This window comes from Pseudarthrobacter sp. TE3704 (assembly GCF_056279405.1).
On record NZ_JBWCCJ010000013.1, the window covers coordinates 1 to 55410 of the forward strand.

Below are 55410 nucleotides of genomic sequence, written 5' to 3' on the forward strand. Positions count from 1 at the left end.
CGCTGCTCCTCTGATAACGAACTGTCCTCACGCATAAAACTGCTCCCCGAAAACCGGAACTGAATTTCTCAGTCCAACTTTCGGGGAGCAGTTCAGTTGGACGGGGGCTCCCTTGTGTTCAGGAAGGATTCCTAGAGCTTGCCGAACTCTTCCTTGACTGCGGTGTACTTGTTGTCGTCCTGGTACTCGTAGATGCCGATGTAGGCTTCCGTCGGGTCGCCGGCGTCCGAGAAGGTGACGGGACCGGACTGGCCGTCGTAGTCGGCGTTCTTGCCCTCACGGATCAGCGTGACGCAGGCTGCGAAGGAGGTGCACTTCTCGCCGCCCTCGGAGACTTCCTTGAGCTTGCCGGCGATATCCACGCCCTTGGTGCTTCCGGCGGATTCCGCTGCCAGTGCGATGAGGTTGACGGCGTCGTAGGACTCGCCTGCGTAGCTGTAGTCCTTCAGTGCCGGGTCAATGGCCAGCAGCTTCTTCCTGAACTCCTCCTGGGCAAACGTGCCCGGGATGGTGCCCCGCGCGCCCTTCAGGGTGCCAGGCTGGAAGTCCTTGCTGTAATCGGACGTGTTGCCGTCCACGAGGAACATCTGGGTGGGCAGGACACCCTTGCCCGTCATCAGCGGAACGATGCTCTTGGCCTGGTCGAACGTGATCAGGGCGATGGCATCAGGCTTCGCGGCGATGATCTTGTCCACCTGGCTGCTGAACTGGGTGTCGCCCTCATTGAAGAGCTCCTCCGCCACAACCTGGCCGCCGGCAGCCTCGAAGGCGGACTTGACGTTGGACGCCAGGCCCGTGCCGTAGGCATCGTTCAGGACGATCATGCCAACGGTCTGCGCACCACATGTAGCCATGTAGTTGCCCAGCACCTTGCCCTGGAGGACGTCGGAGGGAGCCGTACGCCAGTACAGGCCCTTGTCGTCCCAGGTGGTGAAGTCCGGCGAGGTGTTGGCCGGCGAGAAGTGAACGACGCCGGCGCCGGTGATCTGGTTGATGACCGTCCTGGAGACACCGGAGGAGGCGGCACCGATGATGGCGCTGACGCCCTGGCCCAGCAACGCGGACGTGGACTGGGTGGCGATGTCGGTCTTGGTGTCACCGGAGTCGCGGTGGATCACTTCGATCGGCTTGCCCAGCACGCCGCCGGCCTTGTTGACCTCGTCAACACCAAGGTTGACGCCGGCAATTTCGGGCGGGCCGAGGAAGGCCAGGGATCCCGTGGTGGGCAGCAGTGAACCCAGCCGAAGCGGGGTTTCGGTGGTGCCGGTGGAAGCGGGGACGGAGCCTGATTCCGCAGTCTGGCTGGCGGCTGCGCCTCCGCCGCCTTCAGGTGCCGGGCAGGCGATGCCGCCCGCTGATCCGGTGGCGGTTTCGGACGCCGTTGGTGTGGACGAACCGCCGCAAGCCGTCACCATGAAGGCGACGCCGATGCCAAGCGCTGTCAGCTTGGCAACACGGGTTCCCGCCTGGGGGAATAAAGTCATTTACAAGCTCCTCGATCTAAAGGTGCGAACGGCCTTTGACGCGAAAAATCAGGTGTTCCTGATTTAGCTTCAAGCTAATGCATATCCCCGGCGAAGATAAGTGACTGAGGTCACATCCTTATAACAGTCGTTGCATATGTGGAATTAAACGCGGGAAGCCGCCCGCAGCGCGGACGGCTTCCCGCCAGGCAGCACCTTGGCCGCCGGCATCTCCGAAGTACCCCAGGTGGGACTCGAACCCACAACACGCGGATTTTAAGTCCGCTGCCTCTGCCAATTGGGCTACTGGGGCAACGGGTCAATGGTATCCCGTCAGAGGAGCATGAACGGTTCGGCATACCGGAACGTTCCGTGGACGCCGGGCCAGAGGGCGAGCGGCAGAAGCTGGAAGTGGTCCCCCCACACGGCTTCCGGTGACTGCACACCGAAGGAAGCTGCGGGAACAAACCCGAACCGGGAGTAGTAGTCAGGACTGCCCAGCAGGGCGATCCCGCTCTCCCCCGCAGCATTCGCCCGGGCGATGGTCTCCTTCATCAGCGCTGAACCTATCCCCTGCCGCTGCAGCCTGGGAGTTACGCCGATGGGGCCGAGTCCCAGGAGTTCGTGCTCCCCCACCCAGCCGCGGGTGCTGATCACGTGGCCAACGATTTCCCCGTCCAGGACTGCCACCACGCTGAACCCGGGGAGGTACTCCTTGGCGTCGAAGAGTGCCCGGAGCACTTTCACTTCCACCGGCTCGCCCTCTGCCGGCAGCCCCGTGGCCGGCGATATGGCGAAGGCTTCAGCGGTCAGGGCCAGGATGGCGTCGCGGTCCTCCGGAGTTTCGTTCCGCAGCAGCAGTTCGGGCCGGGACACATCACTGTATTGCGCCGAGAGCTCGGCCAGGACTTCAAGGGCCCGGGGTGCATCAGCCACCGGCACCAGGAGGTGGTCATGGTGGAAGCCGGCCAGGACATTGCAACTGATCCTTGCATCGGTCAGGGCCTTGCTGACCGCGGCGGTCAACCCCACCGCTTCAAGGGCCGAGTGGACCTCCAGGGTGATCCAGGCGCCCACGAAGTCGTAGGCCAGTCCCTGCCTGTCCGCCTCGGCCCGGGGCAGCACCACAGTGAGGCCTTCCGCTTCGCGTACTGCCGCCTCAATGCCGCCCGCCAGCGGCCGTCCGTGCGGCCAGAGGACGTAGACGTACTCCCCGCCGCGCTGTACGGGCCGCATTCCGGCCAGCAGGGCCTGAAGGTTCCTATCGCCAGTCATGAGGCCAGTCTAAGAGGCCCGCCAGGCGGCGACGCGACATCTTCCCGTGCATAAGCAAAACGGCGGCCGCCCCCGCAAGGGGACAGCCGCCGTCGGGCGTTGAGAACTACTTGGCCGGGGCCGTGACCGTTTCCTTCGATTCAACGGCGGTGGAGCCGGAGCCGCCGGCCGCGGCGGCGGCGGCGGGGGCTGCAGGCGCAGCAGCGGCAGGCTTGGGGGCCGGCGCGGCGGCAGCGACGAAGGCGCCGCGCGGGTTGTCCAGGTCCATCAGCTGGGTGGTGTCGCGTCCGGCGAAGAAGCTGATGATCCAGTTGAAGATCACGCGGAACTTGCGCTCGAACGTCGGCATGGCCATGCCGTGGTAGCCGCGGTGGGCCAGCCAGGCGAGTCCGCCCTTGAGGCCGATGCTGCCCACCAGGTTGATGTTGGCGACGCCCTTCCATTCACCGAAGCCGGCCACAGCACCGAGGTTCTTGTGCTTGTAGTCCTTCAACTGCTTCTCCCACCGCGAAGCCCACAGGTTCTTCGCGAGGCGCTTGGCCTGGCGGAGTGCGTGCTGGGCGTTGGGGACGCAGGTGCCGTCGGGCAGGCCCTTGCCGGTGAGGTCCGGAACAGCGGCGATGTCGCCGGCTGCCCAGGCGTTGTCCACGATGCCTTCATCGCCGGCAACGCGCAGGTCCGGGAGGACGCGGACGCGGCCCCGGGGCTCCAGCGGGAAGTCGGTGGAGCGGACCATGGGGTTGGCCTGCACGCCGGCCGTCCACACGAGGGTGTCGGCTTCGAACTCCTGGGCGGGGGTCTTGTCCGGCAGGTTGATGAGCTTGAGGGTGCCTTCGGCGCTGTCCAGCGAGGTGTTCAGCAGGACCTCGATGCCGCGGCTGCGCAAGTGCTCCACAACCCATTCGGCCTGCTTGGCGGTGACCTCGGGCATGATGCGGCCCATGGCTTCGACCAGGACGAAGCGGACTTCCTCCTGCTTGATCCGGGGGTTGTTGCGGACCGCGGCGCGGGCCAGGTCCTCCATCTCGGTGATGCATTCGATGCCGGCGAAGCCGCCGCCCACCACCACGAAGGTGAGTGCCTTGGCACGGGCAGCGGGGTCGGTCATGGTGGAGGCAACCTCAATGCGCTCCAGGACCTTGTTGCGCAGGGCAACGGCTTCCTCGATGGTCTTCAGACCGATGCCCTTGTCCGCGAGGCCCTTGATGGGAAAGGTGCGGGTGATGGCGCCGGCGGCCAGGACGACGTCGAAGTAGGGAACCTCGAAGTTCTCGCCGCCGTCAGCAGGAGCCACAACCGCGGTGCGGTTGGCGTGGTCGATCGAGGTGACGCGACCCTGGATCAGTTCGGTCTGCTTGAGGTGCTGGCGGTGGGACACAACCGCGTGGCGGGCCTCGATGTTGCCGCCGGCTACCTCGGGGAGGAAGGGCTGGTACGTCATGTAGGGCAGTGGATCCACGAGGGTGACGATGCCACCGGCATTCGCGATCTTCTTCTGCAGTTTGAGTGCTACGTACAGGCCGACGTACCCGCCGCCGACGACGAGTACCCTGGGACGGTCCTGGAGCTCTGGGGTGGTTGCCATAGTTTAAGGATAGCGCACTTTGTGAAAATCTTCACTAACTGCAGTGACGGCCCCTAATGTTGCGTTTTTCCGCCCGATTCCACCTTTTCGATGACGCCTGTTTCCTGCTCCTCGGCCGCGAGGGCCGGGTCCCTGGCCGCCCGCCGCAATTGGACCGCCGCTGCCGCAATGATCGCCACGAACAGGAGGGCAAATCCGATCACGACCGCGGCGCCGATGGCACTGTCCCGCTGTGAGGGCGCCTCCGCGGCAGGCACGGTAGCTTCCGGAAGCGTCGGCACCGCGCTCGGCACGTCCGTTGTGGGCAGCGGGGCGGGGGTGGCCAGGTTGCCCCGCCGGTGGACGCGGATCCATTCGGCGATGGAGCCCAGCGGGTTGCTCTTGGCTTCGGGGACCTCGTCCTTGAGCGCGGCCTCGGCATTCAGCACGCCGAATCCGTACAGGGGATCCCTGCCCGGCGCTCCGGCGTCCCTGGCCGTGGAAACGATGCGGTTGATGACCTGTTCGGCGGACATGGCAGGCCACTTGGAACGGATCAGGGCTGCGACTCCGGCCACGATGGGCGCGGATCCTGAGGTCCCCGCCCACTCGGCATAGCTGCCGCCGGGCAGGCCGCCCAGGAGGTTCTCGGCCGGCGCGGCGACGCCGATGCTGATGCCCTGCGACGACGCATCAACACTTGCGGCCCCCTTGCGGTCCAGGCCTGCGACGGTGAGGACCCCCGGGATGGTGGCCGGCGCACCCACCTGGGTGTTTCCGCCAATCCGGTTGCCGGCAGCGGCAACGATCACCACGTCCTTTTGTTCTGCATAAAGGAAGGCTGCATCCCAGCTTTGCGGCCACTGGGGTGTGGTGCTGCCGAGCGAGATGTTAATGACCTTTGCACCGTTGTCCACCGCCCAGCGGACGGCTTCCGGAATCTGGTCCTGGTCGCTTTTCCCGGAAGGATTCGGGGAACCCAGCCACGTGGATACCGAGAGGATCTGCGCCTCCGGGGCAACCCCCATGATTCCGTCCGGAGCCGCGGCGGCGGGCCCGGGGGTGGCCGTGGGCGTGGCGCCTGCAGGCTGGTGGCCCCGGCCGGCGAGCATGGTGGCCACCAGGGTGCCGTGTTCGGGCTTTATGCCGACGCTTTTCCGGCCGTCCGGCTGGCCCGAGCCGGAAGCGTCGTAACCGCCTGCCACCGCTCCCTTGAGGTCCGGGTGCTGGGCGTCCACGCCGCTGTCGATGATGGCTACTTTAACGCCGGCGCCCTTGGACACCTCCCACGCCTTGTTGATGCCGGATTCCGCCAGCCAGTACTGCTTGTCCCGCCATTCGTCGGCGTGCGCTGCGGGCGGAGTGAAGAGTCCGGTACAAAGGCAGCAGGCAGCGAGGACCAGGGCAAGCGCCGCCGATCCTGTCCTCTGCAGCATGGGTTTCGTGGAAGGCTGCATCTGCCCTCAGCCGATGCTCAGGGCGATGCCGTCGAGGATGTCGTGCTCGCTGGCCGTTGCCGTGGTGATCCGCCCGCCGCTCAGTCCGCCCATCCGTTCCAGAATCCTGCGCCAGACCAAACCGCCCGCCCCAATGACGTCCACCCGTCCCGGGTGCATGTACGGCAGCGCGGCCCGCTCCAAGCGGACCATTTCCAGAAGGTCGGTGGAGGCGGCCCGCACGGTGTCGATGGGCAGTTCGGTGCCGTGGATCACGTCCGGCGAGTATTCCGGCAGCTTCAGGGCGTGGGCCGTGATGGTGGTGATGGAGCCGGCAACGCCGACGACGGCGGTGGCGCGTTCCAGCGGAACGTTCTGTCCGGCGCGGGCGATGGCAGCGTCCACGTCGGCTTCCGCCGCTGCTATCTGTTCGGCGGTGGGTGGATCGTTGCGCAGGTGCCGTTCCGTCAGGCGTACACATCCGATGTCCACGGATTTGGCTGCGGTGACTCCTTCCGCCGTGCCCAGGACGAACTCGGTGCTTCCGCCGCCGAGGTCCACCACCAGGACTTCGTGGCCGTCCAGGATGGGCAGGACACTGCTGGCTCCGGCAAAGGACAGCGCGGCTTCCTCGTCCCCGGAAATCACTTCCGGTTCCACCCCCAGCAGCTTGCGGATGCCGTCCACGAAGACGTCCCGGTTCCGGGCGTCCCTGCTGGCGGAGGTGGCCACGAAGCGGACAGCTTCGGCGCGGTGTTCGCGGATCAGCTGGGCGTAGTCGGCTGTCGCCGCGAACGTTCGCTCGAGTGCTTCGGGGGCGAGCTCGCCGGTGGCGTCAACGCCCTGGCCAAGGCGCACCACCCGCATTTCGCGTACTACATCCGTGAGGGTGGTGGCGCCGTCGCTGCGGTCGATATCCGCGATGAGGAGGCGGATGGAGTTGGTGCCGCAGTCGATGGCGGCCACCCGGGTGGTTCCGGCGCGGGTCATTGTTGTGCCTCGGCAGGGTTGGCGGACTTGCGGACAGGTGCGGGGCGGCCCACGATGTCCGGCAGGCCCTGCGGTCCGTGGCGGCTGAGGTCCCGTGAGGGTGCCTCGCCGGTAGTGTCCCAGGCGCCGTCGCAATAGCATGTGTCCGCGGTCCACCATTCCCGGATCTGGAGCAGCGCCTCGTCGCCCAGAGGATTGACCCCCGGGCCGGCCGCCAATGAATGGCCAACCAGGACGTGGAGGCACTTGACGCGCGTAGGCATGCCGCCGGCGGAAATACCGTCGATTTCGGGGACAGCGCCAATGCCCGACCGCTGGCCGATGGCGTCGCGCGCGGCCAGGTAGGCGTCGTGGGCGGAGCGGTAGGCGGCAGCGAGTTCAGCGTCAGCAGTCAACTGCCCGTTCATGTCGTTCATGACACCGGCCGCCTCGAGCCTGGACACCGCGGAGGTGATGACCGGATGGGTGAGGTAGAACGTGGTGGGGAACGGGGTGCCGTTACTCAGGCGCGGAGCGGTGGCCGCAACGAGCGGGTTGCCGCAGACGCAGCGCGCAGGAATCTCCACCACGTCACGCACCGGCCGTCCCAGCTGCCGGCTCAGTACTTCAAGGTCATGCGGTGATGGTTGGCGGGATTCCTCCCGGGCGGCTGCGGTGTTGTGTTCCACTGTCGCGGGCCGTCCTTCCTTTTGCGGTTCAGTCTGTGGCCGCGCGCGTAATGGACTCCCACAGGGAATCCACCCACGGCAGATCGGCGGGGTCTTGTGCTGCTGCGCCGGGCTGGCCACTGGTTTCCCCGGCGGGCAAATCGCTGCCAAAAACCCAGTAGCCGGTTTCGCCCGGCATAACCATGTTAATGCGGTCGCGGGCCTGCTGTTTCACGTAGTTAGGGTCCTGCCAGCGGGAAACCTGCTGGCGAAGCACGTCACCTTCAGCCTCACGGGCAGCGATATCGGCGTTCAAAGCGTCGATCTCAGCCTTCTTGTCGAAGAAGATCTTGACGGTGGGCGCCAGCATGACGGTGATGGCAATCATCACCACGGCCAGTGCCAGCATCCGGCCCGAAAACGCCTTCGCCGGAACGGGGTGCTGGTCCTCCTCGGCGGCAGGTTCCCGGGCGCCGGCGGCCGCGCTGCTCCCCCTGCCCCCGGCCGTAGCTCCGGCCTTGGGACGGGATCCGGCTGTGAGTGAACCGGCCTTCCCCGTCGAAGCGCTGCCGGTCGCGGCACCGCCCGCCTTGCCGGCATGGACCTCCTGCCCCGCCTTGTCCTTGCCGGAGCCGAAGTCCGCCTGGATGATCTCGGCGCCGTCGGAGGTTTCCCTGGCTTGGCGGGTGGGGGCGACCTTGGGGACTTTGGGACGGCGGGTAGCCATGACACTCCTGAAACAGCAACGGTGGCTATGGTCTTTCAACCATAGCCACCGTTTGTTGGCTTACGCGGCTACTAGCCCTTGAAACGCGGGAACGCGCTGCGGCCGGCGTAGCGTGCGGCATCGTCGAGTTCCTCTTCGATGCGCAGAAGCTGGTTGTACTTTGCAACGCGCTCGGAGCGTGCCGGTGCGCCGGTCTTGATCTGGCCGGCGTTGGTGGCCACCGAGATGTCGGCGATGGTGGTGTCCTCGGTCTCGCCGGAGCGGTGCGAGGTGATGGTGGTGTAACCGGCGCGCTGGGCCAGGCTGACGGCGTCCAGGGTCTCCGTGAGGGAGCCGATCTGGTTGACCTTGACCAGCAGGGAGTTGGCGGTCTTGGTGTCGATGCCGCGCTGCAGGATGGAGGGGTTGGTGACGAACAGATCGTCACCAACCAGCTGGACCTTGTCACCGATGGAGTCGGTGAGGGTCTTCCAGCCGTCCCAGTCGTTTTCGTCCAGCGGGTCCTCGATGGAGACCAGCGGGTAGTCGGCAACGAGTTCGGTGTAGTAGGCGCTCATCTCGGCGGAGGTCAGCGACTTGCCCTCGAACTGGTAGGCACCGTCTGTGAAGAACTCGGAGGAGGCAACGTCCAGGGCCAGCGCGATGTCCTTGCCCGGGGTGTAGCCGGCGTTCTTGATGGCTTCCTGGATCAGGTCCAGTGCTGCACGGTTGGACGGCAGGTTCGGCGCGAAGCCGCCTTCGTCGCCCAGGCCGGTGGCCAGGCCCTTTTCCTTCAGGACGGACTTGAGGGCGTGGTAAACCTCAACGCCCCAGCGCAGGCCCTCGGAGAAGGTCTCGGCACCCAGCGGGACAACCATGAATTCCTGGATGTCGACGTCCGAGTCGGCGTGCGAGCCGCCGTTGAGGATGTTCATCAGCGGGACCGGCAGGACGTGGGCGTTGGGACCGCCCAGGTACTTGTAGAGGGGCAGGTCGGCGGAAGCTGCGGCCGCGTTGGCCACGGCCAGGGAAACGCCCAGGATGGCATTGGCGCCCAGCTTGCCCTTGTTGGGGGTGCCGTCCAGGTCCAGCATTGCCTGGTCGATGCTGCGCTGGTCGGTGGCGTCGAAGCCGGTCAGGGCCGGAGCGATCTGGTCGATGATCGCGTCAACGGCCTTCTGGACGCCCTTGCCGAGGTAACGGCCCTTGTCGCCGTCACGCAGTTCAACGGCCTCGTGCTCGCCGGTGGAAGCGCCGGAGGGAACTGCTGCGCGGCCGATCTGGCCGTCGGAGAGCAGGACTTCAACTTCTACGGTCGGGTTGCCACGGGAATCGAGGATCTCGCGGGCGTGGATGGCATCGATAAGCGCCATGAATTTGCTCCTTATGGGCGATTAACGGGGGGATCTTGCAGAAAGACTCGACGTACTCGTCAGAGACCAGCGTAGTCGAGAGTGGTGCGGGTTACGGAAACCTATCCAGCCACTGCGTCATGATGATGCGGTGTTGGGCTTACGGTGCCCTCTGCTGGTAGCGGCGCACGGCGCCACGCAGGGCACGCTCTGCGTCGAATCCGGCAGCGTGGGCTGAACGCACGACGGCGAGGAGCTGCTCCCCGAGCTCGTCCTCCGTTTCCGGAATGGGAGCCGGAGGAGGCAGCAGCGCGCCCGCGCGGGCCGCGCGGTCCACGGACTTTTGCGCCCGCGCCAGTGCCGGGAGCGCCTGGGGAATCCCCTCGAAGGGATTGGTGCGTGCCGGATGCTCCGCCCGCTTCACTGCGTCCCACTTACGGACAATCTCGTCAACGGTCGCGGGAAAGCTGTCCTGCAGCGAGCCGTCCGGCCGGAAAACATGCGGGTTCCGGCGGACCATTTTGGCAGCCAGGCCGCGCGCAACGTCGTCGAACGTAAACGCCCCGCGCTCCTCGGCGAGCCGGGCGTGGAGCACCACCTGGAGCAGGACATCGCCCAGCTCGCCCTGGAGTTCGGCGTCAGGATTCCCGGTCTCGATGGTTTCGGCAACTTCATAGGCCTCCTCGAGGAGGTACTCCACCAGCGAGGCGTGGGTCAGCGCCCCCATCCAGGGACAGTGCTCGCGCAGGGCCGCGATCTTCCCCAGCAGCTCCGCGAGCTCGCCCGGGGAACTGCTGGGGAGCTCCCCCATGGGGGAGCTGCCGGCGTCATTGTCAGCCAAGGTTGGCGTAGGCGTCGTTGATGTACTCCACCAGCGCCTCCTTTTCCTCCAGGGGCAGGAAGGAAGCCTCGGCGGCGTTCAGGGTGAGCTCGAGCAGGTCGTCGAGGTCGTAGTCGAACGTTTCCACCAGGAGGTCGAACTCGTCCGTGAGGGTGACGCCGCTCATGAGCCGGTTGTCGGTGTTGATGGTGACGTTGAAGCCCAGCTGGTAGAGCATGTCCAGGGGGTGGCTGTCGATGCCGTCACCGAAGGCTGCGATGGCACCGGTCTGCAGGTTCGAGGAGGGGCAGATCTCCAGTGCGATGCCGCGGTCGCGGATCCAGCTGGAGAGATCCCCCAGAGTGACCAGGCCCACGGTGTCCTCGGCGTCGTCGTCGAATTCCACCATGATGTCCTCGGCGATCCGGACGCCGTGCCCCAGCCGCAGCGCACGGCCGTCCACCAGTGCGGACTGGATGCTTTCCAGCCCGGCGGCCTCACCGGCATGCACCGTGGCGGGGAAGTTCTGCTGTGCCAGGTACGTAAAGGCGTCCTTGAAGCGGGACGGCAGGAAGCCGTCCTCTGCTCCGGCGATGTCGAAGCCCACGGCACCCTTGTTGCGGTGGCGGACGGCGAGCTCGGCGATCTCCTGGCCGCGGTCTGCGTGGCGCATGGCCGTGATGAGCTGGCCCACCTGGATTTCGCGGCCGCTCTCCCCTACTGCTTCGACGCCGGCTTCGAGGCCTTCCTGGACTGCTTCCACGGCTTCGTCCAGCGTGAGCCCCTTCTGCAGGTGCTGTTCGGGAGCCCACCTCACTTCGCCGTACACCACGCCGTCATCGGCGAGGTCCTCGACGAATTCCCTGGCCACCCGGACCAGGCCTTCGCGCGTCTGCATGACGGCCACGGTGTGGTCGAACGTCTCCAGGTAGCGGACCAGGGATCCTGAGTCGGCAGACTCGCGGAACCACTGGCCCAAGGCAACGGGATCGGTCGAGGGGAGCGTGTGGCCAACGGCCTCAGCCAGTTCGATGATGGTGGCTGGACGGAGGCCCCCGTCCAGGTGGTCGTGAAGTGAAACCTTGGGCAGGCTCTTCAGGTCAAAATCGAGGGCAGGGGCAGCGTCAACAATAGGCTCAGTCACGTTCCCACCTTAGGGTGGGCCGGGGCTCAAAGCCAGCCGCTGTCAGGCTGCCGGTCCGCCGTCTGCGGACGGGGCGAGAATGGTTGACCCGCCCTTGCCGTCACGCGCGCCGGACGGGCCGCCGTCGAGCCATTCGTCCACTTCTTCGGCGTCGTTGCGCGCAAGATGCTTGTGCCACCAGCGGAGCAGGTGATCGATGAGGATGCCCAGGACGATGGCGAACACCACGGCGATGCCGGCACTAAGCAACGGGTTGTGGTGCAGCCAGGGGAAGGAGCTGGCCAGCAGGCCAATGCCGATGGAGTAGCCCACCCACGTGACACAGGCAAAGGCGTCCAGCAGGAAAAAGCGGCGGTGGCCAAAGCCCGTGCTTCCGGCAACATAGTTGACAGCCACCCGGCCCCAGGGGATGTAGCGGGCGGTGAAGATCAGCACGGCCCCGCGCTTGTCCAGTTCATAGCGGGCCCAGCCGAAGGCCTTCTTGACCTTGGGACGCCGCATCCATTTCCATCGGTCAAGCCCGATCCGGCGTCCCAGCATAAAGGCCATGTTGTCGCCGGCGATGGCGCCGATCAATGCGGTTGTTCCGAGGATCCACAGGTTGGGTTCCCCGCTGTGCCTGGAGAAGGCCGCGAGGGCCACGATGAGGGTTTCGCTGGGGACCACCATCGCGAAGCCGTCCACGAAGAAAAACACCAGCAGGATGGGGTAAATCCACCACTGGCCCGCTGCATGGAGCACGGCCTCATTAATAAACTCCACGCGGTCTTGCTCCTAGACAAAGATGACGCAGCCAAAGCGACGCTGCCATAGCGGAAATCGTTCCTAAGTGTCCCACGGCCGGGGCGTCGTTCGCTACGCCCCGGCCCCGGAACAACCACCTCACGTTATCGCGGCAGGCGCCGCGGAACTGTCGTCCCTGCGGGTGATCTTCAGGGCTTCAGCGCGTCCACCAAGGGGCTGACCTGCCGCGTCAGGCCTCGGGTTCCCGCATCCGTTCCACGATGGGGGTTTTCCGCCGGATCCGGTTGATCACCAGGTCCACCACGATGCCCAGCGCCACGGCGCAGACGATGGCGATGGCCGCTCCCAGAAGGTGGTTTTCCTCGAACCACTGCCCGAAAAACAGCCCGATCCCTACGGAGTACGCCCCCCAGAGAACGGCCGAGAGGGCAGTCAAGCCCAGGAAGCGCGCGTGCTGGTAGCGCGTGGCCCCCGCCGTCAGGTTGACGGCCACGCGGCCGATCGGGACGAACCGGGCCACCAGGATCAGCGAGGCTGGACGTTTCCGCAATTCCGCGCCGGCCCACCGGAAGGCGCTCTGCATCCGGGGACCCCGCATCCAGGACCACCTGGTGGTTCCCACCCGGCGACCGATCAGATAGGCGATGTTGTCTCCGGAGAAGGCGCCCAGGGCGGCCACCAGCATCAAGACCCAGGGGTTGGGGACGTCGGCCGTGGCAGCCACGGCCGCCAGTCCCACCACCACTGACTCGCTCGGAATCGGCGGGAAAAAGCCGTCAATGACGCAGCATGCCAGAACCAGGAAAAGCACCCAGGGTTGTCCGGCTGCGGCAAGGATGAAGTCATTGATGGCCTGCATGGGTTCTTATGCTATTCGGTCGATGATCAGTCGTTGGGCCGGCCGGGATCCTTCGGGAGCGATGACCACTGCGTGCTCGAGCGCTTCCCGGGCGCGCGCGAACCGTTCCGGGGTATCGGTGAGCAGCGTCATCAGGGGCTCGCCGGCGCGGACCAAGGCACCGGGTTTGGCATGCATCCGGACGCCGGCCCCGGCCTGCACTGCGTCTTCCTTGCGGGCCCGGCCCGCTCCCAGCCGCCATGCGGCCACGCCAACGGCGAGCGCGTCGAGCTCCACGAGCACGCCGTCCGCCGGGGCGTAGACCACGTCGGATTCCCGGGCGACGGGCAGCTGTGCACGCGGGTCGCCGCCCTGGGCCTCAATCATCCGGTTCCACACGTCCATAGCGCGGCCGTCCTTCAACGCGGCCGCTGGGTCGGCGTCGTGGACCCCGGCGCAGGCGAGCATCTCCTCCGCCAGCCGGACGGTCAGCTCCACAACATCGGAGGGTCCGCCGCCGGCCAGCACCTCAACGGACTCCTCAACTTCGATGGCGTTGCCCGCGGTGAGGCCCAGCGGGGTGTCCATGTTGGTGAGCAGGGCAACGGTGTTCACGCCCGCGTCCTTGCCCAGGGCCACCATGGTTTCAGCGAGTTCCCTTGCCGAGGCTTCGTCCTTCATGAACGCGCCGCTGCCCACCTTGACGTCCAGGACCAGGGAGCCAGTGCCCTCGGCGATTTTTTTGCTCATGATGGACGAGGCAATCAGCGGAATGGCTTCGACGGTTCCAGTAACGTCCCGCAGGGCATACAGCTTCTTGTCCGCCGGCGCAAGGCCGGCGCCGGCTGCGCAGATCACTGCGCCCACGTCCTGGAGCTGGGCCAGCATCTCCTCGTTACTCAGGGCAGCGCGCCAGCCGGGGATGGATTCGAGCTTGTCAAGGGTGCCGCCCGTGTGGCCCAGCCCCCGGCCGGAGAGCTGCGGGACGGCGACGCCGAACACCGCCACCAGCGGGGCCAGCGGCAACGTAATCTTGTCCCCCACGCCGCCGGTGGAGTGCTTGTCAGAGGTGTACTTCAGGCCGCCGTCCGGCCGGCGCAGGCTGGAAAAGTCCATCGTCTCGCCGGAGGCGATCATCGCCGCTGTCCAGCGTGCGATTTCGGTGCGGTTCATGCCGTTGAGCAGGATGGCCATGTTGAGTGCAGCCATCTGCTCATCTGCAATGGCTCCCCGGGTGTACGCGTCGATGGTCCAGTCGATCTGTTCCGGGGTCAGCGTTCCCTTGTCGCGCTTGACGCGGATGATGTCCACTGCGTCGAACGCTTCGGCTTTCTTGTCTGTCACCGGGTTTCCTCCAGGTGTTCGGGACCGAAGGCGTCAGGCAGCACCTGGTCCATGGTTTTAATGCCTTGGGTGGTCATAAGTTCCATGCCCGGGGCGCGGAATTCGTACAGGAGCTGGCGGCAGCGGCCGCAGGGCATCAGGATGTTTCCCCTGCCGTCCACGCAATAGAAGGCCCGCAGCAGCCCGCCGCCGGTCATCTGCAGGTTGCCCACCAGGGCGCATTCCGCACAAAGGGTCAAGCCGTAACTTGCGTTCTCTACGTTGCAGCCACTGACAATCCGGCCGTCGCCCGTGAGGGCTGCAGCCCCCACGGGAAACTTCGAGTACGGAACGTAGGCGTTCTGCATTGCGGCGACGGCGGCTTCCTCCAGGGCTTGCCAGTCCACCGTGGTTGCGGGTTCCACGGTCGTCAACCCTTGACGTACGGTATGCCGCTGGCGGCTGGTCCCCGGGACCTGCCGACCAGTCCCGCCACGGCGAGGACGGTCACCAGGTAGGGCAGCATGGCCATGAACTGGCTGGGGACGGGCGTCCCGATGATGGTGACGATGCTCTGCAGGTTGTCCGCGAAGCCGAACAGCAGGGCGGCGAAGAAGGCACCGATCGGGTTCCAACGGCCGAAGATCAGGGCGGCGAGTGCGATGAAGCCGCGGCCACCGGAGATCTCCTTGGTGAAGCTGTCGATCGCCACCAGGGTGAAGAAGGAGCCACCGATTCCGGCTACTGCACCGCCGAGGGTGACGTTCCAGAAGCGGGTGGCGTTCACGTTGATGCCCATGGTGTCCGCAGCCTGCGGGTGCTCCCCTACTGCCCGTACCCGCAGGCCCCACCTGGTCTTGAACAGCCCCACCCAGACCACCAGGACTGCGATGTACATGAGGTAGCCCACCAGGGACTGGCGGAACAGGATCGGCCCGATCACCGGAATGCTGGACAGGACAGGAATCTCGATGATGTCCAGCCCTGGCGGTGAGTTGAACTGGGCTTTGTTGGCCTGCATGACGGTGCTGAACAGGAAGCCGGTGACGCCGGAGACGAGCACGTTCAGGACCACGCCGACGATGATCTGGTTGACCAGGTACTTGATGCTGAACAACGCCAGCACCATGGACACAACAGCCCCGGCCACGGCAGCGGCCAGGAGCCCGATGAAGGGGTTCTGGGTCATGCTGGCCACGATTGCGGCCGTGAAGGCGCCGCCGAGCAGTTGCCCTTCAATGGCGATGTTGACCACGCCCACACGTTCGCACAGGACGCCGGACAGCGAGCCGAACACGAGGGGGACAGCCAGGGTGACGGAGCCGGCGATGAGGCCGGCCAAGGAGATAGTGGGCGTCCGGGCGCCGCCTACCACCCAGATCAGGAACGCGGCCACGAACAGGACGATGAACGTGATGGTCAGCCAGCCGGGTGCGGGCCGGCCCTTCGTTTTGAGGTAGACGGCGTACCCTGCCAGCCCCAGCAGCAGGATGGACAACACGAGGCCTCCGGCGAAGGCGTTCACCGCCAGGGCGGGCAGCTGGAAAAAGTCCTCGCTGGTGGAGATACCGAAGCTGGCGGTCTGGTTGGGGGCCAGCAGCCCAAAAAAGACCAGGGCAATCAGACCGAAGGCGGTAAGCAGCGCCGGCGTCTTCCAGCCCACCGGCTTTGCGGACATGGTGGCTGCGCCGTTGTCCGTTCCGGCCGGCTGTGGGGTCCCCGGCCGGGGGGACGAAACTGTTGTGCTCATGCTGCACCTCCGGTAGTGGCTGCCTGCCGGGACTTGACGGCGCGGGCGGGCTTCCTGCGCCGCGGATTCAGGCCGAACACGGCACGGACCAGTGGCGGCGCGGCGATGAAGAGGACGATAAGGGACTGGACCACCAGGACGATGTCGATGGGGGTGCCGGTCTGGATCTGCATCTGCACGGCTCCGGCTCGGAAGGCGCCGAACAGCAGGCCGGCGGCGAACGTGCCCCACGGCGTCGAACGTCCCAGCAGCGCAACGGTGATGGCGTCAAAGCCGTAGGTGGCTGCGACGCCGTCCGTGAGGACCTTCTCGGTGCCGGCCACCTGGGCCACACCGGACATTCCGGCCAGTCCGCCGGCGATGGCCATCACCAGGATGGTGGAGCGGGAGACGTTGATTCCGGCGGTCTGGGCGGCCTTGGGGTTGGCGCCGACGGCCCGGAATTCGAAGCCGACGGTGGAGCGGTTCAGGAGCCACCACACCAGGACGGTGGCTCCGATGGCGAGGATGAAGCCCAGGTGGAGCCGGTACTGGCTCCCGAAAATCTGCGGGTAGACGGCGGTGGGATCGAGGATCGGCGAAATGGGGTTCGACTCCCCCGGCCGCTGGAACGCCGGCGTATTCAGGAGGTACCGCAGGAAGTACAGCGCGATGTAGTTGAACATGATGGTGAGGATCACCTCATGGGCGCCGGTGCGGGCTTTGAGCACGCCAACCAGTCCGCCCCACAGGGCGCCGCCGATGATGCCGGCCGCCAGGACCAGCAGCAGGTGCAGGCCCAGGGGCAGGTTCAGGGCGAAGCCCACCCAGGCGGCCAGGATGCCGGCCACGATGATCTGGCCCTGCGCGCCGATGTTGAAGAGGCCCGCGCGGAATGCCAGCGCCACGCCCAAACCGGCCGTGATGAGCGGGGTGGCGATGGTGAGGGTCTCCATGAACGGCGCGAACTGCGCCGCCACGCTGTTGCCCCGGGGGTTGAATACCGAGCCTTGGAACAGGGCGATGTAGGAGCGGGTGGCCGCATTCCAGACCGCTGAAAGGAGGTCCGTGGGCCGGGCGAAGAAGTATGTTGCGGTGGTGGCCACCTGCCTGTCCGTGCTGGCAATCAGCAGGCCGCCGATAATGAGGGCCAGCAGCACCGCGAGGACCGAGACCATGCCGCTCCCGGTAAAGATCCTGCGGAGCAGCGTGTCCGGGCCACCGGGAAGCTGCCCGCTTTGGGCGGTGGCCGGGACGGCGGACGGTTCCATGGCGCCGCCCGCTGTATCCACGGAGACGACGGCTGCAGTTTCCTCCTCAGCAGGGCTGGGATGGTGTGGATCCTTGTGGCCGGGCCTGCCGTGCTCCCCGGCTGCGTGCTTGGGGTGGTTTTCAGACATGGTCGTCTCCCTCGGCGTCTGGGGTGGAGGCTGGGGTCGTGGCCGTGACAGGGCCGGCCTGGGACGTGTGTGCGTGTTCCTCCGGCGGTATGCCGGCCATCATCAGGCCCAGGGTGTCGCGGCTGGTGCCGGCGGGCACAACGCCCACCAGCCTGCCCTTGTAGAGCACAGCGATGCGGTCGGCGAGTTCCATCACCTCGTCCAGTTCCGTGGAGATGATCATGACCGGCGTGCCCTGGTCCCGCTCCGAGACAATGCGGCGGTGCAGGAACTCGATGGACCCCACGTCCACGCCCCGGGTTGGCTGGGAGGCGATGAACAGCCGCAGCGGGCGGGAGAGTTCACGCGCCATCACGACTTTTTGCTGGTTGCCGCCTGACAACGTTCCGGCGGCCGCGGCGGCAGAGGGGGTACGGACGTCGAATTCACCAATGCGCGCCTTGGCGTTCTCGAGGACTTTTGCCGGGCTCATGCTGATTCCCTTGGCAAACGGCGGCTTGTCGTAAAGGTCCAGGACCAGGTTCTCCGCCACGGAGAACGTGCCCACCAGGCCGTCCACCTTGCGGTCCTCGGGAACAAATCCGACGCCGGCCTGCAGGACCTCCTTGACGGAGCGGCCCAGGAGTTCCTTGCCGTCCAGTTTGACGGAGCCGGACACACGCTCCTGGAGTCCCAGGATGGCTTCGGTTAGTTCGGTCTGGCCGTTGCCCTGGACTCCGGCGATCGCCAGGATCTCCCCGCGCGCGATGTCGAAGCTGAGTCCGTCCACCACGTGGTGGCCGTTGGGTGCGATGACGGTGAGGTCGCGGACCTCGAAGGTCTTTTCCTTCGGCTGGGCCGGCGCCTTGTCCAGGCTCAGGCTGACGGCGCGGCCCACCATCATAGAGGCGAGTTCCGCGGTGGGGGTGGCGGGATGCGCCGTGCCCACCACCTTTCCGCGCCGGATGACCGTGATGGTGTCCGAGACTTCCTTCACTTCCCGCAGTTTGTGGGAGATGAACACGATGGAAGTGCCGCCGGATTTGAGCTGGCGCATGATGTCCAGCAGCTCGTCAGTTTCCTGGGGCGTCAGCACCGCAGTGGGCTCATCCAGGATCAGGACCTTGGCGTTCCGGACCAGCGCCTTGATGATCTCGACGCGCTGCTGGACGCCCACGGGCAGGTCCTCCACCAGGGCGTCCGGGTCGACGTCGAAGCCGTACTGGTCCGAGATCTCCTTGATCCGGCGGCGGGTCTCGTCCAGGTTCAGGAAGCCGGCAGCCTTGGTGGGTTCGGCACCGAGTGCCACATTCTCGACAACCGTGAACACCGGGACGAGCATGAAGTGCTGGTGCACCATGCCGATGCCGGCCGCCATGGCGTCGCCGGGGCCGCGGAAGGAAACGGGTTTGTCATCGACGAGGATTTCGCCCTCGGACGGCTCGTACAGGCCGTACAGCACATTCATCAGGGTGGATTTTCCGGCCCCGTTCTCGCCCAGCAGGCAGTGGATTTGTCCGGGTTCAACCACCACGTCGATGTGGTCGTTGGCAAGCAAAGTCCCGAAGCGTTTGGTGATCCCTCTGAGTTCAAGTTTCAAAACTCTGACCAATCTCGAAGCGTCCAGTGATCGACCGGACGGGATATATGGCTGCAGCACCAGCCTAGTGGTTGCAGTCCTGGGATGAGCGGGCGGTGGCCCAAAAGAGGCAGGCAGCAGCAAAAAGCGCCGCCGCCGGGCCGGTCATCGACCAGCCGGGCGGCGGCGCTCAGTGCACGAGTCAGGACTTGGGGCTTTCCTTGGACTCAACCTTGAGCTTGCCGTCCACAATGTCCTTCTTGATCTGCTCCAGCTCGGACTTGAGCTCGGCGGGGACCTGCGAATCGAGATCGTGGAAGGGGGCCAACTGCACACCGTCGTTGGCGAGGGTGCCGACGTACGGGGTGTTGCTGAACTTGCCGTCCTTGTCCTCCTTGACCACGGTCTCCACGGCCTCGTCCATCGTCTTTATGACGGAGGACAGCATAATGTCCTTGTAGTCAGGGGCGGTCAGGTAGCCGTCGGAGTCGACCCAGATCAGCTTGACGTCCTTGCCGGCGGTCTTGGCATCCTTCAGCGCCGCCCCCGCGCCCTTGCCTACCGGGCCTGCCACGGGCATCACGATGTCGGCGCCCTGGTCCAGGAAGTTCTGGGTGACCTGCTTGCCCACGTCCTGCTTTTCGAAGTCGCCGGTGAACGTCCCGTCCTGGGCGTCCTTGTTCCAGCCAAGGAGCTGCACGTCCTTGCCCTTCTGCTCGTTGTAGTACTTCACGCCGTCGGCGAAGCCATCCATAAAGATGGTGACCGCGGGGATGTTCTTGCCACCGAAGGTGGCCACTTTCCCGGTTTTGGTGGTCCCTGCAGCCAGGTAACCGGCGAGGAACGCCGCCTGCGCGGTGTCGTAGATGATCGGCTTGACATTCGCGACCGGCGTTTCGTCTGCGAAGTCGATGATGGCGAAATGCTTGTCGGGGTTGGCCATTGCCTGTGCCTCGGTGGCGTCGCCCAGCAGGAAGCCGACAGTGAGGGTCAGGTCGCACCCCGCGGTGACCATGGCGCGCAGGTTCGGCTCGAAGTCGTTGTTGGTCTTCGACTCGGCCTGGTTGACCTTGATCCCCAGGTCCTTCTCGGCCTTCTTCATGCCCTCGTAGGAGGACTGGTTGAATGACTGGTCGTCGAATCCGCCGGAGTCGGAGACGATGCAGCCGGTGTAGTCGGTGGCACCGGCCGTGGAGTTGGTTCCCGCTTCGGGCGGGGCGCCGCAACCGGCCAGCACGAGTGCTGTGGCACCCACGGTAGCCATGCCTGCAACTGAACCGCGCTTGAGGTGTGAACGCAGTGATGTCATCAAGATTCCTCCAGGGTGAAGAGAGTGGCGCTACGGCTCGAATTCAATGAGTGTCCGTTTCTGCACTGAAATTCTGTTTTCACTGAGGGCTCGCAGCACTGCGCCGGAGCGCACTGATGGCTCCTACTTTAGTGGCCTGCGCCACGTCCTAATAGCACGACAGAACGGGTTCCCGGAGATTGTTTACAAGTTGTTACCAACCAGTAGGGGTGCCGCTCTGCTGCGGCACCCCTCCTGGTTGCAAGGCGGGCGGGAGCTAGAGCCGGACCAGCATTTTGCCCGTGTTCGCGCCATCGAGCAGGTCCATGAAGGCCTGCGGGGCGTTTTCCAGCCCGTCCACGATGGTTTCGTCGTAGCGCACGGTGCCATCGGCCAGCCAGCCCGCCATCTTTTCGGCGAACTCGCGGGCATGCTGCCGCTGGCCACCCACCAGGAAACCCTGCAGGGTGAGCTGCTTGCCGATGGCCTGCATAAGGTTCCGCGGCGCGGGGGTGGGTTCCGTGGAGTTGTACTGTGCGATGGCTCCGCACATCGCCACCCGCCCGCCAACATTGAGGACGGCCAGTGCAGCCTCCAGGTGCTCGCCGCCCACATTGTCGAAGTAGACGTCCATGCCGGCACTGCCGGCGGCTTTTTCCAGCTGCTCACGGACTGGACCGTCGTGGTAATCGAAGGCGGCGTCGAAGCCGAGTTCCAGCAGGCGGGCCACCTTGGCGGGTGAGCCTGCCGAGCCGATCACCCGCGAGGCGCCCATCGCTTTCGCGATCTGGCCCACCAGCGAGCCAACCGCGCCTGCCGCGCCGGAAACGAAGACGGCGTCGCCCGGGGCAAAATTGGCCACCTTGAGCAGCCCGGCATAGGCTGTCAGGCCGGTCATGCCCAGGGCGCCAAGGAATGCCGAGGCCGGCGCCAGGTCGGTGCGGGCCGGGGTGGCAGCGGCAGCGTCCAGCACCGCATATTCGCGCCAGCCGAGGGAATGCACGACGACGTCCCCCTCCTTATGCGCGCCGGAACGGGACGCGATCACCTCACCCACCGCGCCGCCGTCGAGCGCTTCGCCCAAGGCAAAGGGCGCAGAGTATGACTTGACGTCGTTCATGCGTCCGCGCATATAGGGGTCAACCGAGATAAAAAGGTTCTTCACCATGATCTGGCCATCTGCGAGGTCAGGCAGCGGCGACTCGGCGAGCCGGAAATTCTCCGGCCCGGGGCGGCCAACCGGACGGGACACCAGCTGGATTTCACGGGTTGTGGCGGGAAGCGTGGCAACGCTCATGCTGCGTACTCCAGGACCTTGATGTCCACGCTGATGTTTCCACGGGTGGCGTTCGAATAGGGGCAGATCTGGTGCGCTTTGGCCACGAGAGCCTCGGCGGTGGCCAGGCCAAGGGCCGGCAGCGCGATCTCCAGTTCAGCGGCAAGGCCGAAGCCCGTCCCGCCGTCCAGCTTGCCGAGGTGGACCTTGGCAGCTACGGCCGAATCGGTGAGGTCGGCCTGTTCCCTGCCGGCCACGAGGCGCAGTGCCGAGTGGAAGCAGGCAGCATATCCAGCAGCAAAGAGCTGCTCCGGGTTGGTGCCCTGGCCGCTGCCGCCGAGTTCAACAGGGCTGGCAAGGTTGACTTCCAGCTTCCCGTCGCTGGAGCGGGCGTTTCCGTCACGACCTTCTCCGGAGGCAAGGGCTTCGGCAGTGTAAAGAGGCTTCACAGTGGTATCCGTTCTGTTGGGGATCAGTAAGACGTTGGTGGCGTCACACCGCGTTGTGCAGGGCGGCAGTCAATTTGCCAAGGGTTTCGCGAAGCTGCTCGAGTTCCCGGTGGGAGAGTCCTGCGGCCTGCGCGAGACGCTGGGGAATGGCGGCAGCCTTGGCGCTGAGGCTTCTTCCCGCCGGCGTCAGGTGGACGGCGACGCGGCGCTCATCCTCGCCAGACCGGCGCCGTTCCACCAGGCCCAGGGCTTCAAGCCGCTTCAGCAAGGGCGACAGGGTGCCGGAGTCCAGGCCCAATTCCTCGCCCAGTTCCTTCACGCCGCGCGGCTCGCTCTCCCACAGCACCAGCATCACCAGGTACTGCGGGTACGTCAGGCCCATGTCTTCCAGGACGGGGCGGTAGACCGCAGTGGCGGCGCGGGAGGCCGAATACAGCGCGAAGCATACTTGCCGGTCCAGGCGGGGAATTTCAGTCACAACACAAACAGTAGCGGACAACTAAGTTGTGCACAACTTACCTCACCTGCGCCGGAGATCCGGTGCAGCATGCTGCTTAGAGGTCGCGGATGGTGCGGAGGGCCGCCGCAGTCAGCACCCGGATGCCGAGGCCCAGGGCACGCTCGTCCAGGATGTAGTCGCCGCGGTGGAGGTCATATTCCTCGCCGCCCGGAGTTTTGGTGCCCAGGCGCATCATGGCACCGGGAAGCTCGGCCAGGAACCAGGCGAAGTCTTCACCGCCCATGGACTGCGGCGTGAGCACCACGGCGCTTTCGCCGATCTCGGCACGTGCGGACGCCTCGATAATGGCCGTTTCATGTTCAGAGTTGACCACCGGAGGCACTCCCCTGGTGTGCTCAAGCTTGACGTCCACGCCGTACGGTGCCGCCACCTGGTGGACCACTTCATCAAGGAGTTCACCGGCGGCGTGCCAGGCCTCGCGGTCCAGGCAGCGCATGGTCCCGGCCATGTAGCCGGTGCCCGGGATGGCGTTGGGCGCCGAACCGGCGGAAATCTGGCCCCACACCACGGACACGCCGCTGCGGACATCCACGCGGCGGGACAGGACCGCGGGCACGTTCACCGCGATCTGTGCCAGGGCAAACACCAGATCCTCGGTCAGGTGTGGCCGCGAGGTATGGCCGCCCCGGCCCGAAAGCTCAATACGGATGGTGTCCGAGGCCGAGGTGATGGCTCCAATGCGCGTGCCGATCTTGCCCACCTCGATGCGGGGATCGCAGTGCAGCGCCAGGATCCGGGGCACGCCTTCCAGGACGCCCTGCTCGATGCAGGAGTGGGCGCCGCCGGGCATGGTTTCCTCGGCCGGCTGGAAGATCAGGCGGACGGTGGCGCCCAGGGGCGACTCCTGGTGCATCCTGTTCAGCACCAGGGCGATGCCGAGCATGGTGGTGGTGTGCACATCGTGGCCGCAGGCGTGGGTTACGCCGTGGTTTTTCGAGGCGAACGGCAGGCCGGTTTCCTCGATGATGGGCAGGGCGTCGATGTCCCCGCGCAGCGCAGTGGCGATGGGGCCTTCCCCGACGTCCACCGTGAGTCCGGTTCCCTCGAGGCGGCGCGGAGTGAGGCCTGCCTCCTCGAGCCGCTCGGCCAGCTTGTCAGTGGTGCGGAATTCCTTGAAGGACAGCTCCGGATGCGCATGCAGGTCCCGGCGGAATTCGATCAGTTCCGGCAGGAGCGGCTCGAGCCACGGAGCCACCAAAGCGGTGGGCTCGGCTTCAGTAGTGTAATTGCGCACTGTTTCACTCTAGCGAGGGTGGCAGGAATACCAGCCATCACGGTCGCCGCGTTACATCCCGGGTGCCCGGACGGGCCCCGGGATGCCGACGGCGGGGCATCCGATTAAAGGACGTCCGTGTCGCCGCTGGCCTTGAGGGCATCAACGGCTGCTTTGACCCGCTGCGAGTTGGCCATGGTGGTGACCAGCAGGGCGTCCGGAGTGTCCACGATGACAACGTCCTGGATCCCGATCAGGGCGATGACCCGCTTGGTGTCAGTGACCACCACGCCGCTGGAGTTCTCGGTGAAGACGCGGGCGCCTTCACCCAGGACCGTGACGTCATCCACTTCCTTGGCTGAGTTCAGCCGGCCCACGGAGGCGAAGTCGCCAACGTCATCCCAGCGGAAGGAGCCGGGCACGACGGCGACGTCCCCGGCTTCGGCGGCGGGTTCGGCCACGGCGTAGTCGATGGCGATCTTGGGCAGCGTGGGCCACACGCGGCTTGTCACTTCGTCACGGGCCGGAGTGTCCCAGGCGCGGGCGATTTCCTGCAGGCCCTGGAACAGCTCGGGCTGGTTGGCTTCCAGGTGCTTGAGCAGCAGCGCGACGGGCGCCACGAACATGCCGGCGTTCCAAACGTAGTTGCCGCTGTCCACATACTGCTGGGCCACTACCTCGTCCGGCTTTTCAACAAACTCCACCACGTCCTGGGCGCTGGGCGCGCCCTCGATGTGCAGTCCCTGGCCTGAACGGATGTAGCCGAAACCCGTGGACGGGTGCGTGGGCTTGATGCCGATGGTCACGATCTTGCCGGCGGCTGCGGTGTGGATGGCTTCGCGGACGGCCTCCTGGAAGAGGTGGTCCGGGCTGATGACCTGGTCCGCGGCGAAGGAACCCATGATGGTGTCCGGATCACGCTCGTGCAGGATGGCGGCGGCGAGACCGATGGCTGCCGCTGAGTCCTTGGGTTCGGACTCGAGGACGAGGTCCGAATCCTTAACCTCGGGAAGCTGGCGGCATACGGCATCACGGTGGGCCTTGCCGGTCACCACCAGCATCCGGCTCCCCGCAAGCGGGTGCAGCCGGTCGTAGGTGGCGCGCAGCAATGTGCTGCCCGAACCCGTGAGGTCGTGAAGGAACTTGGGAGCTGCGGCTCGCGACAGGGGCCAGAGGCGGGTCCCCACTCCGCCGGCCGGGATCACCGCGATGAAGCGGTCAAGGGGTGATGCCGGGCTTGTCACTTTGTCTGTACTCATCACCGCCTACTTTAGCCGACCGGCTGCAACGGACCCCTCCGGACTCCGCCGCCGCGACACAGTTCAGTCCAAGTGCGGCAAGCCCGTGTGGCGTTCGTCTCAAAAAATTCGAAAAACCGCGCCACTGCTGGGCACCAAGGAGCTCCTAAATTGAATAAGCTGTGAGCGGAGCCTAGATTTAGGCCTGAGCTACGAGTGCTCTCGCAGCAGGCGTTCCCCCCGCGTGGATCTCATGCCAGCGCCGCTGTGTTGCAGGGAGGTTTATCAGTGCCGACAAAACCAGCTGGCACCTTGTACCGCGGCCGTGAAGGCATGTGGTCTTGGGTAGGACACCGTATTACCGGTGTAGTGATCTTTTTCTTCTTGTTGGTCCATGTCTTGGACACCTCCTTGGTGCGTGTGTCACCCGAGGCTTACACCGCCGTTATCGGCGCGTACAAGAATCCCCTGATGGCACTGGGTGAGACGGGCCTCGTTGCCGCCATCGTCTTCCACGCCTTCAACGGCCTGCGGATCATCGCGGTCGACTTCTGGAAGAACGGCGCCAAGTACCAGCGTCAGATGCTGTGGGCAGTCCTGGGTCTCTGGGTCGTCACCATGGTCGCATTCTCCATCCGCCACCTGTCCCTCGCCCTCGGAGGTCACTAAGCAATGAGTGCAACAATCGAGAGCCCCCGCAGCGGGCGGATCGCCCCCCAGTACCGCCGCAACGGCGGCACCCGGGGCAACTTCGAGATGATCGCCTGGCTGTTCATGCGCCTCTCCGGCGTGGTGCTGGTGGTCCTCATCTTCGGGCACCTTTTCGTGAACCTCCTGGTAGGCGAAGGCATCCACGCCATCGACTTCGGCTTCGTTGCCGGCAAGTGGGCGGATCCGTTCTGGCAGTTCTGGGACCTGACCATGCTGTGGCTTGCCATGCTGCACGGCACCAACGGCGTCCGCACCATCATCAATGACTACGCCGAAAAGACCTCCACCCGCCGCTGGCTGAAGACGGTCCTCTACTCGGCCACCGTCGTCATCATCGTCCTGGGCACCCTGGTGATCTTCACCTTCAACCCGTGCCCCGTCGTCGACGGCGTTCCCCTGCCTGGCGGCTTCTGCCCTGCCTAGCACCAGCACCACCCCGGGCCCGCGGGCATTACCGCGGGCCCTGTTTTGCGGGGAAGGCGAAGCCGCCCCGTTGTTTTATAGCGAATTTTGAGAGAAAGAGCATCTGGTATGCAGGTCCATAAGTACGACGTCGTCATCGTCGGTGCCGGTGGCGCTGGCATGCGCGCCGCGATCGAATCCGGTCAGCGCGCGCGCACAGCAGTACTGACCAAGCTCTACCCCACCCGCTCGCACACCGGTGCGGCGCAGGGTGGCATGTGTGCGGCCCTTGCCAACGTCGAGGAAGACAACTGGGAGTGGCACACGTTCGACACCGTCAAGGGCGGCGACTACCTGGTTGACCAGGACGCCGCGGAGGTCATGGCCAAGGAAGCCATCGACGCTGTGCTTGACCTGGAAAAGATGGGTCTGCCGTTCAACCGCACGCCCGAGGGCCGGATTGACCAGCGCCGCTTCGGTGGCCACACCCGCGACCACGGCAAGGCACCGGTCCGCCGCGCATGCTACGCCGCCGACCGTACCGGCCACATGATCCTCCAGACCCTGTACCAGAACTGCGTTAAGCACAACGTCGAGTTCTACAACGAGTACTACGTCCTGGACCTGCTGACGGTCGAAGAGGACGCAGTCCGCGCGGACGGCACGCCCTACAAGCAGAAGCGCGTTGCCGGCGTCGTATCCTACGACCTCGCCTCCGGTGAACTGCACGTATTTCAGGCCAAGTCCGTGGTCTTCGCTTCCGGCGGCGCCGGCAAGGTCTTCAAGACCACCTCCAACGCCCACACCCTCACCGGCGACGGCATGGGCATCGCCTTCCGCCGCGGCATCCCGCTGGAGGACATGGAGTTCTTCCAGTTCCACCCGACCGGCCTCGCCGGCCTGGGCATCCTCCTGTCCGAGGCCGCCCGCGGTGAAGGCGCCATCCTCCGTAACTCGGAGGGTGAACGCTTTATGGAGCGTTACGCCCCCACCATCAAGGACCTGGCGCCGCGTGACATCGTGGCCCGTTCCATGGCCAACGAGGTACGTGAAGGCCGCGGCTGCGGCCCGAACAAGGACTACGTGCTCCTGGACCTGACCCACCTGGAGCCGGCCCACATCGATGCCAAGCTGCCGGACATCACCGAGTTCGCCCGCACCTACCTGGGCGTGGAACCGTACACCGAGCCGGTTCCCGTGTTCCCCACCGCCCACTACGCCATGGGCGGCATTCCCACGAACATCACCACCGAGGTCCTGCAGGACAACGACACCGTGGTCCCGGGCCTCTACGCCGCCGGTGAAGTGGCCTGCGTTTCCGTGCACGGCTCCAACCGGCTGGGCACCAACTCCCTGCTGGACATCAACGTCTTCGGCAAGCGCGCCGGCATCGCCGCGGCCGAGTACGCCAAGACGGCCGACTTCGTGGAACTGCCGGAGAACCCGCTGGCCTACACCACAGAACTGCTGGACATCGCCCGCAACGGCACCGGCGACGAAAAGGTGGCCCAGATCCGCAAGGAACTGCAGGACACCATGGACGCCAACATGCAGGTGTTCCGCACAGCGGAAACGCTGAACCAGGTGCTGCGCGATATCGCCTCCTTCGAGGAGCGCTACAAGCGCATCAACGTCCAGGACAAGGGCAAGCGCTTCAACCTGGACCTGCTCGAGGCCGTTGAGCTTGGCTTCCTGCTGGAACTGGCCAAGGTGATGACCGTGGCCGCACTGCACCGCGAGGAATCCCGCGGCGGACACTTCCGCGAGGACTTCCCGGAGCGTGACGACGAGAAATTTATGAAGCACTCCATGGCGTACAAGGACGACCACGCCCCGGCTGACGGATCGGCAGAAGCAATTGCCGGCATCCGCCTGGCCACCAAGCCGGTCGTCTTTACCCGCTACGAGCCGATGGTGAGGAAGTACTAAGATGACCGCTGAAATCGCTGAGCCAGCCTCAAAGATTGAACTGCCTGCCGGCGTCGGCGGTGGCGGCGAAATCCCCACGTTCGATGTGCACATGCGCGTCCGCCGGTACAACCCGGAGGTCTCCGAGGAGGCCACATGGGATGACTTCCACCTCACCATGTACGGCACGGACCGCGTCCTGGATGCCCTGCACAAGGTCAAGTGGGAGATGGACGGCAGCTTGTCCTTCCGCCGCTCCTGCGCCCACGGCGTGTGCGGCTCCGACGCCATGCGCATCAACGGACGCAACCGCCTCGCCTGCAAGACCCTGCTGAAGGACCTGGACACGTCCAAGCCCATCCTGGTTGAACCCATCAAGGGCCTGCCGGTGGAGAAGGACCTCATCGTGGACATGGAGCCGTTCTTCCAGTCCTACCGCGAGGTCATGCCGTTCCTCATCAACAAGGGCCACGAGCCCACCCGGGAACGCCTGCAGTCCGCCGAGGACCGCGAGCGTTTCGACGACACCACCAAGTGCATCCTGTGCGCCGCGTGCACGTCGTCCTGCCCCGTCTTCTGGACTGACGGCCAGTACTTCGGCCCGGCAGCCATCGTGAACGCGCACCGCTTCATCTTCGATTCCCGTGATGACGCCGGTGACATGCGCCTGGAGATCCTCAACGACAAGGAAGGCGTGTGGCGCTGCCGCACCACCTTCAACTGCTCCGAGGCGTGCCCGCGCGGCATCCAGGTGACCCAGGCCATCGCCGAGGTCAAGCAGGCCATCCTGTCCCGCAAGATCTGACCAAGGATCAAACAGACGACGGCGCCGTCCCCCACTTCAGGGGGATCGGCGCCGTCGTTGTTTCTCCCCACCCGCCCCTGACCTCGCAAGCTCGGCCAGGGAACCCGGCGGGCGTGGGCCCACAGCCATTCGTACCAAACGAAAGGGGACGCCGTGTCCCGCTCCGAAAAAGTCTCCTTTGCCGGGTCCACCGGCGAAATGCTCTCCGGCATCATCGATGTGCCGGATGGACCGGTGAAGGGCTGGGGCGTCTTTTCGCATGGCTTCACCCTGGGGAAGGACGCCCCTTCCGCGTCCCGGATGTGCAAGGCGCTGGCGGACAGCGGCGTGGGAATGCTGCGGTTCGACAACCTGGGGCTGGGTGGATCCGCCGGTGAATGGTCAGCGGGCTCGTTCAGCCACAAGGTGGCGGACACGGTGAAAGCGGCAGAGTTCATGCGCAGCGAGGGAAAGCAGATTTCCCTGCTGGTGGGGCACTCCTTCGGCGGGGCGGCCGTCCTGGCGGCGGCGCGGGAAATCCCGGAGCTCGACGCCGTAGCCACCGTTGGCGCCCCTTTCTCGCCCAAGCACGTGGCACACGTTTTTGACGCGGCACTGGACAAGATCCTCAGCGAAGGCAGCGCCGAGGTGGATCTTGGCGGGAAACGCGTGGAGATCCGGCGGCATTTCGTGGAGGACCTGGAAAACGCCGACCTCACGGACTGCATCAAGCAGCTGCACAAGCCGCTGATGGTGCTCCACTCCCCCACGGACAACACTGTGGGCATCGAGAACGCCAGCACTATTTTCCAGACGGCACGGCACCCGCGGAACTTCGTGTCCCTCGAAGGGAGCGACCACCTGCTGACAGGCAAGGGCCAGGCGGCCCGGGCCGCCCGGATTATCGCTGCCTGGGCCGACCAATACCTCGACGCCGGGCAGTAGCGGCCCCGTCCTGCTGGGCCGGGACCTTACCGGGCTGGACCGGTACCTTTCCCGGCTGGACTGGTACCTTTCCCGGCTGGACCTGACGCGCACCCCAGGTGCCCTTCTCATGGCCCGTGGGGGCGCTCCGCAGGTCCGCCTCCCTCACTGCCGCCCAGCCGGCCGACACCAGGTAGACCTGGCTGACCAGGTTGAACCAGATCAGCAGGCCGATGATGATGGCGAACGGCGCCAGGATGGGATTCCTGCCGGCTCCTGCCAGCAGTTCTGTGCTGAAGATCTGGAGCACGCCCGTGCCAAGGGCCGCCAGGATGGTTCCTTCCAGCAGCGCCCGGCGTGACAGCTTCAGGCTCGCGGCGAACCTGTACATGATGAAGGCGGTGGCCCAGCCCAGGACCAGGGGAACGGTGATCTTGACGGACGTGGCCAGCGGACCCGCCAGCGCGTCGTCGAGTCGGAGGAAATCCGAAACCCACCCTGCGGCGGTTCCGAACACCAGGGAAGCGCCGGCGCTGATGACCAGCGCCACGCCCAGGAGCAGCAGGGTTCCGGCATCCCGCAGCTTCAGGAGGATGGGATTGACCAGCAGTGGCGGCAGCCCCAGGACGCCGCGAAGCCCTTCCCGGATTCCGGAAATCCATCGCAGCGAGGTGACCACAGTGACCAGGGAGCCGATCACCGCTGTCCAGCCCAGTCCGTCAGGATTCAGCAGGTCCTGCGGATCCACGAGCCCGGCCCCGCCGTTCAGTTTCAGGAGCCCGGGCGCACTCGACGCCACACTGCTGATGATGGTGTCCAGGAGGGCCGGCTGCCCCCGGAGCACAAGGCCTGCGATGGAGAAGCCCGTGGTGAGGAGGCCTGTGATGGAGAAAAACATGTTGAAGCCAATGCCGGCGCTCATCAGCGGGCCACGCTGGAGGCTGTAGTGCCGGAAGGCGCGCATGGGCCGAAAAACGTTGAGCCGGGCAAGGATCCATTGGAGCATCGCCATCAGCGCCGGAAACGGCCTCCCGCCTGCCCTGCGCGCCTTGCCCCACTCCATCCGCTTCCGGATGACGGCGAGCCGCAGCTGGGCGCGTTCAGTGGGAAGTGGCTGCTGCTCAGCCTGCTTCGGCTGCTGTGTCCGCGGCGGCGTCCGCGAATCGGGTGCCGGCGGCGTTGTCAGTTTCGGTCCCAAAGTCCAGCTCTTCCCGTAGCTGCCAGATGCCGTCGGCATCGTGCTCGTAAAGTCCCATGCTAACCACGGGGAAGGTGGCCTTGTAGTTCTTCAGGACCGTTTCGGCCTCGTCAAGGCTTTCGGGGGCAACGTCGTGGGCAATGGTGACGTGGGGATGGTAGGCAAAAGGCAGTTCGCGCTCCAGCGGGCCCTGCTGAAGTTTTTCGTGAAGATCGACGCACTGCTCAAAGCCGTCCTCAACGTTGATGAAAACCACCGGAGAAACGGGGCGGAAGGTACCGGTCCCGGCAATGGTGACCATGAACGGGCTCTGCCGGCGGGCCACCTCGCGGACATGCTCCCGCGTGGCTTCCCAGTCGTGCGTGGGGGTGGTGGTCACCAGCGTGATGTGTGCCGGCACCACGTCCGCCAGCGGGTCGCCGAAGGACGCCCGCCAGCGCTGGAGCTCCTCCGCTATGTCAGGGGGGAACCCCAGGATGACGCCTACGCTGGATGACATGGCGCTAGCGGACTCCTGCGAGGCTGAGTGACGGGAGGAAGCCCATGCGCTCATACACCTGGCCAAGGGTAACGGCCGCAATCTCACGGGCGCGCTCGGCGCCGTGGGCCAGCAGCCGGTCCAGTTCCGCGGGGTCCTCCATCAGCTCGTTGGTCCGGTTCCGCAGCGGGGTGACGAAGTCCACCACCACCTCGGCGAGGTCCACCTTGAGGTGCCCGTACATCTTGCCCTGGTACTCGGCCTCGAGGTCAGCGACGGACTTTCCGGTCAGGGATGAGTAGATGGTGAGCAGGTTTGAGACGCCCGGCTTTTCTTCGGGGTGGAACCTGATCTCCGTGCCGGCGTCAGTTACAGCGGACTTGATGCGCTTGGCGGCGATCTTTGGATCCTCCAGCAGCTGGATGGCGCCGTTGGGCGATTCGCCGGTCTTGGACATCTTGGCACTCGGATTCTGGAGGTCGTAGATCTTGGCGCGTTCCTTGACGATGGTCGCCTCCGGAACGGTGAACGTGGCACCGAACCTGGTGTTGAAGCGCTGGGCCAGGTTGCGGGTGAGCTCCAGGTGCTGACGCTGGTCCTCCCCTACAGGCACCAGGTCGGTCTGGTACAGCAGGATGTCCGCGGCCATGAGCGTGGGGTAGGCGAACAGCCCCAGCGTGGCGGCATCCGCGCCGGACTTCTGGGTTTTGTCCTTGAACTGGGTCATCCGCGAAGCCTCGCCGAAGCCGGTGATGCAGTTCAGGGCCCAGGCAAGCTGCGCGTGCTCGGGTACATGGGACTGGACAAAGAAGATGCTCTTGTCCGGGTCGATGCCGGCGGCGATGTACTGGGCCGCGACGATACGGGTGCGCTTAGCCAGTTCTGCGGGGTCGAAGTCCACGGTGATGGCGTGCAGGTCCGGGATGAAGAACACGGCGTCGTACTCAGCCTGCATGTCCACCCAGTTGCGGACGGCACCGATGTAGTTGCCCAGGTGCAGCGAATCGGCGGTGGGCTTGGCTCCGGAAAGGATGCGCTTCTTTGCGGCCGGGGATGTCTGGCTAGTCATGGGGAGGAAACTTTCGGGGGCTTAGAGCTGGTAGTCCACTACCAGCGGGGCATGGTCGGAGAAGCGGGTATCCCAGGAGGCTGCGCGGTCCACGACGGCGGAGATGGCGGAAGCTGCCAAAGCCGGGGTGGCCAGCTGGTAGTCAATGCGCCAGCCGGTGTCATTGTCGAAGGCCTTGCCGCGCTGGGACCACCATGTGTAGGGCCCGTCAATCTCGCCCGCCAGGCTGCGGTGGACGTCCTGCCAGCCGATCTCCTCGCCGAAGAATCGGTCAAAGTAGGCGCGCTCTTCGGGCAGGAACCCTGCCTTCTTGACGTTGCCCTTCCAGTTCCGGATGTCCAGTGGAGTGTGGGCGACGTTGAGGTCACCGACCACCAGTGCGTGATCGCTGTGTTTGGTCAGCTCAGGCAGCCGCGTGCTCATGACGTCCAGGAAACGGAACTTGTCGTCCTGCTTGGGCGTGCCCACCTCACCGGAGTGGACGTAGGCGCTTGCGACGGTCAGCTGGACAGGATGTCCGGCAGCGTCAGCGAACCGGAAATCGGCTTCCACCCAGCGGCCTGCCGTGGCGAAGTAGTCGTCACCGATGCCGTTGCGGGTGGCCAGGGGCTCTTCCCGGGATGCGATGGCCACACCGGCGCGGCCCTTGGCTTCGGCCTCGGCATGCAGGATGTGCCAGCCGTCGCCCAGCAGCTGCCGGACAATGGCGTCAGGGGCGCGGACTTCCTGGAGGCAGAGGATATCCACGTCGCGCGGCTCCAGCCACGCCGCCATGCCGTTCTTGTAGGCAGCCCGAAGGCCATTAACGTTGACGGTTGCGATGCGAAGGTGGTCCTTCTTCAATGCCGAGCTCACCCGCTCCACTCTAGTCGATGATGGTTCCGGTGACCGGCTCCCCGCTGCCGCCTGAGGACTTGATCATGTCCCTCGCATTGGTGGCGGTAATCTCGATGGTTTCAAGGGCACGGTTGATGGTGTCCTGGTTCGCGGCGGCTCCCTTGGCGCGCTCCTCCTCCACCACGCGGATCTGCACCTGGACAATCTTGAAGGAGTGGTCCAGCTTGAGGTCGCGGACTTCGTCCGCCTGGCTCCGCTCGGAAACCACCCGCGTGCCGCCGTGGTCAGCGGAGGACGACGGTCCGCGGCCGGCAGCCGTGGTGAAGGCGTTCTGGGCTTCGCTCAACTTGGCGCCGGCCTTCTTGGCTGCCTTTTGGATGCTGAAGACCACAAAGCAGGCGAGGGCGAGCCAGAAGAGGGCGATGACGGCCACAACCCAGCCCACCACGTCGTTCTGGTTGGCGGCGAAGATGACGGCGACAACAAACGCCGTCACCAGGACCATCAGGCCAGGACCGCTGATGCGGAACATGGAGAAACCGCCCCTGGCGGGTTTGGAGGATGACTTGGAGCTGCCCAGAGATTGCATGAAGCCATTGTCTCAAACCCCGGTGTATGCTCCCGCCGCTTCCACCGGCGGCGAACACCCAACCAGGTAGCGCCAAGTGGCATTTTGGCGCCTGAAAACGACAGTTACTGCTACCTGGTTGGGTCCGCACTACTTCAGGAACAGCTGCCGCAACCGCATGGTGGTCAGCAGCATGCCTGCGGCGGTCATCACCAGGTAGTAGCCGATGTGTAGGGGCGTTGCCGCAGTGAAGGTTCCCACGCTGATCTGGCGCAGCAGTTCCACCCCGTGCCACAGCGGCATGGCCTGGATGAGCCACTGGATGTACTGCGGATAGACGCTCAGCGGGTAGAACGTGGCACTGAACAGGAACATCGGAAGCATCATGAAGGTGATCCAGTCCATCTGCTGGAACGTCTTCATGAAGCTGGTGATCGCCATTCCAATACTCGCGAAGCCGAAGGCGATCAGCACCGAGCCGGGGATCATCAGCAGCGCCCACGGGGTGGTGATGAGTCCCATCATCCCCATGACGGCCGTAAAGCCCGCGGCGTAAAGCATCCCGCGCAGGAGTGCCAGGAAAATCTCGCCCAGCGCGATGTCCAGCGGTCCCAGGGACGTGTACAGCATGCCCTGGTACAGCTTGCCGAAATGCATCTTGAAAAAGACGTTCCAGGTTGAGTCGTACACCGCCCCGTTCATCGCCGAGACGGCCAGGAGGGCAGGCGCGATGTAGGCGGCGTAGCTGATGGGCGTGCCGCCGGGCCCTTCCACGGCACCCACAATGGCCCCCATGCCCACACCCATGGACACCAGGAACAGGACAGGCTCGAAGAAGCCGGACAGCATCACCAGCCAGTGGCCGCCCAACGTAGCCTTCAGGCCGCGTGAGATCACTGCCCTCGCGTTGCGCGAGTACAGCGGTCCGAAGGTCCTGTTCCGTGCATCCTCGGTGGCGCCCTGCCGAGTGGTCCAGCTCATTGCCCCATCCTTTTGGTGAAGCGGCGCCGGGTCAGGTTCCAGCCCAGGACGGCGAGCCCGGCCAGGACGGCGACGTGGACGAGGGTGAGGATCAGCGGCTCCTGGTATCCGTAGCTGACCACCCTGCCCAGTTCGGTGCCGTGCCAGATGGGCGAGATCCAGCCGATCCACCGGACGCCCGGCGGAAGCGTGTCCAGCGGGAAGAAGGTCCCGGAGAACAGGAACAGCGGCATGACGACGAGCCGCATTACCAGGGCGAACTGCCCCTTGTCCTCGGTGATCGAGGCGGAGTAGGCCATGAGCGGCAGGCCAAACGACAGCCCCGCCAGAGTGGCCACCAGGATGCCGGCCCACGCCCAGCTTCCTGAGGACGCACCAAAAACGGCCACGGCTGCGAAGTAAATGGCTGACTGCACCAGCAGCCGCAGCGTCACGGCCATGATGTGCCCGGCCGCGATCTGCTCCGGTGTCAGCGGCGTGGCATGCGGACCGTAGTAGGTCCGTCGCCATTTGAAGCCGGCCATCACCGGAAACGTGAATTCGTTGGCGGCGGTCATCACGGCGGCGGACACCAGCAGCGCCGGCGCAATGAAGGCCAGGTAACTGACGCCGCCGAAAGCCCCTGCCCCCTGGCTGTCCACCAGGGAAGCCAGGCCGATCCCCATGGCGAAGAGGTATGCCACGGGCTGGCCCACGCTGTACATCAGAATGGACCAGCTGTAGTTCTTCATCACCCGGAGCACCTGCTCCGCGTGGTAGAAAGCTCCCCGGCGCCGGGCCTTTGCGGCTGCCACCTGCGGGCTGTGGGCATGCAGCGCCCCGGCGGGCCGCGGCGCCCGCTGCTCAGTCAACGAGGCTCCGGCCTGTCAGCCGCAGGAAGACGTCCTCCAGCGAGGACCTCCGGACCAGCGATGTCAGTGGCCGCAGGCCGCGGGACGCCACCTGCTCAAGTGCGCCCTCGCCGTCGTGCGCGTAGATCAGCACCCGGTCCGGCAGGACCTCCAGCCGCTCGCCTATGCCCCCCAGTTCGGTTGCGATGGTGGTGTTCCGTTCGGAACCGAACCGGAGTTCCACCACCTCGCGGGTGGAGTGCTCGCGGATCAGCTGCGCCGGGGAACCCTCAGCCATGATCCGGCCCTTGTCCACCACGATCAGCCGGTCGCACAGCTGCTCGGCCTCGTCCATGTAGTGCGTGGTGAGGATCAGCGTGACGCCCTGTTCCTTGAGCCGGAACAGCCGGTCCCACAGGATATGCCGTGCCTGCGGGTCAAGTCCCGTGGTGGGCTCGTCCAGCAGCAGGATGCGCGGTTCGTTGATCAGCGACCTGGCGATGGTCAGCCGCCGCTTCATGCCGCCGGAGAGGGCGTCGACCTTGGACTTTGCCTTGTCCGTCAGCTGCGCGAATTCCAGCAGCTCATCGGCTTTGGGCTTCAGGTAGCTCATCGGCAGGCCGAAGTAGCGCCCGTACACCAGGAGGTTGTCCCGGACGCGCAGCTCCTCGTCCAGGTTGTCCTGCTGCGGCACCACGCCCAGGTGGGCACGCACCTCAGGACCGTGCTGGTCCGGGTCGAGCCCCATGATGCTCAGGCTGCCGGACGTGCGCCGGGTGACACCGCCGATCATCTTCATCGTGGTGGACTTCCCCGCGCCGTTGGGCCCCAGCAGGCCGAAGGACTCCCCCGCCGGAACCGTGAACGAGATGCCGTCCACGGCTGCCACCCCGCCATACGTCTTTGTCAGGTTCCCTGCCGTGATGACGGTGCCGGACGGCTGCGGGCTGCCTGGCCGGGTGCCGGCGGGCAGGATGGCTTCGTTGTGCACCCTCCGCAGACTAATGAGGTGCCGGGCTTGTGGAAGGGCTCCTTCCGTCCCGCGCTTAAAGTCCGACGGCGGCCCGCCCCTTGCGTGCGCAAGGTGCGTGCCGCCGTCGGGCGTGAGAGAGACTAGCCGGTGATGCCAGCCTGGCGTTCGGCCGCTTCGACCACGTTGGTCATCAGCAGCGCCACGGTCATGGGGCCGACGCCGCCGGGGTTCGGCGAAACCCAGCCGGCTACCTCGGCAGCGGCCGGTTCGATGTCGCCATGGACCCTGCTCTTGCCCGTCTCCGGGTCGGTTTCCCGGGTGACTCCGACGTCCAGCAGGGCCGCGCCGGGCTTCACGTCCGAAGCCTTCACGATGTGCTTGGCACCGGCCGCGCCCACAATAACGTCCGCCTGCCGGAGCAGCTCGGAGAGGTTTTTCGTGCCGGTGTGCGTCAGGGTCACGGTGGCGTTCACGGCCCGCCGCGTGAGCAGCAGCCCGATGGAGCGGCCGATGGTAACCCCACGGCCTACCACCACAACATGCTTGCCTGAAAGGCTGTAGCCGTTGCGCTCCAGGAGCTCGATGACGCCGCGGGGCGTGCACGGCAGCGGCGAGGTGATCTCCCCATTGACGTTGAGCACCAGGCGGCCGAGGTTGGTCGGGTGCAGGCCGTCGGCATCCTTGGCGGGGTCAATCCGCTCGAGGATGGCGTCGGTGTCCAGGTGCTTGGGCAGCGGCAGCTGCACGATGTACCCGTGGCAGGCGGGGTCCGCATTGAGTTCGTCAATGAGGTCCTCGACCTGCGCCTGGGTGGCATCTGCAGGCAGCTCGCGCTGGATCGAGTTCATCCCGATCTCCACGGACTGCTTGTGCTTCATGGACACATACAGCTGGGAGGCGGGGTCCGCCCCCACCAGCACGGTGGCGATCCCGGGCGTGACGCCGCGGGCCTTCAGGGCTGCGACACGGTCTTTCAGCTCGGACTTGATGGCGGCAGCGGCTGCCCTGCCGTCAAGGATCTTTGCGGTCTGCGTGGTTTCAGTCACGAATTACCACTGCTCGTGCTGCGGGTACAGCGGGAAGTCGGCGGCCAGCTTGTCCACGCGTGCCTGCAGGGACTCGACGTCGGCGCTGCTGCCTGCCTTGAGAGCGGTGGCAATGATCTCGGCGACCTCGGTGAACTCGGCGGCGCCGAATCCGCGGGTGGCCAGGGCCGGGGTGCCGATGCGCAGGCCGGAGGTGACCATCGGCGGGCGGGGGTCGAACGGCACGGCGTTGCGATTGACCGTGATGCCCACGGAGTGCAGGAGGTCCTCGGCCTGCTGGCCGTCCAGCTGGGAGTTGCGCAGGTCAACAAGGACCAGGTGCACGTCGGTGCCGCCGGTGAGAACGGACACGCCGGCTTCGGCAACGTCTGCCTGGTTCAGGCGGTCGGCGATGATCTTTGCGCCTTCCAGGACGCGCTCCTGGCGCTCCTTGAATTCCTGGGTGCCGGCGATCTTGAAGGCCACGGCCTTGGCGGCGATGACGTGCATCAGCGGCCCGCCCTGCTGGCCCGGGAACACGTTGGAGTTCAGCTTCTTGGCCCACTCCTGCTTGGCCAGGATCACACCGGAACGGGGACCTGCGAGGGTCTTGTGCACGGTGGAGGTGACAACGTCGGAGTGCGGGACCGGGCTTGGGTGCAGGCCTGCGGCCACCAGGCCGGCAAAGTGTGCCATGTCCGTCCAGAGGAGGGCGCCCACTTCATCGGCGATGGAGCGGAAGGCTGCGAAGTCAAGGTGGCGCGGGTAGGCGGACCAGCCGGCGATGATGACCTGGGGCTTCTCGGCGATGGCCTGCTCGCGAAGCTTGTCCATATCCACGCGGAAAGTGTCTTCTTCCACCTGGTAGGCAGCCACGTTGTAGAGCTTGCCGGAGAAGTTCAGCTTCATGCCGTGGGTCAGGTGGCCGCCGTGGGCCAGGGACAGGCCCAGGATCTTGTCACCGGGGGTGATCATGGCGGAGAGGGCTGCGGCGTTGGCCTGCGCGCCGGAGTGCGGCTGGACGTTGGCGTACTCGGCGCCGAAGAGTGCCTTGACCCGGTCAATGGCCAGCTGCTCTGCGACGTCCACGTACTCGCAGCCGCCGTAGTAGCGGCGGCCCGGGTAGCCCTCGGCGTACTTGTTGGTGAGGACGGAGCCCTGGGCTTCCATCACGGCGCGGGGCGCGAAGTTTTCGGAGGCAATCATTTCCAGGGTGCCGCGCTGGCGGCCGAGCTCCTGGTTGAGGACTGCGGCGATTTCGGGGTCAAGCTCGGCCAGCGGCTGGTTGCTGACGGCTGTGGTTGAGGTGGCTGTAGTAGTCACGGAAAACTCCTGGCTAGGGACGGGCACTGCTTAGGTCAGGCTACCGGCTGGTGCACCTTCGTACCGTGTTGATGACAGGGCGTGAAAGCGCAGGGCATGGCGCTGCAGCACTGACGCAGTGCAGCCCCACTTCCGGCAAAACATGACCCTCGGCCCAGGCGTACGATCCGTGGTCTTCGTGATTGCCGCTCCCTGGTGGTTAGCCACCCAACGCCAGTTGCGACCCTCCCAGCCTATCAAAACCGGCGCCCGCTGCGCGGGTAGGCTTGTACGCGTGAACGAAGAGCTGCTGAACCAAGCGTACGTAGTAACCCTGTCCTGCCCGGACCGTCCCGGAATTGTCCACGCGGTGGCCGGTGCCCTGCTGGAGGCAGGCTGCAACATTACGGACTCACAGCAGTACGGCAGCCCCGCCACGGGCAACTTCTTCATGCGCGTCGAAGTGACGACGGCGGCCTCCGCGGCAGAGCTTCGCGGGGCACTGGAGCCCGTGGCTGAGGCCTTCAGCATGCAGTGGAGCCTTAACGCCGTAGGCCAGAAAGTGCGGACCCTGGTGATGGCCAGCACCTCCGCCCACTGCCTGAACGACCTGCTGTTCCAGCAGCGTTCCGGCACGCTGCCCGTCGAGATTCCTGCCATCGTCTCCAACCACCAGGACCTGGCAGGGCTGGCCGAGTTCTACGGCATCCCGTTCCATTACATCCCGGTGACCAAAGACACCAAGGTCCAGGCTGAGGACAAGCTGCGTGCCCTCATCGCCGAGCACGACATCGAACTGACGGTCCTGGCCCGGTACATGCAGATCCTGTCCGACGAGCTCTGCACCGAACTGACCGGCAAGGCCATCAACATCCACCACTCGTTCCTGCCGTCCTTCAAGGGCGCCAAGCCCTACCACCAGGCGCACGCCCGCGGCGTGAAGCTGATCGGTGCCACGGCACACTACGTGACGGCGGCGCTGGACGAGGGCCCGATCATCGAGCAGGAAGTCATCCGCGTTGACCACGCCCGGACTCCGGAGCAGTTCGTGCAGATGGGCCGCGATGTGGAGGGCCGCACCCTGGTCCAGGCGGTGCAGTGGCATGCGGAGCACCGGGTGCTGCTGGACGGCAACCGCACAGTGGTCTTCAACTAACGCAGTTTCCGGGAGCGGCGGCGGACATCGTGCGGACAACTCGTTTTCCGCCGCGTGGACCATGAGCAGGCTCCTGCACGTTCCCAACAGCCGGATCCACGGCGTCGTCAGCGAGCTGGTGCGGGTCAGCGCACCGGGCGCGCCGATCGCCGTCGGACTGTGGTCCGGGAACGATGAGGAAGTCCTGAACCCGGAGGACGACGAGGAGCCGCGCCGGTTTTTCACCCGGCGAAGCGACGACGCCGTTCGGCGGATCTTCGGCAAACACTGCGAGGTGGAGCACTTCCAGACCTGGCCGGAGGGTACCGGTGACGAGTCAAGCCCGGGCCGGGGCGACTGGAAGCAGCATTACCAGTTCCTTGTTTTGCGAACCCCAAACCCAACTAAGTAGCGCAAAGTGTCGTTTAGACACCCCAAAACGACAGATAGCGCTACCTAGTTGGGGGAACCGATGTCCTAGGCTGGGCTCATGGCTCCCCTGTACCCCTTCGCCGGCAACTCGCCCGCCGTCCACGATTCAGCTTTCGTCGCGCCCACTGCCTCGATCATCGGCAACGCCACCCTGGGCCCCGAATCGAGCGCCTTCTACGGCGTCTCCGTCCGAGCCGACACCGCGGCCATCACCGTCGGGGCTGGCAGCAACCTCCAGGACAACGTGGTGCTGCACGCCGATCCCGGCTTCCCCTGCACGGTGGGCGAACGGGTCAGCGTGGGGCACGCCGCCGTCGTGCATGGCTGCACGGTGGAGGACGACTGCCTCATCGGCATGGGCGCAACCGTCCTCAACGGCGCAGTGATCGGCACCGGCTCGCTCGTGGCGGCCGGCGCCGTCGTCCTTGAGGGCACGGTTGTGCCGCCCCGCTCACTGGTGGCCGGCGTTCCCGGCAAGGTGCGCCGCGAACTCACCGACGAGGAGTACGACGGCGTACGCGCCAACGCTTCCCGGTACGTTGAGCTGGCGCAGGCACACCGGGAGCTGCACGCCTAGTCCAATGAGATAGGCCCGATCGCGTCCAGCAGGTCGCCCGGCCCCGGGTTGCCCGGCGCGGAAGAGCCGCCCAGGTGGTTCACGACGCCCCACACCGCGTTCAGCCCGGTGGTCACTGCCCCCTCGGCCCAGCCGGCGGTGAAGGACACGTCGTCGCCGGCCAGGAAGATGCCGCGCTGGGATTCGGGCAGCGCATCCTGCTTGAAGTGCGTGAACAGCCGCTGCTGGTAGCGGTAGTGCCCCGGGAGGTTGGCCTTGAAGGCGCCCATGAAGTTGGGGTCCGCTTCCCAGGACACCGTGATCGGCTGGCCCACGATGTGGCTGGCGATGTCCACGCCGGGGTAGATCTGCTCGAGCGAGTGCAGCATCAGTTCCACGCGTTCATCGGCGTCCAGGGCAAGCCATTTCAGGGCGTCATCGTTCCAGGTGTAGGACAGCAGGATAACGGCAGGCTGGTCCGGCCCGTTGTCCAGCAGGTACGTCGCCCGGTTGAGGCGGTCCGTCAGGGTCATGGACAGGACCTCATTGCCGGTCTCCGGATCGATGTCCTTCCAGAACGGCCGGTCCACCATCACGAAGGTCTTGGAGGACTGCATGTAGTGCGAGCGCTCGATGGCGGTCCACAGCTCGGCCGGGAAGAGTGCTTCCTCGGTGTGGATCCGGGTGGACAGCAGCCAGGACTGGCAGGTGGTCACCACGGCGGGGTAGCTGGCTTCGCGGCCCCAGCGTTCACGGACCCGCAGGTTCCCGTCCGGGTCGCGGCTGATTTTCCCGACCGCACCGCGGGGTGAACCGGAATGCAGTGAGGACAGCGACGTTCCCTCCGGCCAGTGCCGCATGTCCGACGGCGAGTGCTGCCAGAGTGCCTCGGGCAGCCTTTGCGCTCCACCGCTGATGAGGCGGTGCTGGTCGTCTGCGTCCGTGTAGACCACGCGCAGGATCTCCAGGATGGAGTTGGGGAAGTCGGTGTCCCATCCGCCGGTGCCGAAACCCACCTGTCCGAACGCCTCGCGGTGCGCAAACCCGGCCTTCTTAAAGGACTCGCTGGCGGCGATGAACCCATAGAAGGTCTGCTCGTCCATCAGCGGCAGCAGTTCGTTCCAGAGTTCCTTGATCCGCGCCGTGTCCCGGGCACGGATGGCATCCTGCATCTCCGCGAACCTGGCACCGTCATTGACGGCCGCCTTCCAGGCGTCCGCAACCTCGCGGAAGAACGGCGGAAGGTCACTCGGCTTTTCCGCATAGTGCTTCTGCCCGGCCAGTTCGATCACGGTACTGGAGGTGGCGTCGGCGAGCGGGTTGGGGAATTCCTGGGTGTCCAGGCCCAGCAGGTCCACGTAGTGGTAGAAGGCCCTGCCGGAGACCGGGAAGCGCATGCCGCCCAGGTCCGCCACCACGCCCGGCGCGGCGGGGAATGCGGCTGTACGGAGGCGCCCGCCAATCCGGTCGGCTTCATACATAACCGGCCGCAGTCCCAGCTTCATCAGTTCATACGCCGTGACCAGGCCGGACAGTCCCGCACCAATGACGGCAACCTCGGTTCCGAGCAGCTCGGCCGGCAGCGAGCCCAGCCCGTCCGGGTGTGCCAGGTAGTGGTCGTAGCTGAAGGGAAAGTCCGGGTTGAGCATGGTGATGGGCGCCGTCTGCTCTCCGGGACGCCGGCCAGGCGCGCCCGGCGCCAGGGTGGAGGTACTGGACGGATCGGAGGCCGGAAGTTCGGTGGCGATGGTCATGGAGGTGTCTGCCTTTGTTGGTTCGGGGCGTCGATGGGTTGCTGTGGAGGGTCAGGACTTGGAGGCCTGGGGCGTGGCGGGTTGGGTGGTGGCGGAGCGGGCGGACAACTCAAGGTATTCCTCGTTGCCCAGCGCCGCCACCCTGGAGTTCCGGCGTCCGTAGCCGAAGTAGGCGGCCAGGCCCACCAGCATCCAGATAGCGAAGGTGATCCAGGTGTCGGCGCCGAGGTTTGCCATGAGGTAGCCGCACATCAGGGCGCCGAGGATCGGCGTGAGCGGGAAGAACGGCACGCGGAAGGTCCGCTCCAGTTCCGGACGCGTCCGGCGGAGGTAGATGACCGCGACATTCACCAGCGCGAACGCAAACAGCGTGCCGATGCTGGTGGCATCCGCCAGTGCGCCCAGCGGGACCAGTCCGGCGGTGAGCGCGACGGCGGTTCCCACCAGGAGCGTACCGGCCACCGGGGTGCCGGTCCGGCGGGAGACGCGGCCAAAGATCGCGGGGATGAGGCCGTCGCGGGCCATGGACAACAGGATGCGGGTCTGGCCGTAGAGGACCGTCAGGACGATGCTGGCGATGGCGAGGACGGCGCCGACCGCGAAGACCAGGGCAATCCAGGGCTGTCCGGTGGTCTCTTCCAGGATCTTCACCAGGGCCGCTTCGGTTCCGTCGAACCAGCCCCAGGGGCGGGCGCCGATCGCGGCCACGGCCACCAGGACGTAGATGGTGGTGACGATCAGCATGGAGAGCATGATGGCGCGCGGCAGGTCCCGCTTGGGGTTGCGTGCTTCTTCGCCCGCGGTGGAGGCGGCGTCGAAGCCGATGTAGGAGAAGAAGACGCGTGAAGCTGCGGCCGAGACGCCGGCGGCTCCCATGGGCAGCAGCGGCTCGAAGTTTCCGGCGTTGAAGGCGCTGAAGGCGACGGCGCAGAAGAAGAGCAGGATTCCTACCTTGACCACCACGATGGAGGTGTTGATCCAGGCGCTCTCCTTGGCGCCCCGGACCAGGAGGACGGTGGCAAGCACCACGATCACCATGGCGGGGATGTTGACCAATCCGCCGTCGCCCGGGGGCTGGGAGAAGGCGTCCGGCAGCACCGAGCCGAACACGGACAGGGCTTCGTTCACGTACTGCCCGGCACCGACAGCAACGGCCGCAACGGACACGGCATATTCCAGCACCAGGCACCAGCCGCAGATCCATGCCATCCCCTCGCCCATGGTGGCGTAGGTGTAGGAGTAGCTTGAGCCCGACACCGGAACCAGGCCCGCCATCTCGGCGTAGGAGACCGCGGACAGCAGGGCAGCGAGGCCGGCGATGGCGAAGGAGATCCAGATGGCAGGACCCGCCAGCGGGACGGATTCGCCCAGGATCACCAGGATGCCGGTGCCCAGCGTCGCCCCCACGGAGATCATGGTCAGCTGCAGGACGCCAAAACTCCGGACCAGCCGGGGCCCGCCCTGGCTGGACTCAGCCTCGCTGACCATTTGGGCGATCGGTTTGCGGCGCAGCAGCTGAGCGCCGAGGGTGGGACGGCCGGCCGGGCGGGCCGGAGCCTGGCCGGAGAGTGTAGGCACAGTCATCGTTGACGTCCGTTCGTGTCGGTGAGTGGTTGAACTGGTTTCCCCTCCCCCAGCGTAGGGGTGTGAGCCGCATCTCAGAGGTGTGCAAAGTGACCTATAGTCATTGGTCATGAGACGCAATGCACCAGCCATCAGTGCCCCCGCCGATGATTCGGCCCCTCAGCTGGATGCAGTGACATTGGGACAGTTCCTGGCCGCGCTGCCTCCGGCGGTGGCCGTGGTGCACGATGCCGGCAACGGCCACACTCCCCTGCGCTGGGTGGAACCGAGCGAGCTGGAAGATCCCACGCCGTACCTGCTGGACGGGGAGTTTGTACTGACCGCCGGCCTGCCTTTCCGCGGCGGCAGCCATGAAAGGAACGACGGCGGCGGCACCGCAGGCAGTGACCGCGGCAGGAGCCGCGCCAGCGGGGCCGACGCCTACGTCCGCCGGCTTGTCGCTGCCGGGGTTGCGGCACTGGGCTTCGGCCTGGAACCTTACTACGATGCTGTGCCCGGCGATCTTGTGGCCGCGTGCCGGGAGCATGGTCTCACCCTTGTCGAAGTGCCCGCCAGCATCCCGTTCGCCGCCCTGGGGCTCGAGTTCTCCAAGCTGCTGGAATCCGGCAACGCCCAGGTATTCAGGCAGTTGGCAGAAACCAACCGGCACCTGATGCGGGCCGTCCTTTCGGCCCGGCCCGAGCATGAGCTGCTGGCGGCCCTGACCCAGCGGGTTCCGGTGTGGGCTGTCCTGGCCGGAGCCGACGGGAGGGCGCGCGCCCGGGCGGGTGCCGCCGTCGAACTTTCCGCACTCCAGCCCCTGCTCAAGAGGCTCCTGGCGGGAAGCGGCCCGCGCGTGGAAACAGAGGCATTCGATATACCCGGCTCGGCGCTGGTGTTCGGCCATCCCCTGCGGAGCAGCAGGGACGCAACGCTCGGCGGCCTGGTGCTGGGCGCGGACAAGCCGCTCACCCCCGCCCAGAACAACGTGGTCTCCTCTGTGGTTGGCCTGTTGGAACTCCTTGTCCGGCAGCGGACCAGCGGTTCGCTGGCGCCGAGCCAGCTGGCCACCGCCTTGCTGCTGCATCCCGAAAGCCTGGCCGGGGGCAACGGCAGGGAGCTGAACGCCATGAGGGATCTGTTGGCGCAGAGCGTTTCCGGAACCCGGACCGGGCCGGTCCGGGTGGTGCAGGGCATCCGGACCGATCCGGCAGCTGCCGCCGACGGTCCGGTCCGGGAGCTGCTCCAGTGGCGGCGGCTGTTCGACACGAAGATGGTGGAGCTGACGGGGTACGGATTCGCGGCGGTCACGCGGCTGAAGGTGGATGAGCAGCTGCTGGCGGAGGTGGAGCAGCTGGGCTGGCGGCTCGTGGTCGGCCAGCCCACGGAACTTCCTGGCCTTGCCGCGGCCTACCGCAATGCCACGGCGCTGCGCCCCAGGGTCTCGGCTACCGGCAAGTCTGTACGGGAAGAGGAACTGACGTGGTCCGTCACTGGCTTGCTGGGCGGCGATGCCGGCGCCATGCTGGCCGCCCGGCTCCTGGCACCGGTCATGGACCAGGAGCCCGACCGTCGGGACTCCCAGCTCCAGGTCCTCCGGTCCTGGCTGGCCGCCAACGGTAACTGGGACGCCACGGCAAAGGATCTGGGCCTGCACCGGAACAGCGTCCGCCGCCAGATCAACGCCCTGGCGGAGCTCCTGGACATGGACCTGGGGCAGGCGTCAGCCCGCGCCGAGTTGTGGATTGCCCTGCAGTTTGTCGATGCCGCAGCGCCTGCGGAGGAGATGGCGGGCGGCGGTCAGGCGTCCCAGGACCGGTAGAGGTCCGGGCGGCGCTCGGCCAGGTACGGCACGGTGGTCCGCTCACGCCGGGCGGCATCCGGGTCCACCTCGGCGAAGAGCAGTTCAGGCCCTTCCCCGGCTGCGGCCAGCAGCTTCCCGTCCGGACCAGCGATCACGCTGCCGCCCAGGAAACGGCAGTCATCCTCAATGCCGGCGTGGTTGGCGTAGGCGATGGTCAGCTGGCTTTCGAGTGCCCTGGCCCGCAGCAGCACCTGGGGAACGTCGTCGAATCCGTGGGCCAGGGCCGTGGGGACCAGCAGCAGTTCGGCGCCGCCGGCAGCCGCGGCACGCACGGCTTCGGGAAACTCCACGTCGTAACAGATCACCATGGACGTCGGTATGCCATGGAAGTGCACGACGGCGGGGCGTTCCGTTGCCGGGGTAAAGGCCGCCCTTTCATCCGGGCCAAACAGGTGGACCTTGCCGTAGCTGAGCAGGCTACTGCCATCGGCGTCCAGAAGGGTGGCGCTGATTTGCCAGTCCCCCTCAGGGGTGATGCGGGGAAGGCTGTACACCACTGCGATGCTGTTTCGGCGGGCGATGTCCGCGAGCTGTTCGTGAAGCGCCGGCAGGAGCGCCGGATCCAGCCCGGCCCGGACGCGGCGCGGAGCGTATCCCACCGGGAAGAGCTCCGGGGTTACCAGGACCTCAGCGCCGGCCGCTGACGCGGAGTGGGCAGCGGCGTCAATGACGGAACAATTGGCTTCGGGATCAAGGACCGCGGCGTTCGCCTGCAGGAGTGCCAGCAGCACTGCTACCACCTTCCGTCGTTGGGGCGGCCCCTCGCCGGGGCCTTACAACCAGCGTAGCCAGCAGGCGCGATGCTTTCCGGGGCCATTTGCACCTCGCACCCCGGGTAACTGGCCACATCATCCCGACGTCCGTCACCAGCCCTGGAACGCCTTATGCGTTAACTTCTTGACTCCAAGGTGAGCGATAGGGCAATCTTCTTAGCATGTCCGCAACCCCGCGCTCAACGAGGAGCAAGCCGAAAAATCCCGGTTCACAATCCGCCTTGCGGCAGCTGAACCAGCAACGGATTATCGAGACCCTCATGGGCGGACCCTCCACCCAGGCCGAGCTGGCCAGGCAGACGGGACTCTCCACCGCCACCGTCTCCAACATCGTCAAAATCATGCTGGATTCCGGACTGGCCTCCACCGAACCGATCACCAGCTCGGGCCGGAGGGCACTCAACGTCAGGCTTAACAGCAACGGTGCGGTGGCTGTGGGAATCGACTTCGGCCGGCGCCACCTCCGGGTGGTGCTGGCTTCCCTTAGCTACCACGTCATTGCGGAGGAATCCGTCATGCTCCCCCTCGGCCACCAGGCGGAAGAGGGCATCCAGGCGTCGGTGGTCCTGCTGGACAAACTGCTGCGCGAAAGTGGCATCGACCGGTCGGCCGTGGTGGGTGCCGGCGTCGGAATTCCCGGGCCGATCGACAGGCGGACGGGGACGGTTGCGCAGGGTGCCATCCTTCCTGAGTGGGTGGGGATCAACATCCTCCAGTACCTTGAGGAAACCTTGAGAATCCCCGTGTTTATTGACAACGACGCCAACCTGGGCGCGTGGTCCGAGGTGACCTGGGGGCAGCACACCGGGGTCAGCAACCTGCTGTTCCTGAAGATCGGATCAGGCATCGGTGCGGGCCTGATCCTCAACGGCGCCCCCTACTACGGGAACGTCGGCATCACCGGTGAAATCGGCCATGCAACCATCCATGAACAGGGCCTCGTGTGCCGGTGTGGCAACCGCGGCTGCCTGGAAACCATCGCCTCCACCACCACCATGATCGAACTCCTCAGCCGCGGCGAGGACCGGCCGCTCACGCCTGCGGACATCGTCAGGAAAGCCCTCAACCGGGACCCTGCCACGCTCCGCGTCGTGGACGACGCAGGCCTCTCTGTCGGCCGCGCCCTGGGCAACGTGGCCAACCTCATCAACCCTGAAGTGATCGTGGTGGGAGGACCGCTGGCCGGGCTGGGCGACCTCCTGCTGGAACCCATTCGGCGCGGCCTGGTCAGGCATGCCGTCCCCGTCATCGGGGAGACCACAACACTCACCATGTCCTCCCTGGGAGACCGTGCGGAGGCCCTGGGCGCCGCGGCCCTGGTCTTCCAGCACGCCGGGATCCGGAAGACCTAGACCGTTTCGTTATCCAGCAATTGCGTTAAAGACTTGACGACAACTGCTGTGATCCAGTTTACTTTTGGATCAGACGGCCCTGCGCTTTGCCGGCCGGACAAAGAAGTCATTGCATTGGAGGGTTAGGGCATATGGCGTCCCAGACCACGCAAACGGAACCGATCATCCTGGAGATGCGGTCCATCACCAAGGAATTCCCCGGCGTCAAAGCGTTGGACAACGTGAGCCTGCGGGTGAAGGCGGGCGAGATCCACGCGATCTGCGGCGAGAACGGTGCCGGCAAGTCCACCCTGATGAAGGTTCTTTCCGGCGTGTACCCGTACGGAAGCTACGACGGCGACATCGTCTACCAGAACCAGGTGCAGCAGTTCCGGGATATCAGGGCCAGCGAACACGCCGGCATCGTGATCATCCACCAGGAACTGGCGCTGATCCCGGAACTCTCCATCATGGAGAACATCTTCCTGGGCAACGAACCCACCAAGCGGGGTGTCATCAACTGGGCCGAAGCCCGCCTGCGGTCCCTTGACCTGCTGGCCCGCGTGGGCCTCCGTGAGGACCCGGACACCCCCATCAAGGAAATCGGCGTCGGCAAGCAGCAGCTGGTCGAAATCGCCAAGGCCCTGAACAAGTCCGTGAAAATCCTCATCCTGGACGAGCCCACCGCCGCGCTGAACGAATCCGATTCCCAGCACCTGCTGGACCTGATGCTCGGCCTAAAGGCCAAGGGCATTACGTCCATCATCATTTCGCACAAGCTCAACGAGATCGAGCAGATCGCCGACTCCATCACCATCATCCGGGACGGCAAGTCCATCGAGACGCTGAACGTGAAGGCTGACGGGGTGGACGAGGACCGGATCATCAAGGGCATGGTGGGCCGCACACTGGAATCGCGCTTCCCGGACCACACGCCCAAGATCGGCGAAGTCTTCTTCGAGGTCAAGGACTGGACCGTGGCCCACCCCAACGTCCAGGACCGGCTGGTCTGCAAAAACTCCAGCTTCTTCGTGCGCCGTGGTGAAATTGTCGGCTTCGCAGGGCTCATGGGCGCCGGCCGCACCGAACTGGCCCGGTCAGTCTTCGGCCGTTCCTACGGCCGTTTCATCAACGGCCATATCTACAAGGACGGCAAGGAAATCAGCCTCAAGTCGGTCCGCCAGGCCATCGACGCCGGCCTCGGTTACGTTACCGAGGACCGCAAGTCCCTGGGACTGAACCTTCTGGACGACATCAAGACCACCACCGTGGCGGCCAACCTGCGGAAGATCAGCCGCAATTCGGTGGTGGACCCGAACCAGGAATTCACGGTGGCGGAGCAGTACCGCAAGTCGCTCCGGACCAAGACCCCCTCGGTTGAGGAAGGCGTGGCCAAGCTCTCCGGCGGCAACCAGCAAAAGGTGGTCCTCGCCAAATGGATGTTCACGGACCCCGACCTGCTGATCCTGGACGAGCCGACCCGCGGCATCGACGTCGGTGCCAAGTACGAGATCTACGGCATCATCCAGCAGCTCGCCAACCAGGGCAAGGGAGTGATCGTCATCTCCTCGGAGCTCCCCGAACTCCTGGGCCTCTCGGACCGCATCTACACGATCTTCGAAGGCGCCGTTACCGGTGTCCTGACCAAAGAAGAGGCCAGCCAGGAAAGCCTAATGAAACTGATGACCTCTGCCCGCAAAGCCGAAGCCGCCTGACCCTCTGGATCACTCCAGAACCTTCCGGACACAAGGACTGACACCATGAACGCCCTCAAAAAGCTGTTTGGCGGCAACACCCGCCAATTCGGCATGATCTTCGCCCTGGTTGCACTGATCATCTTCTTCCAGATCGCCACCGACGGCCGGACCCTCACACCCGGCAACGTCATCAACCTCTTCAACGGCAACTCCTACATCCTGATCCTGGCCATCGGCATGGTCCTGGTGATTATCGCCGGGCACATCGACCTCTCCGTGGGTTCCGTGGCCGCGTTCGTGGGGGTAACCGTTGCCCTGGCCATCCGCGACTGGGGCATCCCCTGGTACGCGGGCGTCCTGCTGGGGCTGTTGCTTGGTGCGCTGATCGGAGCCTGGCAAGGCTGGTGGACGGCGTACGTGGGAATCCCGGCCTTCATCGTGACGCTGGCCGGCATGCTCCTGTTCCGCGGCTTCAACCAGTTCGTGGGCAAGTCCAACACCATCCCGGTCCCCAACGACTTCCAGTACCTGGGCGCCGGTTACCTCCCCGAGGTGGGACCCGACACCGGATTCAACAACCTCACGCTCCTGCTGGGCATCGCCGCCACCGCATTTGTCGTTGTCGGCGAACTCCGCTCCCGGGCACGTGCCAAGGCTCTCGGTGCCGAAGTCCCCGAAATGTGGGTGACTGCCCTCAAGCTGGTCCTGATCGGCGGCGCCATCCTCTACGCCACATACCTGTTCGCCACCGGCCGCCCGGGCACCTCTTTCCCCATCCCCGGCCTCATCCTCGCCGTCCTGGTTTTGGTCTACGGCTTCATCTCCTCCCGCACCATCCTCGGCCGCCACGTCTACGCCGTCGGCGGCAACCGCCACGCGGCCGAACTCTCCGGCGTCCAGTCCAAAAAAGTCAACTTCCTGGTCATGATGAACATGTCCATCCTGGCCGGCCTCGCTGGCATGATCTTCGTCGGCCGGTCCACCGCATCAGGCCCGTTCGACGGCGTCGGCTGGGAACTGGACGCCATCGCCGCAGTCTTCATCGGTGGCGCAGCCGTCACCGGCGGCGTGGGCACCGTAGTGGGGTCCATCATCGGTGGCCTGGTGATGGCTGTGCTGAACAACGGCCTGCAGCTCCTCGGCATCGGCGCCGACCTCACCCAGATCATCAAGGGCCTCGTCCTCCTGATCGCCGTCGCCTTCGACGTCTACAACAAGAGCCAAGGCAAAAAGTCGCTCATCGGCATGCTGATGAAGAACATCGGCGGCGGCCGTGCCGGCGGCGGACCCAGCAACCCGCTTCAGCCCGACGAGACCACCTCCACCAAGGAAGCCATCGCCAGGGAAGCCTGAGCTGTGCAGCCTGAACAGCGTTACACCACTACAGAGAAAGAGAACCAACAATGAGAATGTCTGGTAAAGCAGGAAAGGCAGCAGCGGTAGCTGCCATCGCAGCACTGGCGCTGACGGGCTGCGGCCGCTCCGAGCCCACCACGGGTGGCGGGACCGAAGGCGCCGGCGGGTTCGAACAGGACGCCGCCATCGCCGTCGCACTTCCCCAGAAGACCAGTGAAAACTGGGTCCTCGCCGAAAAGCTGTTCAATGACGGCCTCAGCGATGCCGGGTTCAAGCCTGACGTCCAGTTCGCCAATGCCGGCGTTTCCGAGCAGCAGAACCAGATCAGCGCCATGATCACGAAGAACCCCAAGGTCCTCATCGTGGGCGCTGTCGACGGCACCCAGCTCGGCACGCAGCTGAAGCAGGCCAAGGATGCCGGCGCCACCATCATCGCGTACGACCGCCTGCTGCTGAACACCGAGAACGTGGACTACTACGTGGCCTACGACAACTTCAAGGTGGGCGAACTCCAGGGCCAGGCGCTGCTGGAAGGCCTGCAGGCCAAGAAGCCGAACGGCCCGTACAACATTGAACTGTTCGCCGGTTCCCCCGACGATGCCAATGCCAAGGTCTTCTTTGATGGCGCAATGAGCGTCCTGAAGCCGAAGATTGACGATGGCACCCTCAAGGTTCTCTCCGGCCAGACCAGCTTCGAGCAGGCTGTCACCCAGGCCTGGAAGGGCGAGAACGCCCAGCGCCGCGCCGACACCCTGCTCAGCGGCAACTACACCACAGAATCCCTGGACGGCGTCCTGTCACCCAATGATCTCCTGGCCCGCTCGATCCTGACGTCCGTCAAGGCCGCCGGCAAGCCGACCCCTGTGATCACCGGTCAGGACTCCGAAGTAGAGTCGGTCAAGTCGATCCTGGCTGGCGAGCAGTACTCCACAATCAACAAGGACACCCGCAAGCTCGTTGAGCACGCCATCACCATGGCGAAGGACCTCCAGGCCGGCAAGGAACTGGAAATCAACGACAAGGATTCCTACAACAATGGAGTCAAGACAGTCCCGGCCTACCTGCTGGAGCCCGTCATCGTTACCTCCGCGAACGTGAAGACTGCCTACACGGACGATCCGGTACTCGGCCCGATCACTAAGTAAGTAAGCACCTGTATTCCGGAAAAACCCGGTCCTCCGTCTCGGAGGGCCGGGTTTTTCACATTGGAACCCTCTCTCACCTTCCGCAACCCATCCCCCAACGCTGTCTCACCTTTCGCAGGAAATTCCCGATCCCTCTCTCAATGCAGTGAGAGGATGGGCATCATGAGTGCCCCCATCGCCAAACCGTGGCTGTCCAGCCAGTCCGACCCGGATCCACGTTCCGCCACCGGCAAGACATTGCGGTGGGGTGTCATCGCCACTGGCGGCATCGCCCGTTCCGTCGCCCAGGACCTGGCATTGCTGGCCGACGCAGAGCTGTACGCCGTCAGTTCCCGCGCACAGGACACCGCGGACGCTTTTGCCGTTGCCTACGACTTTTCCAAGGCGTACGGGGACGACGGCGGCCTGCGCGGCTACCAGCGGCTGCTCGCCGATGAGGCGGTGGACATTGTCTACGTGGCGACTCCCCATGCGCAGCACCATGAGATAGTCCTCGCCGCACTGAACGCCGGCAAGCACGTTCTCTGCGAGAAGGCCTTCACCATCAACGCGCGCGAAGCCGGCGAACTCATCGACGTCGCCCGGAGCCGGAAACTCTTCCTGATGGAAGCGGTCTGGAGCCGTTTCCTGCCTAGTATGCAGCGTGCGTTCGACATTGCTGCATCCGGCGAACTCGGCGACATCCATTGGGTCAGCGCCGACCTCGGCTTCCCTGCACCGTACTCCCCCACCTCCAGGCTTTGGGCCAGGCAGGACGGCGGCGGAGCGCTGCTCGATATCGCCGTCTACCCGCTGCTGTGGGCGCTCGGAACCCTTGGCTTCCCGCAAACCGTCAGCGCCACCGGGTTCCTGAACGACGACGGCGTCGACGCCCAGAACGCCATGACCCTGGGTTACAACCACGGAGCCCAGGTCCAGCTCACCTCGTCGCTGCTGTCCCACGGCCCGCGCATCGCCACTGTCGCGGGAAGCCTCGGCTTCCTGCAGAGCGTGGGATCCATCAACAACCCTCGCGAACTTACCGTCGCAAAGGGGTGGGACGAACGCCGGACGGAAGCATTCGACGTGGTGGGCAAGGGGTACACCTACGAACTTCGCGAGGTCACGCGGTGCATTCAGCAGGGCCTGACCGAGAGTCCTGTCATGCCCCTGGAAGATTCGCTGAACACCATGCGTCTCTTTGACGGCGTCCGTGCCCAACTCGGAGTGACTTACCCCAACGACAGCCACGGAAGATAGTTGAGCATGGAGTTTCCGTGCCATCGGGGTCAATAACATGACATCCGGAACCAGTAATGATGGTGGATGGCTTCTGCCATTACCGTTTTTGTCGAATTGTTTTAGTTCGCTCTAGACTTCCTGCAACATCCAGTCTTACGCTGTAGACGTCGTCGAATAGACCAGTACTGGGGGTGGTACGCATGGGTGAAGCTCGCTCCCCGTGGCGTGTCCTCAGGCCAGTACTCCTTGCCGGGGCGGCTGCAGTCAGCTGGCTGACACTTTCGTCCACAGCTGCCTCTGCAGACGCCCTTTCGGATACAACGTCGCTTTTGGGCGGTGTGTCCAGTTCAGTCTCTTCCGTTGCGGACAAGGTGGCCACCCCGGTGCCCGTGTTGCCTGCTCCGGCTCCTGTTTCGACGGTGTCCGCGCCGCTTCCCGCACCCGCGCCGAAGGCCGGGCTGCTTCAACCTGTGGTGGCCCCCGTCGCGAGGCTCGCCGACAACCTCGTGTCCTCCGTTCCGGTAGTGAGCCATGTGGTTCCGGCCGGAACGGTTTCTGCTGTTTCTGCTCCCATCGCTGAAGTTGCTGATGGAGCCAGCACAGCAGTGGTTGAAGTGGTGCTTCCCCCGGTTTCAGAGGCCGTTCCGGTCCTGGAGCCGGTTCTGGAACCAGTTGCCGATCTTGTGACAGGCACGTCACCGCTGCCCGTTCGGGTTCCTGATCTCCCCGGGACGGCCATTGATGACGAGCTTCCCCAGGTTGCAGCTGATGCCCCTGTACTTGGTGCGGTCGCGGCAACCGTCAGTGAATCAGTGGAAGAACCAGCTCCTGCAGGGAGCGCGTCCACGGATGCATCCGGTGTTCCCAGCGCTCCGGCCACAGCTGTTGGCGTGGCTTACCTCGCCGGCACTTCCGTACTTCCATGGACTGAGCTGACTGGAGCTGGCCAGGCTGCAGAGCAGCCGGGCACTGCCGACCATGCGCCCGTGCCTGCACAAAACCCGGCTGTTCCCGGCTCCGGTTCGAACAGCGGCGCGTCCTCTTCGACGTCCTCAGGTTCAGCGGCGTGGCTGACCCCCTTTAGCTTTGACCTTCCCTTCAACGGCCTTGTCCAGGCCGGCGAAGCAACTGAGCATGCCCCCTCACCGGTGTCGTACGACCCCGGTTCCTCTCCTGACTAGTTGAGTCCCGTCTGCCCTTCTGTTGGCAGAACGTGGCCCTATGGGCAGCTGACAAGCGCCCGACTTCAACTTTTCAGGAGACATCATCATGAGTTCCAACCTTCACAGGGGGCTGCTTGGCACCCTCTTTGCCGGCGGGCTTTTGGCCTTCGGCTGCACCGCGGCAAATGCCGCGGATACCACCAGCGGATCGGATCTTTCCGCATCTGCCCTGATCTCGGCGGCGGCGTCCGCGGATACGACGTCGTTGGGCCTGCTGGGTGACCCAACGCCGTCCGATTCCACGGGCGTCGCCGCCGTAGCCACCGTCGACCTCGGCCTCGGCAACGCTGGGACCACCACGTCGGAAGCACCCGCAACCGACCTCACCGTCGCAGCAGACGCCATCGTGGACCTCGGCACCAACCAAGCCACCAGCCCCGACCTCGCTGCAGCAGCC

The 55410-nt window shown here is 65.5% G+C and carries 51 protein-coding genes, 1 tRNA gene, 1 pseudogene and 1 riboswitch; of the genes and pseudogenes, 16 read left to right on the forward strand and 37 right to left on the reverse strand.

Going from position 1 to position 55410, the window contains the following annotated elements; genetic code table 11:
• Positions 1 to 131: 131 nt before the first annotated feature.
• The 24 genes from ACZ9BC_RS21870 to ACZ9BC_RS21985 form a co-directional block, all read right to left on the reverse strand.
• On the reverse strand, positions 132 to 1484 hold the full coding sequence (locus tag ACZ9BC_RS21870; protein WP_476247799.1) for an ABC transporter substrate-binding protein: 1353 nt from the start codon (positions 1482 to 1484) through the stop codon (positions 132 to 134).
• Between the two features lie 218 nt (positions 1485 to 1702).
• Positions 1703 to 1776 (reverse strand) — tRNA-Leu (locus ACZ9BC_RS21875).
• 20 nt (positions 1777 to 1796) lie between these two features.
• Positions 1797 to 2738, reverse strand: coding sequence for an N-acetyltransferase (locus tag ACZ9BC_RS21880; protein ID WP_476247800.1), 942 nt, complete (start codon positions 2736 to 2738; stop codon positions 1797 to 1799).
• A 106-nt stretch (positions 2739 to 2844) separates the two neighbouring features.
• The gene (locus ACZ9BC_RS21885) at positions 2845 to 4323 is read right to left on the reverse strand and encodes an NAD(P)/FAD-dependent oxidoreductase (protein ID WP_476247801.1); all 1479 of its coding nucleotides are present in this window, start codon (positions 4321 to 4323) and stop codon (positions 2845 to 2847) included.
• Positions 4324 to 4376: 53 nt separating this feature from the next.
• Positions 4377 to 5738 carry a S8 family serine peptidase gene (locus tag ACZ9BC_RS21890; RefSeq protein ID WP_476247802.1) on the reverse strand — a complete coding sequence of 454 codons (1362 nt, stop codon included), beginning with the start codon at positions 5736 to 5738 and terminating at the stop codon, positions 4377 to 4379.
• Between the two features lie 27 nt (positions 5739 to 5765).
• On the reverse strand, positions 5766 to 6728 hold the full coding sequence (locus ACZ9BC_RS21895; RefSeq protein ID WP_476247803.1) for a Ppx/GppA phosphatase family protein: 963 nt from the start codon (positions 6726 to 6728) through the stop codon (positions 5766 to 5768).
• The gene (locus tag ACZ9BC_RS21900) at positions 6725 to 7396 is read right to left on the reverse strand and encodes a DUF501 domain-containing protein (protein WP_476247804.1); all 672 of its coding nucleotides are present in this window, start codon (positions 7394 to 7396) and stop codon (positions 6725 to 6727) included. The genes ACZ9BC_RS21895 and ACZ9BC_RS21900 overlap by 4 nt, the downstream gene beginning before the upstream one ends.
• A gap of 28 nt (positions 7397 to 7424) precedes the next feature.
• Positions 7425 to 8102, reverse strand: a complete 678-nt coding sequence (locus ACZ9BC_RS21905; protein WP_476247805.1) for an FtsB family cell division protein — start codon at positions 8100 to 8102, stop codon at positions 7425 to 7427.
• Between the two features lie 71 nt (positions 8103 to 8173).
• Positions 8174 to 9454 (reverse strand): phosphopyruvate hydratase, encoded by a 1281-nt coding sequence (gene eno, locus ACZ9BC_RS21910; RefSeq protein ID WP_079595716.1) that lies wholly within the window; start codon positions 9452 to 9454, stop codon positions 8174 to 8176.
• Positions 9455 to 9593: 139 nt separating this feature from the next.
• The gene (locus ACZ9BC_RS21915; protein ID WP_476247834.1) at positions 9594 to 10160 is read right to left on the reverse strand and encodes a MazG nucleotide pyrophosphohydrolase domain-containing protein; all 567 of its coding nucleotides are present in this window, start codon (positions 10158 to 10160) and stop codon (positions 9594 to 9596) included.
• Between the two features lie 106 nt (positions 10161 to 10266).
• Entirely contained in the window at positions 10267 to 11397 is a 1131-nt protein-coding gene (locus tag ACZ9BC_RS21920; RefSeq protein ID WP_476247806.1) for an adenosine deaminase, read from the reverse strand.
• Positions 11398 to 11439: 42 nt separating this feature from the next.
• A complete protein-coding gene (locus tag ACZ9BC_RS21925; protein ID WP_079595718.1) occupies positions 11440 to 12159 on the reverse strand; it encodes a DedA family protein in 720 nt (239 codons plus the stop codon).
• Positions 12160 to 12370: 211 nt separating this feature from the next.
• Positions 12371 to 13000 (reverse strand): DedA family protein, encoded by a 630-nt coding sequence (locus ACZ9BC_RS21930; RefSeq protein ID WP_476247807.1) that lies wholly within the window; start codon positions 12998 to 13000, stop codon positions 12371 to 12373.
• 6 nt (positions 13001 to 13006) lie between these two features.
• A complete protein-coding gene (locus ACZ9BC_RS21935) occupies positions 13007 to 14323 on the reverse strand; it encodes a thymidine phosphorylase (RefSeq protein WP_476247808.1) in 1317 nt (438 codons plus the stop codon).
• Positions 14320 to 14727 carry a cytidine deaminase gene (locus ACZ9BC_RS21940; RefSeq protein ID WP_476247809.1) on the reverse strand — a complete coding sequence of 136 codons (408 nt, stop codon included), beginning with the start codon at positions 14725 to 14727 and terminating at the stop codon, positions 14320 to 14322. Before ACZ9BC_RS21940 ends, ACZ9BC_RS21935 begins: the two co-directional genes overlap by 4 nt.
• Before the next feature lie 5 nt (positions 14728 to 14732).
• Positions 14733 to 16052: an ABC transporter permease gene (locus ACZ9BC_RS21945; RefSeq protein WP_476247810.1), complete on the reverse strand. Its 1320-nt coding sequence runs from the start codon at positions 16050 to 16052 to the stop codon at positions 14733 to 14735.
• Positions 16049 to 17431, reverse strand: coding sequence for an ABC transporter permease (locus ACZ9BC_RS21950; protein ID WP_476247811.1), 1383 nt, complete (start codon positions 17429 to 17431; stop codon positions 16049 to 16051). The genes ACZ9BC_RS21945 and ACZ9BC_RS21950 overlap by 4 nt, the downstream gene beginning before the upstream one ends.
• Entirely contained in the window at positions 17424 to 19010 is a 1587-nt protein-coding gene (locus tag ACZ9BC_RS21955; RefSeq protein ID WP_476247812.1) for an ABC transporter ATP-binding protein, read from the reverse strand. Before ACZ9BC_RS21955 ends, ACZ9BC_RS21950 begins: the two co-directional genes overlap by 8 nt.
• Before the next feature lie 181 nt (positions 19011 to 19191).
• On the reverse strand, positions 19192 to 20298 hold the full coding sequence (locus ACZ9BC_RS21960; RefSeq protein ID WP_476247813.1) for a BMP family lipoprotein: 1107 nt from the start codon (positions 20296 to 20298) through the stop codon (positions 19192 to 19194).
• Positions 20299 to 20554: 256 nt separating this feature from the next.
• Positions 20555 to 21574 carry an NADP-dependent oxidoreductase gene (locus tag ACZ9BC_RS21965; RefSeq protein WP_476247814.1) on the reverse strand — a complete coding sequence of 340 codons (1020 nt, stop codon included), beginning with the start codon at positions 21572 to 21574 and terminating at the stop codon, positions 20555 to 20557.
• The gene (locus ACZ9BC_RS21970) at positions 21571 to 22002 is read right to left on the reverse strand and encodes an organic hydroperoxide resistance protein (protein ID WP_476247815.1); all 432 of its coding nucleotides are present in this window, start codon (positions 22000 to 22002) and stop codon (positions 21571 to 21573) included. The genes ACZ9BC_RS21965 and ACZ9BC_RS21970 overlap by 4 nt, the downstream gene beginning before the upstream one ends.
• Positions 22003 to 22045: 43 nt before the next feature.
• Positions 22046 to 22480 (reverse strand): MarR family winged helix-turn-helix transcriptional regulator, encoded by a 435-nt coding sequence (locus ACZ9BC_RS21975; protein WP_476247816.1) that lies wholly within the window; start codon positions 22478 to 22480, stop codon positions 22046 to 22048.
• A gap of 76 nt (positions 22481 to 22556) precedes the next feature.
• Positions 22557 to 23756 carry an amidohydrolase gene (locus ACZ9BC_RS21980; RefSeq protein WP_476247817.1) on the reverse strand — a complete coding sequence of 400 codons (1200 nt, stop codon included), beginning with the start codon at positions 23754 to 23756 and terminating at the stop codon, positions 22557 to 22559.
• Positions 23757 to 23860: 104 nt separating this feature from the next.
• Complete coding sequence (locus tag ACZ9BC_RS21985) at positions 23861 to 24994, reverse strand: mannose-1-phosphate guanylyltransferase (RefSeq protein WP_079595730.1); 1134 nt, start codon at positions 24992 to 24994, stop codon at positions 23861 to 23863.
• Positions 24995 to 25261: 267 nt separating this feature from the next.
• On the opposite strand from ACZ9BC_RS21985, the gene sdhC reads away from it, so the two are divergent.
• From sdhC to ACZ9BC_RS22010, 5 genes are all read left to right on the forward strand, one after another.
• On the forward strand, positions 25262 to 25642 hold the full coding sequence (sdhC, locus tag ACZ9BC_RS21990; RefSeq protein ID WP_079595731.1) for a succinate dehydrogenase, cytochrome b556 subunit: 381 nt from the start codon (positions 25262 to 25264) through the stop codon (positions 25640 to 25642).
• 3 nt (positions 25643 to 25645) lie between these two features.
• Complete coding sequence (locus ACZ9BC_RS21995) at positions 25646 to 26107, forward strand: succinate dehydrogenase hydrophobic membrane anchor subunit (protein ID WP_079595732.1); 462 nt, start codon at positions 25646 to 25648, stop codon at positions 26105 to 26107.
• 108 nt (positions 26108 to 26215) lie between these two features.
• Entirely contained in the window at positions 26216 to 28015 is a 1800-nt protein-coding gene (gene sdhA, locus ACZ9BC_RS22000; protein ID WP_079595733.1) for a succinate dehydrogenase flavoprotein subunit, read from the forward strand.
• 1 nt (position 28016) lies between these two features.
• Positions 28017 to 28799, forward strand: a complete 783-nt coding sequence (locus ACZ9BC_RS22005; protein WP_079595734.1) for a succinate dehydrogenase iron-sulfur subunit — start codon at positions 28017 to 28019, stop codon at positions 28797 to 28799.
• Between the two features lie 153 nt (positions 28800 to 28952).
• Positions 28953 to 29723: an alpha/beta hydrolase family protein gene (locus ACZ9BC_RS22010; protein WP_079595735.1), complete on the forward strand. Its 771-nt coding sequence runs from the start codon at positions 28953 to 28955 to the stop codon at positions 29721 to 29723.
• Here the strand turns inward: ACZ9BC_RS22010 and ACZ9BC_RS22015 are convergent.
• The 10 genes from ACZ9BC_RS22015 to glyA form a co-directional block, all read right to left on the reverse strand.
• Positions 29680 to 30765: a YihY/virulence factor BrkB family protein gene (locus ACZ9BC_RS22015; protein ID WP_476247835.1), complete on the reverse strand. Its 1086-nt coding sequence runs from the start codon at positions 30763 to 30765 to the stop codon at positions 29680 to 29682. The two genes, ACZ9BC_RS22010 and ACZ9BC_RS22015, sit on opposite strands and share 44 nt — an antisense overlap.
• A gap of 58 nt (positions 30766 to 30823) precedes the next feature.
• Positions 30824 to 31399, reverse strand: coding sequence for a 2'-5' RNA ligase family protein (locus ACZ9BC_RS22020; RefSeq protein ID WP_476247818.1), 576 nt, complete (start codon positions 31397 to 31399; stop codon positions 30824 to 30826).
• Positions 31400 to 31403: 4 nt separating this feature from the next.
• Positions 31404 to 32447, reverse strand: a complete 1044-nt coding sequence (trpS, locus tag ACZ9BC_RS22025) for a tryptophan--tRNA ligase (RefSeq protein WP_079595738.1) — start codon at positions 32445 to 32447, stop codon at positions 31404 to 31406.
• A gap of 21 nt (positions 32448 to 32468) precedes the next feature.
• Entirely contained in the window at positions 32469 to 33302 is an 834-nt protein-coding gene (locus tag ACZ9BC_RS22030; protein ID WP_476247819.1) for an exodeoxyribonuclease III, read from the reverse strand.
• A gap of 10 nt (positions 33303 to 33312) precedes the next feature.
• Entirely contained in the window at positions 33313 to 33873 is a 561-nt protein-coding gene (locus ACZ9BC_RS22035; protein ID WP_476247820.1) for a hypothetical protein, read from the reverse strand.
• 129 nt (positions 33874 to 34002) lie between these two features.
• The gene (locus tag ACZ9BC_RS22040; RefSeq protein ID WP_476247821.1) at positions 34003 to 34833 is read right to left on the reverse strand and encodes an ABC transporter permease; all 831 of its coding nucleotides are present in this window, start codon (positions 34831 to 34833) and stop codon (positions 34003 to 34005) included.
• The gene (locus ACZ9BC_RS22045; RefSeq protein WP_476247822.1) at positions 34830 to 35684 is read right to left on the reverse strand and encodes an ABC transporter permease; all 855 of its coding nucleotides are present in this window, start codon (positions 35682 to 35684) and stop codon (positions 34830 to 34832) included. Before ACZ9BC_RS22045 ends, ACZ9BC_RS22040 begins: the two co-directional genes overlap by 4 nt.
• Positions 35677 to 36654, reverse strand: a complete 978-nt coding sequence (locus ACZ9BC_RS22050) for an ABC transporter ATP-binding protein (protein WP_275726146.1) — start codon at positions 36652 to 36654, stop codon at positions 35677 to 35679. Before ACZ9BC_RS22050 ends, ACZ9BC_RS22045 begins: the two co-directional genes overlap by 8 nt.
• A 122-nt stretch (positions 36655 to 36776) precedes the next feature.
• Positions 36777 to 37682 carry a bifunctional methylenetetrahydrofolate dehydrogenase/methenyltetrahydrofolate cyclohydrolase gene (locus ACZ9BC_RS22055; protein WP_079595743.1) on the reverse strand — a complete coding sequence of 302 codons (906 nt, stop codon included), beginning with the start codon at positions 37680 to 37682 and terminating at the stop codon, positions 36777 to 36779.
• A gap of 3 nt (positions 37683 to 37685) precedes the next feature.
• A complete protein-coding gene (gene glyA / locus ACZ9BC_RS22060; protein ID WP_079595744.1) occupies positions 37686 to 38984 on the reverse strand; it encodes a serine hydroxymethyltransferase in 1299 nt (432 codons plus the stop codon).
• A gap of 145 nt (positions 38985 to 39129) precedes the next feature.
• Positions 39130 to 39215, reverse strand: a riboswitch (ZMP/ZTP riboswitch).
• Positions 39216 to 39258: 43 nt separating this feature from the next.
• Here glyA and purU point away from each other — a divergent pair.
• The 3 genes from purU (at position 39259) to ACZ9BC_RS22075 (ending at position 41107) form a co-directional block, all read left to right on the forward strand.
• Complete coding sequence (purU, locus tag ACZ9BC_RS22065; RefSeq protein ID WP_476247823.1) at positions 39259 to 40119, forward strand: formyltetrahydrofolate deformylase; 861 nt, start codon at positions 39259 to 39261, stop codon at positions 40117 to 40119.
• Positions 40120 to 40180: 61 nt separating this feature from the next.
• Positions 40181 to 40510: a hypothetical protein gene (locus ACZ9BC_RS22070; protein WP_476247824.1), complete on the forward strand. Its 330-nt coding sequence runs from the start codon at positions 40181 to 40183 to the stop codon at positions 40508 to 40510.
• 78 nt (positions 40511 to 40588) lie between these two features.
• Positions 40589 to 41107, forward strand: coding sequence for a gamma carbonic anhydrase family protein (locus ACZ9BC_RS22075; RefSeq protein WP_476247825.1), 519 nt, complete (start codon positions 40589 to 40591; stop codon positions 41105 to 41107).
• Here ACZ9BC_RS22075 and ACZ9BC_RS22080 read toward each other — a convergent pair.
• Positions 41104 to 42840 (reverse strand): flavin monoamine oxidase family protein, encoded by a 1737-nt coding sequence (locus tag ACZ9BC_RS22080; protein ID WP_476247826.1) that lies wholly within the window; start codon positions 42838 to 42840, stop codon positions 41104 to 41106. The genes ACZ9BC_RS22075 and ACZ9BC_RS22080 overlap by 4 nt on opposite strands.
• 51 nt (positions 42841 to 42891) lie before the next feature.
• Complete coding sequence (locus ACZ9BC_RS22085) at positions 42892 to 44424, reverse strand: amino acid permease (RefSeq protein WP_476247827.1); 1533 nt, start codon at positions 44422 to 44424, stop codon at positions 42892 to 42894.
• 109 nt (positions 44425 to 44533) lie between these two features.
• Here ACZ9BC_RS22085 and ACZ9BC_RS22090 point away from each other — a divergent pair, with 109 nt between their 5' ends.
• Positions 44534 to 46225 (forward strand): PucR family transcriptional regulator, encoded by a 1692-nt coding sequence (locus ACZ9BC_RS22090; RefSeq protein WP_476247828.1) that lies wholly within the window; start codon positions 44534 to 44536, stop codon positions 46223 to 46225.
• On the opposite strand, the gene ACZ9BC_RS22095 is transcribed toward ACZ9BC_RS22090, so the two are convergent.
• Positions 46204 to 46998, reverse strand: coding sequence for a nitrilase-related carbon-nitrogen hydrolase (locus tag ACZ9BC_RS22095; RefSeq protein ID WP_476247829.1), 795 nt, complete (start codon positions 46996 to 46998; stop codon positions 46204 to 46206). The two genes, ACZ9BC_RS22090 and ACZ9BC_RS22095, sit on opposite strands and share 22 nt — an antisense overlap.
• A 203-nt stretch (positions 46999 to 47201) precedes the next feature.
• Between ACZ9BC_RS22095 and ACZ9BC_RS22100 the strand changes: the two genes are divergently transcribed.
• The 7 genes and pseudogenes from ACZ9BC_RS22100 to ACZ9BC_RS22130 all read left to right on the forward strand — a co-directional run.
• Positions 47202 to 48392, forward strand: coding sequence for an ROK family transcriptional regulator (locus ACZ9BC_RS22100; RefSeq protein WP_079595751.1), 1191 nt, complete (start codon positions 47202 to 47204; stop codon positions 48390 to 48392).
• Positions 48393 to 48523: 131 nt separating this feature from the next.
• Positions 48524 to 50086: a multiple monosaccharide ABC transporter ATP-binding protein gene (mmsA, locus tag ACZ9BC_RS22105; protein WP_476247830.1), complete on the forward strand. Its 1563-nt coding sequence runs from the start codon at positions 48524 to 48526 to the stop codon at positions 50084 to 50086.
• A 45-nt stretch (positions 50087 to 50131) separates the two neighbouring features.
• The gene (gene mmsB / locus ACZ9BC_RS22110; RefSeq protein ID WP_115524412.1) at positions 50132 to 51421 is read left to right on the forward strand and encodes a multiple monosaccharide ABC transporter permease; all 1290 of its coding nucleotides are present in this window, start codon (positions 50132 to 50134) and stop codon (positions 51419 to 51421) included.
• Between the two features lie 50 nt (positions 51422 to 51471).
• Complete coding sequence (locus ACZ9BC_RS22115; RefSeq protein ID WP_476247831.1) at positions 51472 to 52569, forward strand: substrate-binding domain-containing protein; 1098 nt, start codon at positions 51472 to 51474, stop codon at positions 52567 to 52569.
• Positions 52570 to 52731: 162 nt separating this feature from the next.
• Complete coding sequence (locus ACZ9BC_RS22120) at positions 52732 to 53808, forward strand: Gfo/Idh/MocA family protein (protein ID WP_476247832.1); 1077 nt, start codon at positions 52732 to 52734, stop codon at positions 53806 to 53808.
• Positions 53809 to 54128: 320 nt separating this feature from the next.
• On the forward strand, positions 54129 to 54971 hold the full coding sequence (locus ACZ9BC_RS22125) for a hypothetical protein (RefSeq protein ID WP_476247833.1): 843 nt from the start codon (positions 54129 to 54131) through the stop codon (positions 54969 to 54971).
• Between the two features lie 88 nt (positions 54972 to 55059).
• A pseudogene (locus ACZ9BC_RS22130) lies at positions 55060 to 55410 on the forward strand (DUF320 domain-containing protein); the annotation flags it as partial.

What these genes read in the sequence shown, in the direction of transcription:
- ACZ9BC_RS22035 (WP_476247820.1), bottom strand. Translation starts at nt 33,873, where the DNA reads ATGCAATCTCTGGGCAGCTCCAAGTCATCCTCCAAACCCGCCAGGGGC.
- ACZ9BC_RS22075 (WP_476247825.1), top strand. Translation starts at nt 40,589, where the DNA reads ATGGCTCCCCTGTACCCCTTCGCCGGCAACTCGCCCGCCGTCCACGAT.
- ACZ9BC_RS21965 (WP_476247814.1), bottom strand. Translation starts at nt 21,574, where the DNA reads ATGAGCGTTGCCACGCTTCCCGCCACAACCCGTGAAATCCAGCTGGTG.
- ACZ9BC_RS22020 (WP_476247818.1), bottom strand. Translation starts at nt 31,399, where the DNA reads ATGTCATCCAGCGTAGGCGTCATCCTGGGGTTCCCCCCTGACATAGCG.
- ACZ9BC_RS21945 (WP_476247810.1), bottom strand. Translation starts at nt 16,052, where the DNA reads ATGAGCACAACAGTTTCGTCCCCCCGGCCGGGGACCCCACAGCCGGCC.
- ACZ9BC_RS21905 (WP_476247805.1), bottom strand. Translation starts at nt 8,102, where the DNA reads ATGGCTACCCGCCGTCCCAAAGTCCCCAAGGTCGCCCCCACCCGCCAA.
- ACZ9BC_RS22015 (WP_476247835.1), bottom strand. Translation starts at nt 30,765, where the DNA reads ATGGAGTGGGGCAAGGCGCGCAGGGCAGGCGGGAGGCCGTTTCCGGCG.
- trpS (WP_079595738.1), bottom strand. Translation starts at nt 32,447, where the DNA reads ATGACTAGCCAGACATCCCCGGCCGCAAAGAAGCGCATCCTTTCCGGA.
- ACZ9BC_RS22120 (WP_476247832.1), top strand. Translation starts at nt 52,732, where the DNA reads ATGAGTGCCCCCATCGCCAAACCGTGGCTGTCCAGCCAGTCCGACCCG.
- mmsA (WP_476247830.1), top strand. Translation starts at nt 48,524, where the DNA reads ATGGCGTCCCAGACCACGCAAACGGAACCGATCATCCTGGAGATGCGG.
- ACZ9BC_RS21950 (WP_476247811.1), bottom strand. Translation starts at nt 17,431, where the DNA reads ATGTCTGAAAACCACCCCAAGCACGCAGCCGGGGAGCACGGCAGGCCC.
- sdhA (WP_079595733.1), top strand. Translation starts at nt 26,216, where the DNA reads ATGCAGGTCCATAAGTACGACGTCGTCATCGTCGGTGCCGGTGGCGCT.
- ACZ9BC_RS22100 (WP_079595751.1), top strand. Translation starts at nt 47,202, where the DNA reads ATGTCCGCAACCCCGCGCTCAACGAGGAGCAAGCCGAAAAATCCCGGT.
- ACZ9BC_RS21870 (WP_476247799.1), bottom strand. Translation starts at nt 1,484, where the DNA reads ATGACTTTATTCCCCCAGGCGGGAACCCGTGTTGCCAAGCTGACAGCG.
- ACZ9BC_RS22070 (WP_476247824.1), top strand. Translation starts at nt 40,181, where the DNA reads ATGAGCAGGCTCCTGCACGTTCCCAACAGCCGGATCCACGGCGTCGTC.
- ACZ9BC_RS21930 (WP_476247807.1), bottom strand. Translation starts at nt 13,000, where the DNA reads ATGCAGGCCATCAATGACTTCATCCTTGCCGCAGCCGGACAACCCTGG.
- ACZ9BC_RS22080 (WP_476247826.1), bottom strand. Translation starts at nt 42,840, where the DNA reads ATGACCATCGCCACCGAACTTCCGGCCTCCGATCCGTCCAGTACCTCC.
- ACZ9BC_RS21995 (WP_079595732.1), top strand. Translation starts at nt 25,646, where the DNA reads ATGAGTGCAACAATCGAGAGCCCCCGCAGCGGGCGGATCGCCCCCCAG.
- ACZ9BC_RS21960 (WP_476247813.1), bottom strand. Translation starts at nt 20,298, where the DNA reads ATGACATCACTGCGTTCACACCTCAAGCGCGGTTCAGTTGCAGGCATG.
- ACZ9BC_RS22040 (WP_476247821.1), bottom strand. Translation starts at nt 34,833, where the DNA reads ATGAGCTGGACCACTCGGCAGGGCGCCACCGAGGATGCACGGAACAGG.
- ACZ9BC_RS22085 (WP_476247827.1), bottom strand. Translation starts at nt 44,424, where the DNA reads ATGACTGTGCCTACACTCTCCGGCCAGGCTCCGGCCCGCCCGGCCGGC.
- ACZ9BC_RS21880 (WP_476247800.1), bottom strand. Translation starts at nt 2,738, where the DNA reads ATGACTGGCGATAGGAACCTTCAGGCCCTGCTGGCCGGAATGCGGCCC.
- ACZ9BC_RS22005 (WP_079595734.1), top strand. Translation starts at nt 28,017, where the DNA reads ATGACCGCTGAAATCGCTGAGCCAGCCTCAAAGATTGAACTGCCTGCC.
- eno (WP_079595716.1), bottom strand. Translation starts at nt 9,454, where the DNA reads ATGGCGCTTATCGATGCCATCCACGCCCGCGAGATCCTCGATTCCCGT.
- ACZ9BC_RS21985 (WP_079595730.1), bottom strand. Translation starts at nt 24,994, where the DNA reads ATGAGTACAGACAAAGTGACAAGCCCGGCATCACCCCTTGACCGCTTC.
- ACZ9BC_RS21885 (WP_476247801.1), bottom strand. Translation starts at nt 4,323, where the DNA reads ATGGCAACCACCCCAGAGCTCCAGGACCGTCCCAGGGTACTCGTCGTC.
- ACZ9BC_RS22090 (WP_476247828.1), top strand. Translation starts at nt 44,534, where the DNA reads ATGAGACGCAATGCACCAGCCATCAGTGCCCCCGCCGATGATTCGGCC.
- ACZ9BC_RS21895 (WP_476247803.1), bottom strand. Translation starts at nt 6,728, where the DNA reads ATGACCCGCGCCGGAACCACCCGGGTGGCCGCCATCGACTGCGGCACC.
- ACZ9BC_RS22115 (WP_476247831.1), top strand. Translation starts at nt 51,472, where the DNA reads ATGAGAATGTCTGGTAAAGCAGGAAAGGCAGCAGCGGTAGCTGCCATC.
- ACZ9BC_RS21915 (WP_476247834.1), bottom strand. Translation starts at nt 10,160, where the DNA reads ATGGGGGCGCTGACCCACGCCTCGCTGGTGGAGTACCTCCTCGAGGAG.
- mmsB (WP_115524412.1), top strand. Translation starts at nt 50,132, where the DNA reads ATGAACGCCCTCAAAAAGCTGTTTGGCGGCAACACCCGCCAATTCGGC.
- ACZ9BC_RS21890 (WP_476247802.1), bottom strand. Translation starts at nt 5,738, where the DNA reads ATGCTGCAGAGGACAGGATCGGCGGCGCTTGCCCTGGTCCTCGCTGCC.